Origin of the sequence: Mycobacterium sp. UM_WGJ (assembly GCF_000455125.1) — a bacterium.
Taxonomy (GTDB): Bacteria; Actinomycetota; Actinomycetes; order Mycobacteriales; family Mycobacteriaceae; genus Mycobacterium.
The window spans coordinates 1-56,566 of the sequence record NZ_AUWR01000029.1 but is presented as its reverse complement, the minus strand read 5'-3'; the positions used below and the strand labels follow the sequence as shown (position 1 = coordinate 56,566).

Genomic DNA, 56,566 nt, shown 5'->3' with positions numbered 1-56,566 from the left:
CATAAAACGTGTTGCCACTGTTGTCTCCTTTTCTGAAGTTCGTTGTTTCTTATTGATTCTCGTAGTTGACGGTTATTGCCACCGGTTACGTCGGTAACCGACGACCGGCTTTGAACGAATGATTGGTTCCCCTCCCATCAGCCCGTAGCCGGTATGCGGTTGGCTCCTGATCAGCCCGCCGCAGCAGCGTTGGCCGCCTCGGTGGCGGCGTAGGAGGTCGCACTTTGGTTGAGCGTTGCGACGAACATCTCGTGGATCGCGGCGGCCTGCGCGCTGACCTGTTGGTACATCGTCGCGTGCGCGGCGAACTGCGCCGCGGTCAGTGCCGAGACCTCGTCGGCGGCTGCCGGGACCACGCCGGTGGTCGGGGCGGCGGCGGCGGCGTTCTGCGCGTTCAACGCCGAACCGATACCGCTCAAGTTCGCAGCGGCAGCGGACAGCGCTTCCGGCTGCGCGTTCACAAACGACATTCGAGTCCTCCTCCGGGATCGCGGTCAGCAATCTCTCTGCTGACGATCGTAAGGGCTCAAAGTGCCCGGGAGTAGCCACATCGCCGAGTGTTCACCTGCCGATAACAAGTGTTCATCTGGGGTAACAAGCCGGTGGCCGCGAGCCGGTTGTTCGGCCGCCGAAAAGGCTTCGAACTGGAAAAACACAGGGCTGCCATTTCCGGTGCGACCGGCAGCCGCCCTGCCCTCCGAAACCAGCGGGCAACAGGGCCGGGTTTAAATCCCGGCGCACTTAATTCACCGGCCGCGTCGGGGCCGTGAAAGCGCCAGCAACCACTGTGTCGCTGTTGCTCGCGTCACAGTGGTTGCTGGTCGGGCCGGTCAGCCGGCCGGGGTGGCCGCGCGCTCCTGCGCCGGCGCCCGCCGCAGCTCGGTGGCGGCGACCTGAACGAACACCCCGGTGTCCTCCGCCATCAGCAGGCCACGGCCGCGAGGCAGCGGGCCGCCCTTCATCTTGCCGCGGATGAAGCCTTCGTCCGGGTCGGCGTCCATCACCAACAGTGGTGCGTTGGCCTGGTGCAGAGCCCGCAGCAGCGGGTCGGCACCAGCGGACGACCAACCACCGAACGTGCGGGTGGCGATCACGTGCAGGCCGACGTCGGCCGAGCGGGTGACCCAGGGCGCAGCCTTCTGGAACGGCGAGTCGAAGCCGGGCGGGAACTGCTGGATGTCGTCGATGATCAAGAAGATCTCCGGCCCGCTCCACCAGGTCCGCGACAGCAGCTCCTCGGCCGACAGCCCCGGCGGAGGCTCCCGGTTGGCCAGCGTGGCGGCCAACTCGTTGACCAGCGCAACGGCGCCGTCCAGGTTGTAGGCGAACTTCTCCACGTAGTCCGACCCCAACGTGGTCAGCAACTGCCGGCGCGGGTCGATCAGCCACACCTGGGCCGACGGCCGACCGTCCGGGCTGGGCGCCGGCGCACTGCTGGAACCCGGCGCATAGAGCCGTTCGATCTCGCTCATGATGGTGGCCAGCGTGGTGGTGCGGCCGCATTCACGACGGCCGGTCACCATCAGGTGGCCGTTCTCGGCGAAGTTCAGGTAGACCGGCTGCAGGTCGAGTTCGGAGATCGCCCAGGCGATACCGCCCGCTCCCACTCCTTCGCGACGGTCGTTGGCCGCGACCGCGCGCACCTCTTCCAGGCCGAACCGCGCCGGCAGACGCCGCACCGGGCGCACCCGGCCGACCGCCACCTGGCTGACCGCGGCCGCCACGCTGTCGGACTCGAACACCTTGTCGCCGGTGTCCTCCATCGCGGGCCGGGCGATCAGGGTGTGCAGACCGGACTGGGGGTCGCTGTCGAGGCGCACGTAGTTGACCGCGACCATGCCGCGTCCGGGCTTCACCGGAACATCCTTGGCGAACCGGGAACGCACCAGCTTGGCATCCTCGACCGCGGCCAGCCGCAGCTCGACCCGGGATCCGAAACCGCTTCGCACCGGCGGGCGCAGCTCCGATTCGCGGTCGGCGGTCACGATCACGTGCACACCGAACGACGGCCCCTGGTTGATGATCTGGTTGACCTGCTCGACGAGCACCTCGTTGTCCTCCGAGAGTGCCCGGTAGTTGTCGACCACCAGATAGACATCGCCGAAACCGTCGTTGGGCACCGCCCCCGGAGCACCTTCGAACTTCCGCCGGCGGAAGACGTCCATCGACGCGACATCGTTCTCCAGGAAGCTGCGCTTGCGGGTCCGCACCAACGCCAGCAGTTCGGCCACCGTGCGGCGCACCCCGTCGGGATCGGTCGGACCACAGACACTGCCCACGTGCGGCAGGCCGGCGACCGTGGTCAGCGAGGTCCCGCTGTAGGCCAGGCAGTAGAACTGAACCTGTTCGGGGGTGTGCGTCAACGCGGCCGCGCAGATCAAGGTCTGCAGTGCGGTCGTCTTGCCCGACCCACCGGCGCCCAGGATCAGCACGTTGGCGCCGGGGCCGGAGGTGTCCACCGTCCACGGCGGCTGGTCGTGCTTGAAGGGCCGGTCGATGACACCGATCGGGAACACCAGGTCGCGCCGGGTGCCGTAGTCCTGCTGCCACGGGTGACCCAAGTAGCGGTTCACCAGGCTCTCGACCGTCACCGGCACATCCAGCGGCGGCTGCCACAACCGGTACGGCTCGAAGTCGATCTGACGCAGTTGGTCGATGATGACCGTGCCGACCTTGGGAGTCCGGATGAAGTCCTCTTCCTCGGCCGGCTCGCCGGGCGCGGCTGCCGGCTTGGTGTCGAGCGCTGCCATCTCCTCGGCCGCCTCGATCTCGGGCGTGCTGACGCTGACCTCGAGCGGAGTGAACTCGGTGGTGAACAGTTGCGGCCGGATGTAGTCGACGGCGTGCGTCAACGGCATCTGCTCGTCGTCGAGGATTCCGCCCCGGTGGTAGTCGCGCCACAGGAACTCGGCCTGGAACCGGATGACCTCTTCGCCGCTCTTGCGGAAGTAGCCCAGACCCGCCTTACCCGGCAGGTTCACCGCGTTGGGGACACCGGCCGCCTGCGCGGCTCCGGCGGTCTGCGCCTTGAGCACCAGCCGATAGCCCATGTTCTCCATGAGCTTCTCGGCGCGGCTCTCGATGGTCTGCGAGGCCATCATCAGGTGCACCCAGTAGGCGCGGCCCTGGCGGCCGATCGAGTCCAGCACCTCCACGGCGGTCGGCATGATGCGAAACCACTCGTAGAACTCATCGATCACCACGACCAGCATCGGCAGCGGCGGCAGGCTGTCGTCGCCGCGCGCCCGCATCCGGGACCGGATTTCGTTGTACTCCTTGGCGCCGTCGACACCGGCGTTGTCGCACATGGTCTTTCGTCGGGCGATCTCACCCCACATGGCCTCCAGGAAGCGCTCCATGAGGGCCTGGTCGTCTTCCAGGTCGGTGATGATCCGCGACACGTGCGGCACGCCGGCGAACGGCTTGACCGCCGATCCGCCCTTGAGGTCGGCCAGCACGAACTGCAGCTCGTCCGGCGGGTGAGCCAGCAGCAGCGACTCGATCACCGTGCGCACCAGGGTCGACTTACCGGAACCGGTGGTGCCGGACATGACGCCGTGCGGCCCGTCACCGCCCTCGTCGAGGGATTTCATGTCCAAGAACAGCAGTTCGCCGTTGTCGGAACGGTTTCCGAACGGAATCCGCAGGCGGCCCCGGCTGCCACCGTCACGCCGGCTTGCCCACAGCTCTTCGAAGTTGATCCGCCCGGCGTCCTCGATGCCGTAGTAGGCCATGATGTCGCGCGCACCGATGTGGTGCGTCACCTTCTGACCGATCTCCTCGTAGGCCGCCGCCAGCCGCCAGTGCGCCAACCGCTGCGCGAACTGTTCGGCGTCGGTGGGGCTGACCTGGTCGGCGAGCGCGAAGAACCACTCGTTGTCGTCGATCACCATCCAGGTGTCGCGGTCACGTGGCAGGGCGTTGATGATGCCCTTGTCGTCGAGACGCAGCACCCGCTGTGAGACGACACGCCACTCCGGAGCGCCGGTCAGGTCGAAGAACGTCACCCCGTCGATGCCCTCGGTGGTGTTGACGTACTCCCACTGCGGGTCCAGGCCATCGACGATGATCAGGTGGTGCGGGGTCGGGGTCTCCGCCGACGAGCTCGCGTGGCGCGGCATGAACGATCCACGCCCGGAGAACAGTTCGGCATGTTCGGTGGCGAAGTCCTGCACCGAGCCGTACACCATGCGGGCGTTGCCGGCGGCGTCCTGACGGCGCGGGTCGCCGAAGTGCGGCATCCACTTCACCCAGTCCCACTGCGCCACATCCGACGTCACCACGACCATGCGCAGATGGTCGGGCCCGTGTGAGAAGGCCAGCTGGCAGATGATCGCGCGCATCAACCCCAGCACCTGCTCGCGGTCGCCGACCAGCGAGTACCACGGCTCGACCAGCAGGGAGATCATCTTGGGCAGGTTGTAGACCACGCTCTGGTAGCGACCGAACTCCTGCAGCGCCTTACCGGTCACCGGTTCCAGCTCGATGTCGGTCGGCATGTTCTGCGGCTCGCCCCAGGTGACCTCGGGGCGCGTCATCCCCACCCCGACGCGGGCCAGCCCGAAGTTGAGGTCCTTGCCGTTGGGCTGGCGCTCCCACATCCGTGACGACCCCACCGCGGCGGCCAGGGTGGACGGCGCCGGGTGGTACCACCGGTAGTTGGCGTCCATGCTGTCCGCGGACTCGGCCGCCGACTCACGCAGCCGGTCCAGCATGAGCATGAACTGGGCGCGCATCGCGTCGAGCTTCGGCCGGCTGAGTTGCTGGGCGCCACCGCCGAAACGGCCGCCGAACATCATCATCGCGACACCACCGATCATGAAGATCGGGAAGATCGAGCCGGCACCCAGGAACATCCGGGAGCCGCTGGCCACGGTCATGGCGACCATGCCGACGAGCAGGCCGACCACCAGCACGCCGACCACCACCAACCACCACGGCTTGCCTTCTGGCGGCGGGACGCTCAGCGGCGTCGGCAATACGATGTTTTCCGGCTTGACCACCGGGGCGCGTTCCGGCGTCGGCCGGGCGTATCCACGTTTCACTTGGGCACCGCCAATTCTGCTGGGCTCATATCGGTTGGCAGGGTGTCGTGACGTACCAGCGCATCCTGTCGGGACAGGGTCGGTCCGTGTGCCAGCAGGCGCAACGCCACCGACGGCGCCAGTGCCGGTTCTCCGACCAGGCCCAGCGCCTTGCGCTCGTCATCGCCGGGGATTCCGAATCGCACGCCGGAGGCGGATATCCACCACAACGATTCCCGCGTCGAGGCGTCCGGGTCGTTGCCGGTGATCGCGACGAAGTTGCCGTAGCCGGAACCGAAGTAGACCCGGTCGGCCTGCGGCACGTTGGTGTCGTTGGTCTTCACCAGCGACACCACCCGCTTCATTTGCTTCTGCGACACCGGAATCGTCGGGCCGGACACCACCTGCACCCGGGCCCGGCTGTCACCGGCGGAACGCTCCCACCACCAGCACGTGGAGGGGTTCTCCTTGATGTCGACGACCTGAAGCGGCCCCTCGGGGTATGCCGAGAGGTCCAGTCCGGTGACCACCGGCATCTTCGCCAGGTCCTGCGGCGTCACCACTGCGGGCGCACCGCCTCCGGTGGCGCCGGCGTTCTGCAGAATGCGGGCCACCACCGGCGAGACGGTCTGTACGCCGTTCATGAGCACCACCGAATACTGTTGCGGCCCAGCCAGCTGCGGCGTGGTGAACACCATGCCCACCGGGCCGGGAGCATTCGGGAAGGCCGGCGGCTGACCCGCCTCGGGCACGAAGGGCACCGCCAGTTCCGGGCCCACCGGCAACGCGTCGAACAACGCCTGGCTCATCGGGCGGGCGTGGTCGACCTGCTCGGGGGTCAGCCCCAGCGGCAGCAGCACCGCCCGGTCGGCGGCGTCGATGCGCGAGCGGCGGCCTTGGCGAACCACCCAGGAGTCATTGCCGTAGCGCAGCACCACCGCGTCGGGTCCGTCCAGCACCCGGCGGCGGGAGTTGAGTTCCGGGGCGCCGTCGATCACCGTCACGGTCACCGGCGACGGCGCACCGACGCCCTGGACGTTGGCGACGGTGTCGCAGATCAGCCACGACGATGTCGAGGGCGCCGTGGGCAGGATGTCCGACGGCGCGCCGGGAATTCCGACCAGCGGGCCGTGCGGCTGCTCGGCTATTTGAGTGGAGCGCACCTTGTGCGGGTTGTCGGCCCGGCCCGCGATCAGCCGCGCCGAGGCCAAATTCAGTGCCGGATATATGGTGTCGCCGACCCGCACATACAGGGCGCCGGAATCACGGTCGGCGATGATCGGCGATTCGTTCATCTGGCCCGAGGGACTCAAGAACGACCACAGCAGTGCACCGAGGCAGACGACCGCCGCGGCCGACACGGAAGCCACCACGGCCAGCGACTGGCGCCGGCCGGGCTCTACTTCCATCCGAACCTGCCAGCGCGTCAACGCCATCGCAGTCCGTCGCGCCAGGAACTGGTACCCCGTCATCTGGGTCCGTGTCGACAGCCCAAGGCCGTAACCGGGTCCCCGCTGTTCGTCAGCCACGGCGCGCCCCAACCCCAGCCCGCAGCACTGCCGGATTACGGCGCGGTGCCGGTCCCGTATAGGTCGTCATCTACCCCTGCCTGGTCACAAGTTTCTTCACTGCGCATGCTAGCCGTGTCGCGCTACGACTGCCCGCGGCGCAGATTGCAATCTGATGGCGATGACGAAACGCACTTCGCCTGTTCTTGCACGAATTATGACCGCGTTAGATGAACGGTCTGTTAAGCGCCAGAGCCGGGTGAGCTCACCTGCGTCGCGCCCAATGGAAAACGGTGGTTTGTCCACCGAAATAATCGCAGCGAACGCCCGATCGGCCCGGTCGGCGAGCCAGGATGGCGCAGGCCGGGGCGCAGCGGCCGTCGGCGACCGCCGTAATCCGCACTTGCGGTACCTGAGTTTCCTGTCAGAAGCCTGCGTATCTGATGTCAGAGTATCGGGTCACGAGGTTTTTCGCGCTACCGTCGATAGGTGACCGCGATTGATGGACAGGGTGCTGGAGGGCAACTCGACCCGCGGGGTCCCGCGACCTCACCAGCAACGAAAGAAACCACCCGGCAAGTCGACTACTCCACGGACGTCGTGGACGTCGAGTTGGAGCTGGAACAGGGCTACCGGGCAGAGATCCACAAAAACCACAACGAGACCGTCGACGTCGAGACCTACGGCGGCGGTTTCGACCTCAGCCGCCGCGCGGTCGCCCCGCACCTGCGTATCGGCCGCGACAAGTGGTTCAACCTGCTGTGGCTGATTCCGATCGGTTTCGTCGGAATGGTGGCGATGGTCGCGATCGGCAAGGGCATTCGGCACATGCCGGGCATCGAGGACTTCATCACCAGGTATCCCGGCAGCAGCCCGTCCACCGAAGTCGCCGGGGGCCTGCCGGCCTGGGCCGGGTGGACCCACTTCTTCAACCTGTTCATGATGATCTTCATCATCCGCGCCGGCATCCAGATTCTCTGTGACCACCCGCGGCTGTACTTCAGCCGCAACTCCACCCCCGGCAAGGACGAATGGCTGCGGGTGGGGCCGCCGGTCCCGGACGACCCTTACTGGACGGCCAATGCCGACACCGTCGCGCTGCCGGCGCAGTTCGGGCTACCGGGCTTCCGGCATTCGATCGGGCTGGCCCGCTGGTGGCACATGGGCCTGGGGGTGTTGTGGCTGCTCAACGGTGCGGTCTTCTATGTCCTGCTGTTCACCACCGGTCAGTGGCGCCGTATCGTTCCGACCAGCTGGGACATCATTCCGCACGCTGCCTCGGTGATGATCCAGTACGCATCGCTGGACTGGCCGGACGACCACACCTGGACCAACTACAACGCGCTGCAGCTGATCTCCTACTTCGTCACGGTGTTCGTGGCTGCTCCCGCCGCGCTGATCACCGCGCTGGGCATGTCCCCGGCGCTATCACAGCGGCTGGGGCTGATCAGCAAGCACATGCGACTCAACCTGCAGATCGCCCGCTCCCTGCACTTCGTAGTGCTGGTCTATTTCCTGCTGTTCATCCTCGTGCACGTCACCATGGTGTTCGCTACCGACGCCTTCGACAATCTCAACCACATGTTCGCCGCCCGGGGATGTGCGGAAGGCGCGGGCCCGGAATGCCATAGCGCGACGGGCTTCTACGTCTTCTGCGTGGCGGCGGTGGTGTGCACCATCGGCTGGATCGCGGCCACGCCGCTCACCCTGCGCTACCCGCGGGTCGTCCAGAAGATCGGCTATGCCCTCATCGGGCCGTTCCAGCGGGCCCTGGAACATCTGAACCCCGAGCCCGGGACCTTCACCGAGGACGACATCTCGCCGTTCCACTGGCGCAACGGCCGGCTGCCGGAGACCGTCGAGTACAAGGAATACGAGGCGGGAGACTTCAAGGACTGGCGACTCAAGGTCTACGGCCTGGTCGAGAACCCGATGGAGTTCTCGCTGGAGGACCTCAAGGCCCTGCCGTATCACGACCAGATCACCCAGCACATGTGCGTGCAGGCCTGGTCCGGCGTGGCCAAATGGGGCGGCGTGCAGATGTCGACGATCATGGAGATCGTCAAACCGCTTCCGCAGGCCAAGTGGGCGATCTTCTACTCGATGGGCCTGGGCGCCACCGGCGGCATCTTCTACAACGCACACCCGGTCGACCAGATGTGGCACCACATGTCGATGCTGGCCTACAACATGAATGACCAGCCGCTGCCCTACATGCACGGTCGGCCGCTGCGGCTGCGCAACGAGCTGCAGCACGGCTACAAGCTGGTGAAATGGATCAAGGGCATCGAGTTCGTCGAGAGTTATAAGGAGATCGGCAGCGGCCACGGCGGCTACAGCGAAGACCACAAGTTCTTCGGCCGCCATCAGACGATCTGAGCCGATCCCCGGGAGATGAGGGCTGCCGCGGCCTGACAGGAACACCTGTCAGGCCGCGCCGCATCTGCGGGATCAGGACACTGCGCAGCCGCGGTCTGATCTTGTCGATGGCCGGCCCGCCTGATCCACCGCCGCGTCGTAGGGTGACATGAGGCAACTGAACAACGGGGAGAATCCATGCGCGGACGCGGTATCGGAAAGTCAGTCCTGTCGGTGGTAGCGGTGGGGCTCGCCGTGGGTGCGGTGGCGACCGCCTGTGGCGCCTGCGACAGTGATTCCGAGGAAGACACCTACGGTGAGGTCACCCAGGCTCCCGCCGCCCCGATGGCGCCGGTGCCGCCCGCCGACAGCGAGGCCGGCGAGCCCGAACCCGGTCCGACCGCGCTCCCGGACGCCCCGCTCACCAGTGCCGCTCCGGTTGTCGAGCCCACCGCGAAACAGGCTCCGGCCGCCTCAGCGGTACCGCGGGCTCCGTCTGCGCCCGCAGTCCCGGCCATTCCCGCGATTCCGGCGATCCCGGCGATTCCCGCCATCCCGGCGATTCCGGCGATTCCGGCGATCCCCTACCCGTAGCGGTCGCAGCCCCGAGCGATCAGATCCCGGTCCAGGCCGAGTCCAGCTGCTCGGCCACGTCGATGATCTGCGCCTGCTGGGACTGCGGGCTGTCGATCTCGTCTGCCACGTAGTGCGCGATGAAGCGCCGGATCTCCCCGTCGACGCCGGCGAAGATCCGCAGCAGCTCGCCGCGGATGGACGTCGACGACACCTCGACGGTGATGTCCGAGGACCGTGGCTTGGGTACGTCGATGATCAGCAGCAACGGTTCGGCGGCGCGGGCGGTGGCGTGCAGGGCGATGTCGCCGGCCACGGTGAATCGTTGCTTGTCCAGACGAAGGTCGATGAGCAGGTCGATCTCCAGCGGAATGTGGATCGCGAACGTCAGCAGATCCCCCAGACCGCGTGCCACCCGCGGCTCCTGAACGCGCACCTTGGCGCTGACCTTGGCGATGCCGCCCGGACCCTGCCGCATGGTGGGCATCTCGAACTCGTCACCGGCGATGACGGCGAACGCAGCTGCCACTCGTTCTTCGGTGACCGCGACCTCGAAGAACTTGCGCCCGAACTCTTCGTAAGTCAGGAAAGTGTGGTTCTGCATAGGTTGATACGGTCTCACGTCCCCGTCGCCGACGGGCGCTGATCGGCCTGCGCGTCGCCGTCTTCGCGTTCCACCACACCACGATCGGTCAAATGCTCGACGAGCGGCAGTACGCCGGCCGCCAAGTGCTCGGCCATCGCGGTACGCGCCAGCGTCTGATCGTGTGCCGCCAGCGCGGCGAGCACCCGCCGATGATCGGCCATCGACCGCTCCGGCCACCCTGCGATCCCCGGGAAAACGGCCTCGGGCGCATACCGGGTTATCTGCGACATCATTTGGGCCAGCTTGGGTGAGGCGGCGGCGACATTGATCGCCCGGTGAAAATCGTGGTTGAGCCGCACGGTGCGCTCTTCGTCGTCGCCGGCGTAGGCCTGCTCCAGCCGGGACTGGATCTCATTGAGCTCGCTCAACTGCTCCTCGGTGATCCCGGCCGCGGCCCGCGCCGCCAGCTCACCGCCCACGAACGCCTGGACCTCGGCGACATCGGCCAGATCACGCTCGGTCACCGGCAACACGACGAACCCGCGATGCGGCAGCTGGTCGAGCAGGCCTTCAGCGCGCAGCTCGAACAGCGCCTCCCGCACCGGAGTGACACTGATGCCCAATTCCGTTGCGAGCTGGTCCAATCGGACGTAGGACCCCGCGGCGTAGCCGCCGTCGAAGATCCGCTGGCGCACGAAGCGAGCGACGGCTTGCGACAACTGCGGCCGGGTGCTGAAGTCGGGAGCAGACATGGCGTCAGATGCGGTAGTCGGCCAGCAGACGTTTGCTGATGATCTGCTTCTGGATCTCGCTGGTGCCCTCGCCGATCAGCAGGAACGGCGCGTCGCGCATCAGGCGCTCGATCTCGTACTCCTTGGAGTAGCCGTAGCCGCCGTGGATCCGGAAGCTCTGCTGGGTGACCTCATTGCAGTACTCGCTGGCCAGGTATTTCGCCATGCCCGCGGCGACGTCGTTGCGTTCGCCGGAATCCTTGAGCCGGGCCGCGTTGACCATCATCAGGTGTGCGGCCTCGACCTTGGTCGCCATCTCGGCCAGCCCGAACGCGACGGCCTGATGCTCGGCGATCGGCTTGCCGAAGGTGTTGCGCTGCTGGGCGTATCGGGCCGCGAGCTCGAACGCGCGGATGCCCACCCCGCAGGCACGTGCGGCGACATTGACCCGGCCGACCTCGATGCCGTCCATCATCTGGTAGAAGCCGCGGCCGGTCTTTCCGCCCAGAATGTCGGCTGAACCGGCGCGATAGTCGTCGAAGATCATCTCGGTGGTGTCGATGCCCTTGTAGCCGAGCTTCTCGAGCTTGCCGGGGATGGTCAGCCCCGGGACGACTTCACCGAATCCGGTGGGCTTTTCGACTAGGAACGCGGTCATGTTGCGGTGCGGGGTGTCGGCCCCTTCGTCGGTGTGGACCAGCACCGCCACCAGGCTCGACGTGGCGCCGTTGGTCAGCCACATCTTCTGGCCGGTGATGAGGTAGTCACCGTCGCCGGTGGGTGTGGCCCGGGTGCGGATGGCCGCGACGTCGGAACCGAGCTCGGGTTCGGACATCGAAAACGCGCCGCGCACATCACCGGTCGCCATCGCCGGCAGGTAGCGCTGTTTCTGCTCGTCGGTGCCGTGCTGGCGCAGCATGTAGGCCACGATGAAATGGGTGTTGATCACCCCGGAGATGCTCATCCAGCCGCGCGCGAGCTCCTCGACGCACAGTGCGTAGGTCAGCAGGGATTCGCCCAGCCCCCCGTAGGCCTCCGGAATCATCAGCCCGAACAGGCCCAGCTGTCGCATCCCGTCGACGATCTGTTGCGGATAGGCGTCGGCGCGTTCCAAGTCGGCAGCGTGCGGAATGACCTCTTTGTCGACGAACGCCCGCACCGCTGCGACGATCTCGGTCTGGCTCTCGGTCAGCCCCAACGTCTGGCACAGTCTGGTCATCTACGCCACTCTCTCGAACACGGCGGCCAAGCCCTGGCCACCTCCGATGCACATGGTTTCCAACCCATAGCGCTGCTGGCGGCGGTGCAGCTCACGCGCCAGCGTTGCCAGCATCCGGCCGCCGGTCGCGCCCACCGGATGCCCCAGCGAAATCCCCGAACCGTGCACGTTGGTCCGGTCGCGGTCGGCCGCACCGAACCGCCACGCCGCCATGACCGCCAGCGCCTGAGCGGCGAACGCCTCATTGAGCTCGATCAGGTCGATGTCGGCGAGGGTGAGACCCGCCTTGGCCAGGGCGACCTCGGTGGCCGGCACCGGGCCGATGCCCATCACGTTGGGCGCGACCCCGGCCAGCCCCCAGGAGACCAGTCGCACCAGCGGGGTCAGGCCCAGCTGCTCGGCCTTGGCCGGGGTGGTCACCACACACATCGAGGCCGCGTCGTTCTGACCGCTGGAATTGCCGGCGGTGACGGTGGCATCCGGATCGCTTTTGCCCAGAACCGGTTTGAGCTTGGCCAGTGACTCGACCGAGGTGTCGGCGCGGGGATGCTCGTCGGTGTCGATCCGCTGCTCGCCGGCGCGGGAGCGCACCGTGACCCCGATGATCTCGTCGGCGAGCACACCGCTGCGCTGGGCCGCCACCGCGCGCTGATGTGAGGTGACCGCGAGCTCGTCCTGCTCGGTGCGGGAGATCTGGTACTGACGACGCAGGTTCTCCGCGGTCTCCAACATGCCACCGGGCACCGGGTGGTACTGCCCGCCCGCGGTGGTCCGGCCGCGTGCCAGGCCGTCGTGCACCCGTACGCCGTCGCGGGCCCCGCCCCAGCGCATGTCGGTGGAGTAGAAGGCCACGTTGCTCATGCTCTCCGCACCGCCGGCGATCACCACCTCATGCGCGCCACTGCCGACCTGCAGGCAGGCCTGGATCACCGCCTGCAGGCCGGATCCGCACCGCCGATCGACCTGCATACCCGGAACCGTCACCGGCAGGCCGGAATCCAGGGCGACCACCCGCCCGATCGCGGGCGCCTCACTACTGGGATAGCAGTGCCCCAGCACCACGTCGTCGATGGCGTCGACGGGCAGGCCGGTGCGCTCCAGCAGTCCGGACAGCGCGGCGACGCCGAGCTCGACGGCGGTCAGCGATTTGAACATCCCGCCGTAGCGGCCGATGGGAGTGCGAACCGGTTCGCAGATCACCGTCTCGCGCAGGCTCATAGGTGTCGACCGCCGGTCACCTCGAGCACGGTGCCCGTCATATAAGAGGACAGGTCGGATGCCAGAAACAGTGCGACGGTCGCGACCTCGTCGGGCTCGCCGGCCCGGCCCATCGGCACCTCGGCGACCTTCGAATCCCAGATCCGCTGCGGCATGGCCTCGGTCATCGCCGAGCGGATCAGCCCCGGCTGGATCGCGTTGACGCGGACACCGAGGTAGGCCAGCTCCTTGCTGGCGGCCTTGGTCATGCCGACGATGCCGGCCTTGGCGGCCGAATAGTTGGTCTGCCCGACCATGCCGACCTTGCCCGATATAGAGGACATGTTGACGATCGCGCCGCGTTTGCGTTCCCGCATGATCGCCGCAGCCGCGCGCAGCCCGTTCCAGGTGCCCTTGAGGTGGACTGCGATCACCTGATCGAAATCGTCTTCGGTCATCTTGCGCATGGTGGCGTCGCGGGTGATGCCGGCGTTGTTGACCATGATGTCCAGACCGCCGAACCGCTCGACGGCGACGGCTACCAGCGCCTCGACGTCGGCGGAGTCCGTGACGTCGGTGCGTGCCGCCACCGCCACGTCGGCGCCCAGCCGCTGCGCCGCGGCCTCGGTCGCGTCCAGGTTCAGATCGCCGAGCACCACCCGGGCGCCCTCGGCGACGAAGCGTTGCGCGATGGCGAAGCCCAGCCCCTGCGCTCCACCGGTGATCACCGCCGTCTGCCCGTTGAGTAATGCCACGCCGAAACCGTCCTCTACATGTCGTGCCCACCCATGGTCCGCAACATCATATTTCATATATGATTTATCGGCCAGTGCCGAAAGGGGCCGAACTATGCCGACCGCATCCGTCGCGTCCGTCGAAGACGACGTCTTCGCCGAAATCCTGTCCCAGACCCGCCGGTTCGTCCGGACCATGGTCGTCCCGCGCGAACAGGAGATCCTCGAGACCGATCAGGTGCCGGACGACCTGCGGCAAGCCGCCAAGGACCTGGGCCTGTTCGGCTACGCGATCCCCCAGGAATGGGGCGGGTTGGGCCTGAATCTGGCCCAGGACGTCGAACTGGCCATGGAACTGGGCTACACCTGCCCGGCGGTCCGGTCGATGTTCGGCACCAACAACGGCATCGCCGGCCAGGTGCTGGTGGGGTTCGGCACCGATGAACAGAAGGAGCGCTGGCTGGCGGCCATCGCCTCCGGGGCGGTCGCATCCTTCGCCCTCACCGAGCCCGGAGCGGGCTCCAATCCCGCGGGCCTGCGCACCAAAGCCGTCCGTGACGGCGACGGGTGGGTGCTCGACGGCCAGAAGCGGTTCATCACCAACGCCCCGCTGGCGGATCTGTTCGTGGTGTTCGCCCGCACCCGGCCCGCCGACGAGCGCGGCGCCGGCATCGCGGTCTTCCTGGTGCCGGCCGATACCGCCGGGGTGGAAGTCGGCGCCAAGGACGCCAAGATGGGCCAGGAGGGCGCCTGGACGGCCGATGTCAGTTTCTCCGGCGTGCGACTGCCCGCCGCCGCCCTGGTCGGGGGGAATGAGGACATCGGTTACCGGGCGGCGATGACCTCGCTGGCCCGCGGCCGCATTCATATTGCCGCGCTGGCGGTGGGAGCCGCGCAGCGCGCACTGGATGAGTCGGTGAACTATGCCGCCACCGCAACGCAGGGCGGCGGCATCATCGGCGACTTCCAGCTGGTGCAGGCGATGCTCGCCGATCAGCAGACCGGAGTGCTGGCCGGCCAGGCGCTGGTCCGCGATGCCGCCCGCAAATGGGTCAGCAACGAAGATCGGCGAATCGCTCCGTCGGTGGCGAAGGTCTTCTGCACCGAGATGGCCGGCAAGGTCGCCGACCTGGCGGTGCAGATCCACGGCGGCAGTGGATACATCCGTGGCGTGCCGGTGGAGCGCATCTACCGCGATGTCCGGCTGCTGCGGCTCTACGAGGGCACCAGTGAGATCCAGCGGCTGATCATCGGGTCGAACCTGATCAAGAACGCGAAGCGGTCACTGTAAGCAGCATCACTTTCTGCCCCGGAAACGACGTGCCGCCGGCACCGCTATTTCCGCCGATTCCGGCGTGAATCGATACCCGCGACGCACCCATTGATCAGGCAATTTCATCCTGATAATGCGAATTTGTGACCTTTGGAGCCAGGCTCAACAAATACCTACGAGCCCTCTACCAGCACTTACGGAAATTAACGGTCATGCTTGCCGGATTTTCCCCGATCTACCTGGCGTTTCTCCGTTGCGACGTTATCTTTGACAACATGAATGTTAAACGTGATGGGTGCCACAGATTTTGGTAAGTGCAGTTATCCATGGTTAATGTGCTCGGTCATGTTTGGTCTAGAAGCTCTGATGGCGCTCATCCAGCAGGTTTCGGGCACCCCGTACATCGTCGGCGGCAACACTCCCGCAGGTACGGATTGCTCGGGTTTGGCCTCGTGGGTGTCCAACGTCGCCAGCGGCCGGCCGGCCTTCAGCGGCCGGTTCCACACTGCCAACGAGGAGTCGGCGCTGCTGGCCCGCGGCTTCAGGTACGGCACCGCGCCCAACGCTCTGGTGGTGGGCTGGAACAGCCACCACACCGCGGTGACCCTGCCTGACGGCACGCCGGTGGCCAGCGGTGAGCCCGGCGGAGTGAAGATCGGTGGCGGCGGCGCCTACCAGCCGCAGTTCACCCACCACATGTACCTGCCCATGGACGAGGCACCGGCCCCCGAAGCGCCGGTGGAGTTCGCCGCCATGGTGGAGCCGGGCCCCGAGCCCGCGGCAGAGCCGATGGGCGTGGAACTGGCCGCAGCGCCGCCGTTCGACGCACCGCCGCCGTTCGAGGCACCGCCGCCGTTCGAGGCTCCCCCGGCCGAGGCGCCGATCGACATGCCGCCCGGCGAGGCGCCGCCGATGGATGCCCTGCCACTCGACGACGCCCCGGCCGAGCCCGGCCCGGAGCCCGGTGACCGCGAGGCGCCGGCTCCGGCCTAGTCTCGTCCGTTCGGGTGCGCTGACGGCGCCGCCGGGCGTCGCGCCAACAGCCACGCCACACCGTCCGCTTCGCCCTCGCCGATCAACTCCAGGCCGGAGAACGCCGTGCGCAGCTCCCCGGGCGCAGCCCGATACCGCCCAGCGGTGCTGCCGACCTGACTCAACGCGGTGATCGCCAGCAGTCCCCCCGGAGCCAGGCGCTGCACCATCGGCGCGTCGAGGCGACTGTCGCGGAACCGGGCGCAGTAAATGACGTCGGCCGGTGGTCCGTCCGGAAGGCCGTCATCGAGATCGACGACGTCGAATCGGCACCGGTCTTCAACGCCGCTGTGCACGGCGAACGCCCGCGCCCGATCGACGGCGACGGGCGAGATGTCGCATCCGGCCACCTGCAGGCCACGCTGGGCCAGCCAGACCGCCGCTGCGCCCTGGCCGCAGGCGATGTCGAGCGCGCGGCCGGCCGTCGGAAAAGCGTCCACGAAGGGCGCAAACACCGCAGCGGGCCCGATCGTGTCCGACCCCGGCACGCCGCGGCCGGCGTACTTCGCATCCCAGCGGGTGCGGTCCTCGGCGCTCATGCGATGGACAATACTGCGGGGGTGAGATTACGCCCCTCGATCGCGTTGTTGCTGTTCGTCTTGGGTGGAGCGGCCGGTCTGATCGGCGACCACTCCCATGTGGTCACCGGGACCACCGAATACCTGTCCCCGTCGCAGGCCGTCCCGTTCATCTGGAGCAGTCCGCTTTACTTCCCGATCCTGGTCGGGTCCGCCACCGCTTTCCTGGCAGAGTTGAGACTGCATCTCCCGTCACCGCGGACCGCCGTCACGGTGCGCCAAGGGGTGGCTGGTCTGGCCGCCGTGCTGGGCAGCTACGTCGTCACCGCGATGTTGCATGCCTCGCCGGTGGTTCCCCTCACGACGTTGATCTGCGCGTTCGCTGCGATCACTTACTGCGCCCTGGGAGATCGTCCGGCGATTGTCTGTGGCGTCCTGATCGCGGCCGTCGGCCCGGTGGTCGAGATCGGTATCGCCGCGCTCGGCCAGTTCCGCTACGTCCCCGGCTCGGACGGGTTGTTCGGGGTCGCGCCGTGGCTGGTGCCGCTGTACTTCGCATTCGGGGTGGTCGCCGCGCTGATCGGTGAGATCGCCGCCGGCCTCAAGCCGCCGGCGCAATAGGCGACACGGGACGGGACGCGATGGCACCGGTCACCCTCGGCGGCTACCCGGCAAAACGGTGCGCTCGCGTCACCCACAACGAGTTCGCTCCCGGCATCGCCGAGCCTGCGCCGCCGAGCCCGGACTTGGAGGCGCTGCGCAGTGCCGGAATCGAATTCGAGGAAGCTGTCCTCGAGGAACTCCGGTCACGCTACGCGGGTTCTGACCGACTGCTGCTGTTGGACGCCGAGATCGGCGCTACCGAACGCCAGCGACGCACCGTGGCCGCGATGACCGCCGGTGTCGAGGTGATTGCCGGCGGGGCCCTGCCGGATGTCAACGGCCGCAGGGGCCTTCCCGACGTCTTGGTCCGGCACCAGGACGGCTACCTGCCCGTCGACATCAAGAACCACCGCACGCTGGCCCCCGCAAAACGCGCGGAGGTGGAGATCTCGACACTGTCGCAACCTGATCGGCGACTGACCTATTCCGGCCACACCGACCACGGTGCGCGCTGGCGTGACGATGTCATGCAGCTGGCGCACTACACCCGGATGTTGCAGGAGTTGGGTTTTCACTGCGGGGTGAGCCGCGGCGGTATCATCGGCAGCTCCGACCTCACCGCACTGCACGGCGAGAGTCTCGGCATCACCTGGTATGACCTGGATGCCGAGAACATCGTCACGTATTCGGCCAGCGATCCGTCGCATCGCCGGTCACGCTCGGCGCTGCAGCGCTATGACCACGAGTTCGGCTTCCGTGTCGAGGTCGCGCGGGCCGCAGCGGCCGGACGAGAACTGGTGCGGCCCTACCGCATCGCCGACTGCGGGACGTGCGTCTGGTTCGACTGCTGCGCCGAGGCGGTCGGCGACGGTGACGCGTCGTTCGCGATAGAGACCGGCCACCTCACGATCCGAGAGTGGCAGTACCTGTATCAACACTGCGGCGATGGCGCGAAGTTGAGCGTTGCGCAGTTGGCGGCTGTCGATGTGGATGCGCACCTCGAAGCGTTCCGCGTCCAGTCCGTGGGCACCAAAATGCCGCGAGACCGGCTGGCCAACGCCGTCCGGCGAGCCCGGATGAGTTGCTCCGGAACTGATTTCGAGTCACACGAACCGGGGCCGGCGACTGTTCCTTCCGCCGACGTCGAGGTCGACTTTGACATCGAGTGGGATGACCAGGGCCGGATCTATCAGTGGGGCTTACGCATCCGCGACGGCCAGGACGACTCCACCGCCCGCTATCAACCCGTGGTCTCCTTCGATCCGCTCGACGAGGCCGCCGAAGCCGCACTGGCCGCCGAGTTCGCCTCTCGAATGCAGCAGTTGCGCGGTCACGCCGCCCGCGAGGGCAAGTCGCTTCAGGTCTTCCATTGGCACCACCCCGAGGTCAGCAGTACGCGCAGGTTCGCCGAGGTGCAGCAGGCGCTCGACGGTCTCACCTATGACCTGCGGAAATGGTTCGACGCAACGTTCTTCGCCCGCACCTCGTCGTCGATCAAACAGGTCGCCGGCTTCTTCGGCTTCCGTTGGGAGGTCGACGATCCCGGGGGTCTGGCCTCGCTGGGGGCGATCGAAACCGCCCGGGGCAGCGGCCCGCAGGCCGACGCCGCCCGGCAGTGGTGTCTGAGCTACAACGAGTGCGACGTCGCCGCGCAGGCGGCGATCCGCGACGGGCTGCGCGCCTACCGCCGCTGAGCGGGGTTCAGGCCTGGGTTTTGACCGTCGGGCAGATGTTGGTGCGCGCCGACTCGACCACCTCGCCGGCGGTGGGCTTGGGGATCTGCAGATACACCGAGACCTGTTCGACGATGAGGCTGGTCGGATGCTTCGGGAACTCCAGGCATGCGGTCCGTCCGGCAGCCAGCCGGCGGGCCTCGGTGCCGGGCGGGAACTTTGCGCGGATGGCGTTGAGATAGGCCATCTCAGCCGGACTGGGGTAGGTCGACTGCTGCTGGGTGCACAGCAGGATGTCGGGGCTGTTGCCGCAGTAGTCGGGATCACGCGGATTGAGCGGATCGGCCTGAGCGGATGACGCAGCACCGATCAGCCCGGCCAGCACACCTGCGGCCAGGGCCGCCGCGAGTGCGGTTGATTTCACGTCCAGCGCCTTTCTCCTCGCCGCTGACGCTAGCAGCAACCCGAAGCCGCTCGCGGGGACTTGCCGGGTCTGGCCGGCACCGGCGGAACCGCCTCATCCGCCGCCGCCGTAGCATTGCCGATATGAGTTGGGCAGCCCGGTTCACCGCACCGTTGGCGATCACCGGTGTGGCGATGGGAACGTTGGTCGCCGCAGCGCCGGCGCACGCCGACGAAGCCAGCTTCATGCATTATCTCAACACCCACGGCTACACCGCGCGCTACGGGAATGACGAGCCGATCTCGGAGTCCAGCGTGCGAGCCCTCGGGCACATGATCTGCGAGAACCTGCGGGTAGGGCGAACCGTCGAAATGCAAATGCCGCACTACCCGGCGTGGCCGCAGTTCCCGCTGATAGCCGACGCGGCGCGCCAGGAGTTGTGCCCGGGCGCCTAGCGCTGCCAACGCTGGGTGTCGACCGGTCCCGATGCGGGTAATTCGGTGCCGTGAGGCTTCGTAGAAGCACTACCTCCGGTCCCGGGTTGCGCCGTATCGGTCGAGGCCGAGGCTTTTCCTACGCCGACGGTCACCACCCGGTCGACGATCCGGAGGTCCTCGCCCGGATCAAGGCACTGGCCATCCCCCCGGCGTGGCGCAAGGTCTGGATCTGCCCCTATCCCAACGGGCACATCCAGGCCGTCGGAGTAGACGCCGCAGGACGTCGCCAGTATCTGTACCACCCGCAGTGGCAGGCCGAACGTTCCGAAGAGAAATTCGACCGGGCGCTGACCCTGGCCAAGCTGCTGCCGGACTGGCGCGCCGAGGTGCTCGCCGACCTGCGCGGTCGCGGCCTGAAACGCGATCGGGTGCTCGCCGTCGCCCAGCAACTCATCGACCGGGGTTACTTCCGGGCCGGTGGCGAGGAGTACGCCCAGGAGAACGGCAGCTTCGGGCTGGCCACCTTGCTGCGCGATCACGTCACGCTGCGCACCGGCTGCGTGGACTTCGACTATCCGGCCAAAAGCGGTGTACGGCGGACGGTTTCGGTCGACGATCCGCTGGTGGTGCGTGCGGTTCGCGCACTGTTGCGCGCGCCGACCGACCTGCCCCGGCTGCTGGTTTACCGCACCTCCGACGGCTGGTGCGAAGTGCGCGCCGACGACCTCAACGAGCGGTTCCGGGAGCTGACCGATGAACAGTTCAGCGTCAAGGACCTGCGGACCTGGCATGGCACCGTGCTGGCGGCCGAGAGCTTCGCCGCCGCGTGCGAGCCGACCTCGAAAACCGTTCGCCGTCGCGAAGTCGCCGCCGTGATGCGCTACGTCGCCGAGGAACTCGGCAATACCCCGGCAGTCGCCCGCAGCTCCTACGTGGATCCGCGCGTCGTGCAGGCCTATGAACAGGGCATCACCATCCGCTCGGCGCTGGACCGGGCCCGGGGCCGTCGCAAGGACGCAGCGCGCCGACTCGCGACCGAAGCCGCCACCGCTCGGATGATCAGACGAATCGACCGAGCAGGAAAGTAGCGCCCGATCCGCCGCGGTTGGCACCAATTCGCACCTGCACCGCAGAGCGCCGGTCCTGCGACTTCCAAGGTCAAGTAGCTACAGTGCTCTGGGTGGACGGACGAAAGATTGCCAGGGTCTGCGGTCGCAGCCTGGCCATTCTGACGTCGCTGGCCGTCTCGGCCGCCCTCATCTACGCCCAGAGCAGCCACGATGCGGCGCCCAAGCCCACCGAGACTGCCGTGGCGGCGCCGTCGGCTTCGTCGACACCGCCCCCTCCGACCGCCGGCGGGATGCGCATCGCCAATCCCGCCGAGGCCGCGGCGCTGGCGGCGAGCGTGCCGATGCCCACCGAAGGCCAGCAATTCACCTTCCCACTGCCCCCCGGGGTGGCGCCGGAGAACGGGCTCCAGGTCAAGACCATTTGGGCGGCCCGCACAATCGGCGTGCTGTTTCAGGAGATCAAGACCATCTACGGGTATCGCCAGGACCCGTTGAGGTGGCATCCCGACGGGCTGGCCATCGACGTGATGATTCCGGATTACCACAGCGAGGCCGGGATTCTGCTCGGCGACCAGATCGCCGGCTACGCGCTGGCCAACGCCCAGCGGTGGGGGGTCAACCACGTGATCTGGCGCCAGAAGATCTACCCGGGCGTCGGCGGTGGCAACTGGACGTCGGATTACGGCAACGAAACCGCCAACCACTACGACCATGTGCACATCGCCACCAACGGTGGCGGCTACCCCGCCGGGCAGGAGACCTACTACATCTCCTCGATGACGCCAGCGCCGACGGATTGAGCCGTCGCGTCCGCCGACGTGTCGAACATGTGTTCTAATACGTGGTGAGCTTGCCCGCCGCCGCGGGCATCGATTGAACACGGAGGTCGCCACCGATATGACTGCACCCACGTTCGCCCCCGAAGCCCCGGCCCTCACCGGCGACAGCGTCGGGATGGGTTCGTTCGCCGCTGCGACGCCCGCCCCCGAGCCCGTCGCCGCCGTCATCGAGGCTCCCGAAATCAAGGAGCCGGTCAAGAAGTCGGCTGGCAAGAAAGCCAAGACGCTCGAGCTGACCCTGACCGTGACCGGTACCGCCGACGGCGAGTGGCACGCCGAGATCAAGCAGGGCAGCAGCTATCTGGTGCGCAACCTCGCCGTCGCGGCGGCCGCGGTGTCGCGGGCCGCCAAGGAACTGCACGCCGATCTGTTCGCACCGATCGAGGCGCTGATGGACGAGGCCCGCTCGCAGCACGCCGCGCGGGTGGCCGCTCTGGAAGCCGAGCTCGAAGCCGCGCGGAAAGCCTTGGCAGACTTGGACTGAAGCCTTCGTTCACCGGCGTGCCAGCCAACCCAGGAACTCGTCGACGGTGAACACCGGTTTCCCGTAGTCCTGGGCTTTGCGGGCCTTTCCCGACTGCGTGCCCGCTTCGGCGATGACCAACACCTCACATCGCGTCTTGGTCACCGAACGCACCGGCGCCAGCCCGGCTGAGGCAGCCAGCCGCTCTATCTCGTCGCGTTCCAGCACCCGGCCGTGGCCGTCGACCGCGGTTCCGGTGAAGCAGACGCGGGCGCCGGGAGCCAGGACCGCGTCGATGTCATCGGCTGGCGACGGCGGGCGGGTCAGCCCCGCCGCTGAGTCGTCGGCGCCCAGCGCGCGCAGTGCGTCGCCCAGCCGCGCCGACACCTCCTCCGGGAGTCGGGTGCGGGTGGCCGCGAGCAGCAGTTGATCGGCGGCGGCCTGGCGTGCCGCCTGTTCCCAGTTGGTCTCCCCCGCCACCGACGCCTGATCGACAGGCTTGACGCCCAGCAGGATCGCTCCGAGGGTTCGGCTGATCCGCAGCAGCGCCGACAGCGCCGGAAGGTGTTCGGCCGTCGGGGTGGTGACGTCCGGATCGCGGCTGAGCAGGATTCCCGAGAGGGCGTCGGTTTCGTCGGGTTCGTCGAACGGCGATGAGCCGGAATCGACGTCGACGGCGTCGAGTCTGTCCAGCGTGGCCCTGGCGCGCTGCAGTGCCGTGTCGCCGGCGATGCTGGTGCCCCGCAGGTCGATACCCAGCGGCATCGGGGTCACCTGTCCCAGTCGCTTGAGCTCGAAGTCGATCAGCCCCAGCGTCTCATCGACGTTGACGCCCACCGGCGTGCATCCGGCCAGCATCGGCGCGATCACCGCCCAGGCCTCCCGCAACGTGGGCGCCAGCAGCACGTCGGCCACCCCGATCCGATAGGCCTGGCGCGCGTCGGCCAGATCCCGCTGCGGATTGATCAGCGTCGATATCGCCGTCCCATCGTCGAACGCCACCGCCAACTCCACCGGGCGAGGTCGCGACATCCGTCCCTCGTCGCCCACCGTGAGCAGACCGATCGCGCAGTAGCGGCGCGCCCGGTCGCGCTCGGCCGAGGCGCGCAGGAATCGGGCGATCCGGCGATCTACTTTCAGATCTTTCGGCAACACAGGGCGTTTGAGCACGAGCCCGGCCAGCGAGGTGCACCGGCTCAACGCCACGTAGAGCTGGCCGGTGGAGAACATGCCGCCGGACAGGTCCACCACCAGTCGTTCCAGGGTCTGGCCTTGGCTCTTGTGAATGGTGATCGCCCAGGCCAGTTTGAACGGCAACTGGGTGAAGGTGCCGACAACGTCGCGGCGCAAGGCGCCGCCCTCGATCACCGGGCGGGTCGCCCCCCAGGTGAACGGGGTGACGTCGGCGATGTCGCCGTGGGGGAACTCGATTTCGACCACGGCGCCGTGGCGGTCGTAGCCCACTCCCACCACGCGGCCGATCGAACCGTTGACCCAGCGTTCGGCCTGATCGTTGTTGAGCATCATCACCTGGGCGCCGATCTTGAAGCGCAACTCCTCATCCAGCGGCTTGTCGAACAGCGACAGGTCGCCGGATTCGGTGGCGCGGTGCACCATTTCCTCACCCGGCAACCGCTCCAGCTGCTGGCGATTACGCGCGGTGACCAGCCGGTTGGTGGGCGCCAACGTCAGCCACAGTTCGTGGTCGGGCGGCACGAAGCCGGGATCCACCCGGGCGTCCAAGTGCGCCCTCGCATGGCCGAGCAGCACGCCTTCCCGAATCTCGTTGAGGATCGCGGTCATCCGGTCATCGCCGAGCTGGCGGAACACCGTCGTCAGTGAGACGCTCGGGAACTCCGCCCGGCGAAACGTGCTCGCCGAGAAGAAATACGGGGTGTCATAGGTCGTCGAGAAGTAGTGTTGCTCGCCCTCGGTGACCACCGGCGGCAGCTGGTAGAGGTCGCCCACCAACACCACCTGAACCCCGCCGAACGCAGTTCCCGGCTCCGGCCCGAAGCGCTGCAGCGCTGCGGCGATCATGTCGAACACGTCGGCACGCACCATCGACGCCTCGTCGATGATCAGCGTCTGCAGTTTGGCCAGCGTCTTGGTGAAGCGCCCGGGCCGGTAGTCGCCGCCGGCGACATCGGACAGCGTTGTGGTGGGCCGGAATCCGAACAGCCGGTGGATGGTGTGGCCGTCGACGTTGAGGGCGGCGATCCCGGTCGGGGCGACCACCACGACCTTGCGATCGGTGGCGGCCATGAAGTGGCGGATGAGCGTCGATTTGCCCGTGCCGGCCTTGCCGGTCAGAAACAGGTTGCGGCCCGCTGCCAGCAGCCCCAATGCGGCACGGAACTCCTCGGTCAGCACGACGGTGTTGCTGGCGGCCACCACTGAAGCCACCCTACTGGCGTGATTCGGGCTATCGTGACCAGATGGCAGCGATCTCGTCGAAAACGCAACAGCCGAGATCCCAGCACCTCGCGGCGTTCCTGGTCTCGCTTGTGCTCGTCATCGTCGTCGCGGTTCTCGGCGGGCTGGCCTCGGCCGACGCCGCGGCTGACTACGGGCAGCTCGCGCAGCCGAGCTGGGCGCCACCGAGTTATCTGTTCGGCCCGGTGTGGAGTGCCCTGTATCTGCTGATGGCGGTCGCGGCCTGGCTGGTCTGGCGGACCGACCCACGGTGGACGAATCCGGCGATCATCGCCTATGGCGTCCAGCTGGTGTTGAACCTGTTGTGGTCGCCGCTGTTCTTCGGTTTGGGCTGGCGCGGCCTTGCCCTGGTTGACATCCTGCTGCTCGATGTCGCCGTGGTGATCACCATCGCGGCGTTCTGGAAGGCCCATCGCACCGCGGCGTTGCTGCTGCTGCCGTACTTCGGGTGGATCCTGTTCGCCACCGCGCTCAATTACTCGGTGTGGTCACTGAACAGCTGACACGCGCTACCGGTTCGACTCGGGTCAGTCGACCTTCGGGCAGTAGAAGTGCGGGTCGTTGCGGTACTCGACCGGCGGCAGGTTGCGTGCCGGAGTCTGCACCAGGGGCGCATCCACCGGAAGCCGACCCGAGGCGCGGTCGAGCGCGGAGCGCTTGCGCGGATGCATCAGGGCGCGTTTGGGGCCGTACTTGGACACCAAGGTGATCGCCTTGCACAGATACCCGTGCACCCGCTCCTGGCGCGGGGACCAGGTGTAGCCCATGAGTTCGCGCACCGGCGGGTCATAGAGCGCCACGGTCATGAACGTCAGGAAGCGCTGCATGACCTTGAGGTTCAGCGCCCACAGCCAATCCGGAATCCATTCCAGTGACGGATGTTTGGGCATGGTCGACAGGTCCATGACCTCACGGGCCGCCCAGTTGTTCTCCAGGACGTTGTTGCACATGTGGTCCCAGTACTCTTGGAACTCTTCCCAGGTCTTGGGAACCGGGCGCATGCTCATGCCGTACATCCGGTACCACTGCACGTGCTCGTCGAACAGCTGCCGCTTGTCGGCCTCGGTCAGTCCGCCGGCGAACTTCTCGGCCGCCAGCAGGGTCGACTTGAAGAAGGTTGCGTGGGCCCAATAGAAGACGTCGGGGTTCAGCGCGCTGTAGCGGCGTCCCTGCTCGTCCACACCCTTGATGCCGATGTGGTAGTCACGGACCTCGGCGCCGGTCTGCGGGGCGCGGTAACCGTCGAACACCACGCCGCCGATCGGGTAGATCGACCGCATCAGGCGCGGGATGCGTTCCATGAAGAAGATGGAGTGGTCTTTGACCGCGGCACCGAGCTGAGGGTGCATGTTCTGCATCGAGCCGGCCCAGGTCCCCTGGAACAGACCGGTCCATTGGCCGAAGTACTTCCAGGTCAGCGAGTCGGGGCCCAGCGGGATCGGGGGCGCGTCGTAGCCGTTGTTGCTCACGGGACAGCCGGCAGCGACCGGCGCTTCGCTGGCTGCGGGGCAGGTTTCCGACATGTCTTGCGTCACGAGTGCGCACTCCCAGTCATCGTTGACCACTTCTGACAACATGCGTTATCAGTATTGGGAGTCTAGGGGGACTCCGGGCTCGGGTCAATGAGGGAATTCGGGTTCACGCCCGGGTCCCGCGGGCCTACCTGGGGTTGTCGGCCGGAATCCGTGGCGCCGCGGGTGGCCGGGATGCCAGAATTCTTATCGGTGCGCACACGGCAACAGCGCGAATCGGGGGATCGTGATTCACGCCATGGCGCGATGACCGCCGCGGATGGAGACCCCAATGACGACCGTCGACCTGCCCCTGTCTGATTCCAGGGGCGCTAGCACCACGCATACCAGTCAGTGCACGCTGTGCGAGGCGCACTGCGGCATTCAGATCACGGTGACCGACGCCAAGGTCAGCCGCGTCCAGGGCAACACCGACGACGTCTTCTCGCACGGATACATCTGCCCGAAGGCGACCGCGATGGCCGGTCTGCACGAGGATCCCGACCGCCTGCGAACCCCGATGCGGCGGGTTGGCGACACCTTCGAATCCGTGAGCTGGGCGGCAGCCCTCGCCGACATCGGCACCCGCTTGCGTCGGGTCCGCAAAGAGCACGGCAACCAGGCCGTGGGGATGTACCTCGGCAACCCTGCCGCGCACAGTTCCGCGGCGGTCTACGGCCTCCTGCTGCGCGCAGCCCTGATGACGCCGAACTTCTTCTCCGCCTCGAGCATCGATCAGATGCCGCACGAGTACGCCGCGTGGAAGGTGTTCGGTTCCAACGTGCTCGTCCCGATCACCGACATCGATCGGACCCAGCGGCTGGTGATCCTTGGCGCCAATCCCGCCGTGTCCAACGGATCGCTGTCGGTCATGCCCGGCGCCAAACGGCGCATCAAAGCGCTGCGCGACCGCGGCGGCACCGTCGTCGTGATCGATCCGCGCCGCACCGAAACCGCAAAGCTCGCCGACGCGCACATCGCCGTGCGCCCCGGTGGCGACCTGTATCTCCTGCTGGGCATGCTGCATGTGCTCATCAACGAAAATCTCTGTGACACAGCGGCGATCGCCCGCCAATCGGTGGGCCTGCCGCAGCTGCGCCGACTGGTAGCCGACGCCAGCCCTGAGGCGGTCGCCGAACGCGCCGGTGTCGATGCCGACACGATCTACGCCCTGGCCCGCGACCATGCCGCGGCGGAATCGGCGGCGCTGTACTGCCGTATCGGTATCTGCCAGCAGGAGACCGGGACATTGGTGAGTTGGCTGGTGATGGTCATCAACGCCGTCACCGGGAACCTGGACCGCGCGGGCGGCACGATGTTCTCCACGCCGGTCATGGATGTGCCGCGGCTCGGGAAATACATTCCGGCCGGCCACGGCGCGTGGACGGACCGGTCGGGACGGCACAAGTCGTTCCGCGGTGAACTTCCCGCGGTCGTGATGGCCGACGAGATCCTGACCGCAGGCGAGGGCCAGATCAAGGCGATGATCACCTGCGCCGGGAACCCGGTGTCCTCGATCCCGCAGCGGGGCCGACTGGACCAGGCCATGGCCTCGCTGGATCTGTATGTGGCGATCGACATGTACATCACCGATACCAGTCGGCACGCGGACTACATTCTGCCGCCGGCCTCACCGCTGGAGCGCGAGGATGTCGGGCTGCTACTGCCGGTCTTCAGCGTGCGCAACAACGTCCGGTACCAGCATCGAACCTTCGAGCCACCGGCCGGCACCAAAGACGACTGGGAGATCCTGAGCCTGCTCATGCTCGAGCTGCTTCCGGCGCCTCTGCGGCAGCTGGTCGCACCGGTGCGTAAGCCACTGCTCGCCGCGATCAGTCCGCTGCGCATGGCCGGCATCTCCCTGGCGACTGGACCATACGGTTGGATCCGCAAGGGCCGCAAGGGCATTACCATGCGGCAACTGCGCGACAGTGCCGGCGGGCTGGATCTCGGGCCGCTGCGTCCACGGTTGCGCGAGGTCATCGCCACCCGCGATCGCAAGGTCCAGCTCGCGCCGGAGGAGTTCATCGCGGCCGCCGCCACGTTGCTCGACGGGCCCGCCGGCCCGCAAAGCGCCTACGATTTGCAGCTCATCGGACGACGTCAGCTGCGCAGCAACAACTCCTGGCTGCACAATGTGCCATCGATGACCAGCGGCTCCAACCAATGCACGCTGCACATGCACCCCGACGACGCCAAGAACCGCGGACTTGCCGAGGGTGACACGGTGCAGGTCACCTCCGACATCGGAAAGATCGAAGTTCCGCTGCATATCAGCGATGACATGCGGCCCGGCACAGTCTCGGTGCCCCATGGCTGGGGACACCGCAACACCGGCTGGCGCCACGCGGACTTGCTGCCCGGGGCCAACGTGAACGACCTGCACGATCCGGAGCGGGTGGACACCTTCACCGGGACTGCCGCGGTGAACAACACCTGGGTTTCGGTGGCCGCCACCACGGCAGCGGTGCAGCGGTAACGGTTTCGGGGGCCGGGAGAGCTGGCCGACGGCCCGCGTACTGTCCTAGCTATGTCTGAGGATCCTTCCCCCAACGAGTTTTTTGAGACGGTGTTCGGCCTCAGTGAGCGGAGCCGTCCGTCGACGCAGTACTTACAGTTGCTGCGGCGGTATTCGGCTGGGGCTGAAGTCTTCACGTCGGCAACGCCCGAGACGGGACGCGAACGCTATGAGGCGCTCTGGATAGCAGGTGGCGTGGTGGGAGTGCTGGCGACCGACGGCTATGCCGATGACTCGCTGATCACCGGCGCTATTCGTAGAATCGAGACCTTGGGCTTTATCGAGCTGGGCGCGGTGTTCGGTTCCGTCGGATTCAACACGGTCGCTTCGCCGTCCATCGTGCTGACCTTCAGCGAAGACGAGATCGAGGTGGAGGTCGGCGCCGGGCACTACAACGCAGACTCGTTCATTTCGGCGCTACTGGCACGAATGGCGCGCATCGCGGTCTAGGTCGGATCGGCCGGTTTCAGCTTCCGATCGGCACGAATCCGCTGCCCGGCCCGTCGCCGGCGTTGACGTCGGCGAGGATCGCGCTGAATCTCGTAAAGTATGTAAGTGGTTTCGCGGGCCGGTATTTGCCGCCCATAGTCGCGGCACCGCCATAAACCAGGCCGACCAGCCGGCCGTCCATGGTTGCCGGCGCTCCCACATCGCCCGCCTCGAATTGCCCAAACATCGTCATACGCGGCCAGCCGTCGAAACTGATGCGATCGCAGATGCCAGGGGTGGTGGGCCCGTACTTGCACACGAGCGAATCGAACACCGGGTCCGCGCCGATGCCGTTGATCACCACACCGGCGTAGTCCGACACCGGGATCAGGTCAGGCACATCGAACTTGATCACCGCATAGCGCAGGTCGCCGTTGACGGCCACGATGGTGCCCACAGTCGTGTCCGTTCCCACGACTGCGACCGATGCCCCCGGCCCACCGCACACCGCTCCGGTGAAGCCCACCACGTCACCGGCCCGATCATGTCCGATCGTGGTCAGCGTGCAGTAGCTGTTGCCGTCGACGACGATGGCAGCCCCACCGCCCAGGATCACCATCGCAGCCGCGGTCGGGGCGGCGGGCAACGTTGCGCCGAAAAGCACTGCGAGAGTGAGGGTGAGCCGCCAACGCGTGAACTGCACGGCGCTCCTGTTCAGAAGGATCAGTGGGTGCAGTTTTTTGACGGGCCGCTTCAGTCGCAGAGCGACAATCCTTTGGCGAGCAGTGGGCCGATGTCCACTTTCAGTCCTGGGTATGTGGCATCGTCGGCCCAGATCACGTCGACGTCTTCGTATTGCCCGGTCGACTGAGCGGCGCCGTTCACGGCGTACATCCTCCGATTCGCAGCGAGAGTCACCGACTGCTCCCCTCCATCGACACCTTGGCGCGCACACATCAGGGTTGCTTCGGAAACGGTCAGCGGCCACGGGCCATCGGTCCAGGTCTCCTCGGATACGTAGCCCCGCGGGCGGCTATCGACGGGGGCAGCACCGGTCGTGGCGGCGGCGAAAGTGGCGGTCGGAGGCGGCGCACCTGTCGTACTCGTAGCCCCGCAGCTCGCCGTGGCAGCGACAGCGATCCCGGTGATGAACAGCAGCATTCGTTTAGACGGCACGGAAACCCCTCCCGCTCCATACGTGACCGTGTCATCTAATCGCACCGACGATGGCCGCGGCGCGAATCCAGCCTTTCGGCGCGAAGACCCCGAGAAGCAGAGAGGTATGACGAACTCAGCCGGGTAAGCTCCTCGGCATGGCATCAGTGACTTCGGCCGGCGGTCTGCGGAACACGCCGTAGCCCCATCCCCGCGGCGATCGCGGACTCGGTGGGGCTACCCGTTCCGAGGATCCGCATGTCCCGCACCGATGCTCATGCTCCGTTTCACGTACGCGTCGCCCGCCGCGAGATCACCGTCGTCGCGGTCCACTACTGCGGCGGCCGCGATTGCGATTTGCCCGACCGCAGCACTGGCCATGTCAGCCGCTGCCACTGGCGGCTCCACTTCACCGGAGTGAATGTGTGCAGCTGCTGGATGTGCCACTCGCACAACCGGCCGGAGGATCGCCGATCAGCGGTACGCGCCCGTCTGCGCGGCATGGCCCGCGCATGGAACGGCGGCGATCGAAATAGCTGAGCTGCGGGGCGTCCGCTACTTTGCTGGGCGGAAGTAAGGCTCAACCGTGCCGCTGAGCTTGACGACCATAGGATTTCCGCGACGGTCCTTCGCGGTAGGGACTTCGACACGCACCCAGCCCTCAGCCACGTCGTATTCGCAAACGTTGGTTCGCTCGACGCCATTGAAGCGAATGCCCACGTCGCGGCGGAGCACCTCTTCGTCGTAGAACTCGCTGCGCGGGTCGATGGAGAGGTGATTCGGTGGCACGTCTGTGTTCTGGTCTTCGGGCATGATGGCTTTCGTTGAATGCTGCGTCGGATTCCTGGTCTTGATTCTCGCATCTCCCCTATTCCCCAGCGGGTGTACCCGCCAGTGCGTCGAGTACCCGATCGATGAACCTGTCGGCGTGACCACGGAGGCCGTCATTCGTGTATCGAGTCGTGTCGACCTCGATCGGATCCCCCGATGCGAAGCGCACCCGCATCGCACGCCGGTACGTCCGCTCCCCGAAACCGCCGTCCGCCGCACCATAGGCGTTGACATCGAGCCCGATTACCTGGCTCAGCGGCCGGATCACCACAGCCAGATTCTGCTCCTCCGCAGCGTCCGCGAAGTAGTCCAGCTGTCCAATCACGTGCCTGTCGATCCAGACCAGACGGCACTCCTGATCGGGCAGCTTCTCGCGGGCGAAGCCCTCAACCGGCCATCGCCTGACCAGCTCGCCGATCTGCTCCACCACGATCCTGGGCGGCCGCGACCAGTCCGGGAATACGTCCCTGGCTATCTGCCGGAGTTGTTCCTCGCTCGTCATGGACGACAACGTAACCCGCAAGAACCGCCCAGGCGCGCGATGATCCAGCAGCCTTTACAGGTTCTTCATGGAAGCTGTTATGCGTTGCAGTAAATCCGGCTGGCCGCGATCAGCGTCAAACCTGGACCTTCAAGGGCTTCATGCTGCTGCGGGGCACCGGTATCTCTGCTGAATCCGTGTGCCCGGCTACCGATTCCCCGCTACGCGCGACGTCGGCTTAGTGAGCAAACGTCCGCAGCCCGGCACCGAAAGCGTCCGAGAGGCGGCTTTCGTCTACATTTCGTGCATGGCAGCGCAGCAACCGATCCGGGTCGTGATCTGGGGTCCCGGCGATATGGGCGGACGAGCCCTTCAAACCACCTTGGATTCTCCCGACTACGACGTGGTGGGCGTGAAGGTGTTCAGCCCGCACAAGAACGGCGTGGACATCGGCGTCCTCGCCGGCCGCGACCCGGTGGGTATACGCGCCACGACGTCGAAGGAGGCGATCCTCGCGCTGGACGCCGACCTCGTGATCCACACTCCCACCACACCCGCACTCCTGCAGGGTGCGGACGAGGACGTGATCGAACTGCTGGAGTCCGGCAAGAACGTCGTCTCGGCCGCCGCCTTCCACAATCCGGCCCAGCCGACCTGGCTCTCGGAGTCGCATTCGCCGCTGTCGATACTCCGCTCGCTGGCTCGCCTCAAGGTCACCGGTGACGTCTTCGGTCCAGCCGAGAAGCGAGCGCTCAAGGGATTGGCCGCCACCATGCGGGCCGTCGACTCCCCCGTGGGCTTCGCGCTGCGGCCCGGAGCCGAACTGCTCGCGCGCGGCGTCGTCGGCCGCGCGATCCACCAACGCGCCGACGGCGTCCGCCTGCAGAAGGCCTGCCTGACGGGTGGCGTCTCGCTGCACGGAACGGGCCTGCATCCCGGCCTGATGGTCGAGCAAGTGCTGCTCCGGCTCGCCCTTCTGATGGAGGAGGTCGAGGAGGTGCGGTTCCTCGAAGTCGGAGACCTCTCCGCGGCCCCCGACGGCATGTGGGGCGGCCTCGCCAGCCTGGGCTTCGGCGAGCCGCTCAGCGCAGTCGACAACGACCACGCGATCGCCTGGATGCAGCACTTCTACTTCGACGCGGTGCTCGGCAACGTCGCGTGGGAGCTGTGGGGGGTGCCCCCGGAACAGGTGCGGGTCGAACGGCACGTCTACCCCGTCCCCGCGCGGGTGGAGGTGGCTGCCGGGGGCACGGTGATCCGACCCGGCACGGTCGGCGCGATCCACATGACCTACCGCGGCTACATCGGTGACCGGCTCTTCATGACCAACGAGGAGTGCTGGCACGTAGGCGGCGGCAACGCGCACCTGGGGCCCGATCATCCGAACAGCCTCGCCGGCGGCCACCTCATCACCCTGGAGGGCAAGCCCGGCCGGGTCGAAATGCGCAGCGAGCCCGACGACGAAGCGTTCAACGCCGACTGGTCCGCCGTCACCGACATCTCGGTCAACGCCATGCTGGCCGCGGCGCCCGCGGTCATCGCGGCCCCGCCCGGCGTCGTCATCCCCGATCTCGCACCTCGCTACCGACTGGAGCCCGCATGAGCGCCACCACGCCCCCCGTCACCGTCGCCGTGGTGGGCGACGGCGCTGTCGCCGAACACCTGACCCACCGAATCACCGAGCGCGCGGACAACTTCGGACTCGTCACTGACGGTGCTTCGGCGGATCTGGTCGTGTTCGCCACCGACGGGCCACCGGACTCCCAGGCGGTGCTCGAGGCACTCGCCTCCGGCACCGACGTCATCACCGTCTCCCCGGTTGCCGATGCCGAGGCCGTGCTCGCCGCCTGTCGCACCGGCGGTTCCACGTTCCACGCCACGGGAGGACACGCCACTGCCCTGCCTGGCTATGTCATGCGGGCCCTCTCCGGGATCAGTCGCGGCACGCAGTCGGTGACGCTGTCCCAGGCGGTCACCGAGCATCCGGTCGACGAGCCGTCACTGCAGCTGGCTGGGGCTCTCCTGGGCGACGCCGTCTTCCGGACCGGAGGCCCCGACGCGCGCGCTGTGCTTGGCACCGACAGCCCCGACACTGACGCTCCCCTGCGGTGGCGCCTGCGAACCGCGTCCGACGACGCCCGCGGCAACACGCGGTTCACGTTCTACGCCGGCGATACGCCCGACGCCGTGCATCCCGCTGTCCACCTCACGTGCTGGGGCATCCTGGCTGCCATCGCCCCGGTGCGTGCCAGCGCGCCGGGGATCCTGCACCACGATCTGGGGATCGATCACGTCCGAACCGACCGCCGCCTCCCGTCCTGAGGACGAGGGTTGGCGGGGCTGCGTCGGCGTCGGCGCTGGACTCGCGGGGCTCTGACACGCTGCGAAGCCAACGGCCGGCCGCTACTGCTGTTACTCCTCGACGCCGAGTAGTAGCTCGACCAGATCCGAGAGCGCGTGGTGCCCGTCCTCGCGCAGCTCCCGATCTTCGATCAGCGGACTTGCACCATCAACCCACCAACGAGCGTCCAGCTGAACTCGGGCAAGGCTCGGGCCACCTCGACCATAAGCGGCCACGGGCGCGCCCACCCGTCGGGCGGTGCGTCGATTTCCCAGTGCTCCCGGTCGGTCACCGCAGACCGTCGATCATCTCGGTCAGGCGATCGTGGCCCACGGAGCGCGCTCGCGAGTCCATGGACTCCATCAGGTCGAGGGCCACCACCGCCGGAGGCAGCGGTTCGACGGGCGCGTCGAGGATGCGCAGCGCGATCCGGCCGCCGGACTCTTCCCGCAGTCCGAGCTCGCGCAGCGTGCGATCAGGGCCGACGTAGAGGTAGCCGTCGATCACGTCCTCGGTACGGCCGCCGGCCAGACCCCAGTCGGTGATGAGTGGCGACATCATCCCGGTCGGTTTCAGGCCCGCGGCGATGAGGTTCTCGGGCAAGTCGCGCTGCGCGCTCCGGGAGATGACCCGCAGCTGGGTGATCGTCGCGCGGCGGCGGGCGAAGCGCGCCAGCTCGATCGGGCTCATGGTGGACAGCCGATCGGCGAGCCTTCTCTCGAACTGCCCCTGTGCCTCCCGGCCGGAGAGCAGATCGAGTGCGGTCCACGCCGTTGCGGGGAGCGCTGGCCGGCCCCTGCTCGTGGTGCCGTTGTTGTGAGCGCGGTAGACCGCGGCGGGTGTCACCACGACGGTGCGCCCCACCCGGCGGGTGTGCCCGAGCTCGCCGCTGGCGGCCAGGCGCTGCGCCTGCCTCGGGGTCACCCCGAGGATCTGCGCCGCCTCGGACAGGGGCATCTCATCGACCATGATTATATGGTCGCTTATGCGACTATATGTTGCAACCGTGACACCCGCGATCGGGTCCGATCACGAGCGCGCTGCGCTCCCAACTTCACCAGTTCGCCGGCGATCACCCCACCCGAAACGGCACCGGATGGCACCAGAAGAGACCGCTTGGCACCACCACAATGGTCGTCAGAATGGTCGTCAGCTCGTTCGGCAGTACCTGAATCAGAGACGCCAGAAATGAGAAAAACCACCTGTTACCAAGTGGTTCTCGTTGTCGGGCTGACAGGATTTGAACCTGCGACCACTTGACCCCCAGTCAAGTGCGCTACCAAACTGCGCCACAGCCCGCCACCGCCGAACTTCTCCGGCAGCAGGTCGAAATGCTACCGCACGCCCGCGGGTGTCCCGAATCCGCGTGAGGACACCTTCACCGCGTAGGCTCGGCCACGCGGGACTGCCTCCCCCGGCAGCGCGACTAACCCTCAGGAACCACCACATATGCAGCTTCCCCCCTCGCAGCAGTGGTCGGCGATGCCCGACCCCCCAGACCCCATAGACATTCCCGAGATCAGCGGCGACCCCGCCGTCACCGAAGAAGTGGTCGACGTCGTCGACAGCGGCGACACCATGTTGCTGCTGCAGAAGATGGAAAACCGGCTGATCCGGCACACGCTGCGCCGGCCCGACGTGTTGAGCGCCGAGCAGCTGCGCCGGTTGCGGTATCTGCTCAACTTCGCCCGGCTCGACGACTTCGAGCCCGGGGCCGCCGGCCCGGGCGGCGCCCGCGGCCGCGGTGACGTCTCGGTCGGTGCGGAACTGGCCGGGTGGCGGGCCAAGGTGGCCGACGCGCTGCGCGGCCCACTGCGCGAGGAACGCGACCCGGTGATGGCGTTGGTCGCCGCCCGCGACACCCTGGGCGCGCTGGCCCCCGAGCAGGACGAGCAGCGCCGCCTGCTTGCCGAACGCCACGGCAACGACTTCTCACTGGCCGAACTGGATGCCGAGGTGGGCCACAAGAAGCTGGTCACCGTCCTCGGTGGCGGTGGCGGCGCCGGCTTCGTCTACATCGGCGGCATGGCGGCCCTGCTGGAGTCCGGGGCGGTGCCCGACTATCTGATCGGGTCCTCGTTCGGCTCCATCTTGAGCTCGGTGGTCAGCCGCACCCTGCCGGTGCCCATCGACGAATACATCGAGTGGGCCAAGACGGTGTCGTTCCGCGCCATCCTGGGTCCCGAGCGGCTGCGCCGCCGCCACGGCCTGACCGGTGTGTTCGCCTTGAACTTCGACGTGTTCGCCGACGCGATGTTCCGCCGCGAAGACGGCGCACCGATGAAGATGTCGGATCTGGAGATTCCGTTCGATGCGGTGGTTGCCGGGGTACGCCGCCAGCCGTTTGCGGCGCTGCCGGGGCGCTACCGCAATCAGAGCCTGGCTGGACTGCAGTTGCGGTCCTTCCCGTATCTGTCGATCGGCCTGGGCCCGCAGGTGGCGACGCGGATGTGGCAGACGGCCGCCTTCATCGACCCGCGGGTGGTGACACCGATCGTGATCGGCGGCGACAACCCGGACCGGGACGTCAACGTCGTTGACGCGGCGTCGTTCTCGTCGGCAATCCCCGGGGTGCTGCACCACGAGCCCAAGGACCCGGCCATGATGCCGCTGTTCGACGCGCTGCTGGCCGACAACGACGTGGGCGCCCTGGTCGACGGCGGTGCCGCCAGCAATGTGCCGCTGGAGCTGGCCTGGAAGCGGGTGCGGGCCGGCCGGTTGGGCACCCGCAACGCCTGCTACCTCGCCTTCGACTGCTTCCACCCGCAGTGGGACCCCAAGCACCTGTGGCTGGTGCCGATCACCCAGGCGATCCAGTTGCAGATGGTGCGCAACGCGCCCTATGCCGACCATCTGGTCCGGTTCTCCCCCACCCTGTCACCGGTCAACCTGGCACCGTCGGCGGCCACCATCGACCGGGCCTGCCAGTGGGGACGCAAGAGTGTCGGGCACGCCATTCCGGTGGTTTCGGCACTGCTGCAGCCGGTCTGGTGGGAAGGCACCGAGCCCGCGGTGGTGACGCCGAAGGCACCCGCGCAACCGGATCACCCGCACGCCGCGCCGATGAACGAGGTGATGGCCTCGACCCGGGCACCGCGCAGCCGCTGGGAGCGGTGGCGCAGGCAGAGCCCCGCCTGAGCCGGCTAGACCGTCAGCAGTCGGTAGAGCCCGATCAGGCCGACCACCAGGATCACCGCACGCAGCGCGTTCGGGGACAGCCGGCGCCCGTAGTGACCGCCCAGGTATCCCCCGATCAGAGAGCCGACGGCGATCAATCCCGCTGCCGGCCAGCTGATCCGGTCGAATGCCGTCACGATGTAGGCCACGGCGGCGACCACGTTGACGATCAGCACCAGCAGGTTCTTCGCGGCGTTCATCCGTTGCATCGACTCGGGCAGCAGCACCCCCATCACGCCGACCAGCAGAATTCCTTGGGCCGCAGCGAAATAGCCGCCGTACACCCCGACGACGAAGGTGCCGATCACCAATGCCGTCAGCCGGCCGGCGCTGAGCTGGTCGGTGGAGCGGCCCTCGGCCGCCGCGCGGCGCTGCGCCACCGCCTGGATCTTCGGCCCGATCACCACCAGTGCCAGGGCGCCGACCAACAGTGCCGGCACGATGCGGTTGAACACGCTCTCGGGCAGGTGCAGCAGCAGATAGGCGCCGAGCACCGCTCCCAGCAGCGATCCCGGTATCTGCCAGCGCAGCCGGTCCCACTGGCCGCGCAGTTCGCGTCGGTAGGCCCAGGTGCTGGAGATCCCGCCGGCCACCAGGCCGATCGCGTTGGAGATGGTCGCGGTCAGCGGGGCAAAACCCAGCGTCACCAGGGTCGGGAAGGTGATGAGTGTGCCCGAGCCGACCAGGGCGTTGATCGCCCCGGCGCCCACCCCCGCCAGCAGGATCAACACCATCTGCGATACCGGCATTTGCAGCACCCTACGCTGATCGTGCGCAGGGCTAAGGCAGCCCGGCGGAGAGGTGAGGCGATGATCGGCATTACCGGAATGCGGGCGCTCGGTGCTGTCTGCGGGCTGCTGTTCGCGCTTGGAGCGCCGCCGGCGGCCCAGGCCGCGCCGGAGGTGCCGTCAGGCCCGTACGCCTTCACCGCCCAGCATGGCCCGTCGCAGCGGACGGCGACGTGGACGTTCACCCCGTGCGGCGCGACATGCACCACCGTCGACGCGGAACGCTGGCTGCAGAACGCGGAGTTTCATCTCAACGGTGGCCGCTGGGAGTACAGCGGGCGGGGCAGCATGGACTGCCCGGTGGATCACACCCCGCTGCCGGTGTCGAAGACGGTCAGCTTCGACGCCGTGACGCTGGCCGGCCAATGGACCACCGCCACCCTGGAACCGTGCGGCCGAGGCCCGGCCGGCGGGGTCGTCGGGCAGTGGGACTTCCAGCTGAGCAAGACCGGGTAAAACTGACGGCTCACCGAGAACGCTTGGGACCGCGCTTTTCTCGCACTCGCACATTGATGCGGATCGGGCTGCCCTCGAATCCGAACGTCTCCCGCAATCGCCGCTCCAGGAACCGGCGGTAGCCCGCCTCCAAAAATCCCGAGCTGAACAACACGAATGTGGGGGGACGCGACGTCGCCTGGGTGGCGAACAGGATGCGCGGTGCGCGGCCCCCGCGCGCCGGCGGCGGGGTCGCGGCAACTACCTCTTTGAGCCAGGTGTTGAGCTGGCCGGTGGAGATCCGCTTGTCCCAGGAGGCCAGCGAGGTCTCCAGCGCCGGCACCAACTTCTGCACGGCGCGACCGGTTTTCGCCGAGATGTTCACCCGCGGCGCCCACGCCAGCCGGGCCATGTCCCGGTCGATCTCCTTGTCCAGCACGTAACGCCGGTCCTCATCAACCAGGTCCCACTTGTTGTAGGCCAGCACCACCGCCCGGCCCGCTTCGACCACCATCGAGATCACCCGCTGATCCTGCTCGGTCAGCGGCAACGACGAATCGACCAGCACGATCACCACTTCGGCGGCGTCGATAGCCCCGTGGGTGCGCACCGACGCGTAGAACTCGTGTCCGCTGGCCTGCCCCACCTTGCGGCGCAGCCCTGCGGTGTCGACGAAACGCCAGATCTTGCCGTCCATTTCGATCAGCGAGTCGACCGGGTCGACGGTCGTGCCGGCCACGTCGTGCACCACCGACCGCTCGTCGCCGGCCAGCCGGTTCAGCAGCGAGCTCTTGCCCACGTTGGGCTTGCCCACCAACGCCACCCGTCGTGGGCCACCTCCGCCACCGGCGGTTTCGGCCACCTCGGGCAGCTTGGCGATCACCTCATCCAGCAGGTCGGCCACTCCGCGGCCGTGCAACGCACTGACGGTGAACGGCTCGCCCAGCCCCAAAGACCACAGCGCCGCCGCGTCGGCCTCGGCCCGATCACTGTCAACCTTGTTGGCGGCCAAGAACACCGGCTTACCGGACCGGCGCAGAATCCGCGCGGCGGCCTCGTCGCCGGCGGTGGCGCCGACCACCGTGTCCACCACCAGAATCACCGCGTCGGCGGTACGCATCGCCACCGCAGCCTGCTCGGCCACCAGCTGCTGCAGGCCCTTGGCGTCGGGCTCCCAGCCGCCGGTGTCCTGGACCACGAAGCGCCGGCCGGTCCACAGCGCGTCGTAGGACACCCGGTCACGGGTCACGCCGGGCAGGTCCTGCACCACCGCTTCACGCCGGCCCAGGATCCGGTTGACCAGCGTCGACTTGCCGACGTTGGGCCGGCCCACCACGGCCACCACCGGCGGCGGACCGGAGTCCTCGACCAGATCGTCGAAGCCGCCCTCTTCGCCGATCTCCCAGTCGCTTTCGTCGACCCAGGTTCCGTCACTCATCGGATCGCCCCGCAATGCTGCTCAACCAGGCCGCGCAGATGGTCGACCACCTGCTCCTGGGTCATGTCTCCGGTGTCCACGATCACCGCGTCGTCGGCGGGCCGCAGTGGCGACACCGCCCTCGTGGAATCCAACTCGTCGCGGCGCAGCACGTCGGCCAGCACGCCGGCGTAGTCGTCGCGCAGCCCCGCCACGATGTTCTGGTCATTGCGCCGCTGGGCCCGGGTCTCGGCCGAGGCGGTCAGAAAGATCTTCACGTCGGCATCGGGCAGCACCACGGTGCCGATATCGCGGCCTTCGACCACCACACCACCGCCTTGCGCGGCCAACTGCTGCTGCAGCGCGACCAGCCGGGTGCGCACCGCGGGCACCGCGGCCACCGCCGACACCGCGCGGGTCACCTCGTCGCCGCGGATCTCTTGCGAAACGTCTTCGTCGCCAAGGAAAGCGCGGTCGCCCTCGGGCTGGGATTCCACCGAGACCGCGACGTCCTGAGCCACCGCGCCGATGCCGTCGGTGTCATCAAGTGCCACACCGGAGCGCAGCACCGCCAGCGTGATGACCCGGTACATCGCGCCGGTGTCCAGATACCGGGATCCCAGCGCTGCCGCCAGTCCCTTTGCGACCGTGGACTTTCCCGTTCCGGCCGGCCCGTCGATGGCGACCACGGCCGCACTGCCCGCGCTCACAGGCCCACCGCCGCGTACAGTTCGCCGACTTCCTTGCGGGTCAACGCCCGGATGCTGCCGGGACGCTGCTCCCCCAGCGCCACCGAACCGATGTCGGTGCGCACCAACTCCTGGACCGGGAATCCGACCGCCGCCAGCATCCGCCGCACGATCCGCTTGCGTCCTTCGTGCAGGGTGACCCGCACCAGCGACTTGCCGGGCACGGTGTCGACCACCGCGAAGTCGTCGACGTTCGCCGGGCCGTCGTCGAGTTCGACACCCTCGCGCAGCTTCTTGCCCAGTCCGCGCGGGATGGCGCCCACCACGGTGGCGATATAGGTCTTGGGCACCTGATACGACGGGTGCATCAGCCGGTGCGCGAGTTCGCCGTCGTTGGTCAGCAACATCAGGCCCTCGGTGTCGGCATCGAGGCGGCCGACGTGAAACAGCTTGGCGTCGCCGCGAACTCGGTGCTCGACGTAGTCGCCGATGCAGGGCCGTCCGCGGTCGTCCGACATGGTCGAATGCACTCCGCGCGGCTTGTTCAGCGCCAGGTAGACCCGGGTGTCATCGACGGTCACCCGGGCGCCGTCGACCCGGATCACCGCGGAGGCGGGGTCCACGCGGGTGCCCAGTTCGGTCACCACCCGGCCGTCCACCTCAACCCGGCCGTCGCGAATCATCCGCTCAGCGACCCGCCGCGAGGCGACCCCGGCCTGCGACAGCACCTTCTGCAGGCGCACGCCGGCTTGTTCTTCGTCCGGCCACGCCATCAGAGGTGGTCCACATCGAAGGCCAGCGGCTGATCGTTCGCCGGCGCACCGCCGAGTTTCATGAAACGCGGTTCACTGTCCAGGCTTTCACTCAAGTCGTCGATCACGTCGACGTCGGGTAGCAGTGGGGCGATGTCGGGCAGGTCGGTCAGCGACGACAGGCCCAACCGCTCCAGGAACAACTCCGTGGTCGCGAACGTCACCGCACCGGTGTCGGGATCGGTGCCCGCCTCGGTGATCAGGCCGCGCGCCACCAGGGTGCGGATCACCGCGTCCACATTCACCCCGCGCACCGCGCTGACCCGGGCCCGCGTCACGGGCTGGCGGTAGGCCACCACGGCCAGCGTCTCCAGCGCGGCGCGGGTCAGCTTGGAGCGGGCGCCGTCGAGCAGTAACCGCTCCACGTACGGCGCGAACCGGGCACGGGTGTACAGCCGCCAGCCGCCACCGGCTTCGCGCAAGTCGATGCCGCTGTCGCGTTCGGTGAACTCGTCGGCCATGTTCCGCAGCTTGGCGGTGATCCGATAGACCGGCTGATCGGTGGCGGCCGCCAATGCCTCCACCGTCACCGGCGTGTCCACGACCAGCAGCAGCGCCTCGAGCACCGATCCCAGCTCGGCGTCCTCGAGTTCGGGTGCCAGTGCGACGTCGATCCCCAGATTGGAGTCCGACGGGCCGGCGGAGCCTTCGTCGCCGTGATCTTCGGGCTGTTCCACAGCGTCGCCAACCTCGGGTGCCTCGATATCCTCCGGCACTTCGGAGTCGGGCAGGTGGTCAGTCATCAATTCGTCTCGCACTACTCGGCCGATTCTGCTTTCACCAGGTCTTCATTGGTGGGACGTTCCCCCGTCCACGACACCTGGAGCACACCAAGTGGTTCTGACTGCTCAAATGCTACCGCCCGGGCCCGATACAGTTCGAGCAGAGCCAGGAAGCGCCCGACGATCTCGATCGGCATCGAGCAGTCGGCGACCAGTTCGGAGAACGACGCCCACTGCCCCGTGCCGCGGGCCTCCAACAGCCGCAACACCACACCGGCCTGCTCGGGTACCGACACCATCACCTGGTGCAGGTGTTCCAGGCCCACCACCGGGACCGGGCGCGGGGTGAACGCGGCCGCCGCGATCTGAGCGAACGACTCGGCGTCGACACCGAGCATTACTTCGGGAAGCAGGTTGGCGAAGTTGTCTTCCAGCGACACCGCGCGCGGGTAGCTGCGCAGTGCGGCGGCTTCCAGTTCGGCGAACATCTGCGCGACGTGCTTGAACGCCCGGTACTGCAGCAGACGCGCGAACAGCAGGTCGCGAACTTCGAGCAACGCCAGGTCTTCTTCGTCGTCGACCTGACCGGCCGGCAGCAGCCGGGCCGCCTTGAGGTCGAGCAGTGTCGCGGCGATCACCAGAAAGGCGGTGGTCTCCTCGAGCTCCAGCTGCGCGCCGACGTCGCGGGTGTAGGCGATGAAGTCATCGGTGACCTGGTGCAGCGCCACCTCGGTGACGTCGAGGCGGTGCGCGAAGATCAGCTGCAGCAGCAGATCGAAGGGACCCTCGAAGTTGGTCAGCCGGACCTGGAAGCCCGGCGGTTCAGCGAGGCTCGACGGAGGAGAGGTGAGGCTGGGACCGCCGCTTGGACCCGGCGGTTCGGCGGGGGCGTCGGCCGTCGGTGTGTCTACGTTCACGCGCCGAATCGGTCGATGACTTCGCGGGCCAACGCACGATAGGCCTGCGCGCCGCCGGACTTCGGGGCCCAGGTGGTGATGGGCTCGCCGGCCACGGTGGTCTCGGGAAAACGCACGGTGCGGGTGATGACGGTGTCGAACACCAGGTCGCCGAAGCGCTCCACCACCCGCGACATCACCTCGCGGGAGTTGACCGTGCGCGGGTCGTAACGGGTCAGCAGGATGCCGCTGATCTCCAGCTTCGGGTTGAGCCGGTCGCGGACCTTGTCGACCGTGTCGGTCAGCAGCGCCAGGCCGCGCAGCGAGAAGTACTCGCATTCGGTCGGGATCACCACGCCGTCGGCGCAGGCCAGACCGTTGACGGTGAGCAGCCCCAGGGACGGCTGGCAGTCGATCAACAGGTAGTCGTAGCGGTCCAGCACCGGCGTCAGCGCCCGCGCCAGGGAATGCTCGCGCCCCACCTCGTTGACCAGCTGGATCTCGGCCGCGGACAGGTCGATGTTGGAGGGCACCAGGTCCAGGTTCTCCACCGAGGTCTGCACCAGCACGTCGTCGATACCGACCCGCGGTTCGACCAGCAGGTTGTGCACGGTGTGCGCCAGGTCGTAGTGCGGCACCCCCAGGCCCGCCGACAGCGCACCCTGCGGGTCCAGGTCGACCAGCAACACCCGGCGGCCGTATTCGGCCAGCGCGGCACCGAGGTTGATGGTGGAAGTCGTCTTGCCGACGCCGCCCTTCTGGTTGCACATCGCGATGACCTTGGCCGGCCCGTGCGTCGAACGGGGCTGCGGCTCGGGGATATTCCGCGGCGGACGCCCGGTCAAGCCGACGTCGGGAGTGTCGTCGTCGCTCATGGCCGAACCGGCGCTGTGGTGGCGGACATCCGCAGAAGTCTAATAGGTGTCCGGCGTCTGTATTAGCCACATGACCAGTGAATGCGGTGCCGACGGTCATAGGATCGCAGCCATGAGCCTCAAACGACGTCTGCCCTTCCTGCGGTGGTCGTTCCTGCGGATGGCCACCGGCGCGCGCAACATCGTCACCACGGGTCAGATCGGCGACGGCCGCGAGGCGGCAGCGGTCGACTTCGTGCTGGCCAAGGCCCGGGCCGGCGACATCGACGACGTGCTCGCCCGCATCGACGAGTTCGCCTACGAGAAGTCTTTGCTGATCAATATCGGCGATGAGAAGGGCCTGCTGCTGGACGCCGCGGTACAGCGGGTCAATCCGGCGCTGGCATTGGAGCTGGGCACCTACTGCGGCTACAGCGCGCTGCGGATCGCGCGCGCGGCACCGTCGGCGCGGATCTACTCGATCGAGCTGGCCGAGGCCAACGCCGCCAACGCCCGGCGGATCTGGGCGCACGCCGGGGTGGCCGACCGGGTGACGTGCGTGGTGGGCACCATCGGCGACGGCGGTCGCACCCTGGACGCCTTGACCGCCAAGCACGGTTTTGCCGCCGGCGGGCTGGACTTCTTGTTCATCGACCACGACAAGGACGCCTACCTGCCCGACTTGCAGGCCATCCTCGATCGGGGCTGGCTGCGTCCGGGGGCGGCGGTGGTGGCCGACAACGTCAAGCTGCCCGGCGCACCGCGCTACCGCGAGTACATGCAGGCCCAGCAGGGCTCGCGGTGGGACACCGTCGAACACAAAACGCACGTGGAGTACCAGAGCCTGCTGCACGACCTGGTGCTCGAGTCGACCTACCTGGGCGGCTAGTACCTGGCGCGAGCGTGCGCAGAAGGACAGTTTTTACGGCGTGTCGGCGGGCAGACACGCACGCTCGAGCCGTAAAGAATCAGCGCGCGCGGGGGTGGGCGCCGGCCCAGACCTCACGCAGGGCGTTGACGGTGACCAGGGTGTAGATCTGGGTGGTGGTCACCGAGGCGTGGCCGAGCAGCTCTTGCACCACCCGCACGTCGGCACCGCCGTCGAGCAGATGGGTGGCGAAGGAGTGCCGCAGCGTGTGTGGTGACACCTTCGCGGTGATTCCGGCCCGTTCGGCGGCGTCCTGCAGCACCTGCCAGGCGCTCTGCCGCGACAGCCGCCCACCCCGGGCGTTGAGGAACACCGCGGCGGTGCCGCGGCCGCGGACGGCCAGATCCGGGCGGCCCCGCACCAGGTAGGCGTCCAGCGCCGCGACCGCCGGCCGCCCGACCGGCACCAATCGCTGCTTGCCGCCCTTGCCGTGCAACAGCACCGACCGGTCGGCCACATCAATGTCGTCGATGTCCATGCCCACGGCCTCGGAGATGCGAGATCCGGTGGAGTACAACATCTCCAGCAGGGCGCGGTTGCGCAGTGTCAACGGCCCGTCAGACTCGCTGTCGCCGCCGGCGCCGGCCAACAGCGCCGCCACCTCGTCGACGGTCAGGCTCTTGGGCAGCCGGCGCCCCGGGGTCGGCGGCCTGACCGAGCGCGCCACATCGGTCGCCACCAGTCCCTCCGCCGCGGCAAACCGGTGCAGCCCGCGCACCGCGATCAGTGCGCGCCCCGCCGAGACCGCCGACAGCGCGGGCACGCCGTTGTCGGGGTCGCCGCGACGCAGCGTCACCAGAAACTCGGTGACGTCACCTTCGGCGACGCCGGCCAGATCCTCGATCCCGCGGGCCAGCAGGTGCTCGCGGTAGCGGCGCAGGTCGCGCCGATAGGAACTCAAGGTGTTGGCCGCGACCCCGCGTTCGATGGTCAGGTGATCCAGATACCCCTGCAACTGCCCGTTGAGCGGGCACACCGGCTGGGTCACGGTGGTCATGGCCGGTTCTGCCTGGCGGCGAACGCTTTCGGTCGGTCGACCCACTCGGCGTCGGTGTCACGCAGCTCGGCGAAGCCCTGACGGTGCGCCTGTGCGGCCAGGATCCCTGCCACGGCAATGGCATTGACGATCTCGCCGGAAAACACCATCCGTGCCGCCTCGGCGAGCGAATACCACTCGCACTTCAGATCGGCCTCTTCGTCGTGGGCCTCCGGGCGGCCCACCTCGGTCAGACCGGTGGCCAGGTACACCCGTACCGACTCGTCGGAGAAGCCCGGCGTGGAGTCCAGGTCCACCAGCACCTGCCAGGTGGTCGCGGTCAGACCGGCCTCCTCGACCAGTTCGCGTCCGGCCGTGACATGCGGCGGCTCGCCACCGACGTCGAGCAGGCCGGCGGGCAGCTCCCACAGCCGCCGGCCCAGCGCGTGGCGGTACTGGTAGATCAGCGGGATCTGGCCCTCGGTGTTGACGGCGACCACCGCCACCGCCCCGAAGTGCTCCACCACGTCCCGGGTGGCCGTCGCGCCACCCGGCATCAAGACCTCGTCCCGGCGCAGCGCAAAGATCTTGCCGCTGTGCAGCAGCTGCGACGACGTGGTCTCGAAGACGTGGTCAGCCACGGGTGACGTGTTCCGGCAGCGCTTCTTGCACCGGGTCGGTCAACGGCTGGGCGCTGCCGCCGTGCCCCTGCGCTCCGTTCTGGGCGTCATCGTGATCGGCGGCGTGCGGCTCGTGGGCGTGCTCGGGGATCTCCACCGGCAGCCGCTCGGCGGCCTTGTAGTCCATCGCCGCGCCGACGAACGCGGCGAACAGCGGATGCGCCCGGGTGGGCCTGCTCTTGAGCTCCGGGTGCGCCTGGGTGCCCACCAGGAACGGGTGCACCTCGCGCGGGTACTCGACGAACTCCACCAGCTTGCCGTCCGGGGAGGTGCCGGAGAACCGCAGCCCGCTCTGGGCGATCCGGTCGCGGTAGGCGTTGTTGACCTCGAAACGGTGCCGGTGGCGCTCGGAGACCTCGGTGGCCTGATACGCCTCGGCGACAATCGAATCCGCTTCCAGCACGGCCGGATAGGCGCCCAGCCGCATGGTGCCGCCGAGGTCGGCCGTTCCGGCGACCGCCTCCTGCTGGTCGGCCATGGTCGCGATGACGGGGTCGGGGGTGTCCGGGTCGAACTCCGCCGAGCTGGCCTGAGTGACCCCGGCGGTGCGGGCCGCGTCGATCACGATGCATTGCAGGCCCAGGCACAGTCCCAGCACCGGCAGTGCGTGGGTGCGGGCGTAGGCGATGGCGCCGATCTTGCCCTCGATGCCGCGGATGCCGAACCCGCCGGGGATCAGCACCCCGTGCATCTCGCCCAGCGCGGCGGCGGCGCCGGCCGGGGTTTCGCACGCGTCGGAGGCCACCCAGTGGATCTCGACCTTCGCGAAATGGGTGAAGCCGCCGGCCCGCAGCGCCTCGGTCACCGACAGATACGCATCTGAGAGGTCGATGTACTTGCCCACCAAAGCGATTCGCACCGTCTCGTGGGGTTCGTGGACACGGCGCAGCAGCTCGTCCCACTCGGTCCAGTCGACGTCTTTGAACGGCAGGTTGAGCCGGCGCACCACGTAGGCGTCCAGCTCCTCGCGGTGCAGCACCTTGGGGATGTCGTAGATCGAGGGTGCGTCCGGGGTGGAGATCACCCCGTCGATGTCGACGTCGCACATCAGCGCGATCTTGTTCTTCAGCGCCTCTGGAACGTCGCGGTCACAACGCAGGATCAGCGCGTCGGGGGTGATGCCGATACTGCGCAGCGCGGCCACCGAGTGCTGGGTGGGCTTGGTCTTGAGCTCACCGGACGGGGCCAGGTAGGGCACCAGCGACACGTGCAGGAAGAAGACGTTGTCGCGGCCCACGTCGTGACGGATCTGACGGGCGGCTTCCAGGAAGGGCTGCGACTCGATGTCGCCGACGGTGCCGCCGATCTCGGTGATCACCACATCGGGGCGCATGCCGTCGGCGTCCGGCTCCGACATGGCCAGGATGCGCCGCTTGATCTCGTCGGTGATGTGCGGGATCACCTGCACCGTGTCGCCGAGGTATTCGCCGCGGCGTTCCTTGGCGATGACCGTCGAATACACTTGGCCGGTGGTCACATTCGCCGAACCGGACAGGTCGCGGTCCAGGAATCGCTCGTAGTGACCGACGTCGAGGTCGGTCTCGGCGCCATCCTCGGTGACGAACACCTCACCATGCTGGAAGGGGTTCATGGTCCCAGGATCGACGTTGAGATAGGGGTCCAGCTTCTGCATGGTGACCTGCAGTCCCCGGGCGATCAGCAACTGGCCCAAGCTACTTGCGGTCAAACCCTTACCCAGCGAGGACGCAACTCCGCCCGTGACGAAGAGATGCTTCGGCTCGGTTTGCGGATGCTTTCGCAGTGGTGGCAACACCAACCTCCGTGACGACGGCGCAGGAACTTGAGGGCCTGCCGACCCACGGAATCTCACCCTAACATCGACCCGGCGTCTCGGCTCCAGACACGCCCACCCGCGCCCGGACACGGCCGGTGACGGGTCCCGGCTATTGCGCCAGCGTCACCGATCCGGCGCCGTGGCCGATGCCGTACTGGCCCGGCTGGCCGCCGCCGATCAGGCTGCTCACCGCCATCACGGTGGTGATCCGGCCCGACTCGATGTCCACGTCGTCGACGGTGCTGATGGTGCCGGCCACCGCGGGGTCGGTGCGGGCCATCGCCACCGCCGCGGTGCCCGACGCCGACCCGTCCCGGCCGGCCAGGACCGTCGCCGAGCCGTGCGGGGCCAGTGCCGCGGCGAACCGGGCCACGCTCAGCCCGCTGGTTCCGGCGTCTTCGGGCAGCCCCCCGCCGGCCACCACGATGGCGGCGTTGGCGGCCGGAAAGCGCTCTTGTTGGTAGGTGATGAAGCCGGTGTCGCGCAGCGCGGCCAGCACGGTGGCCCGGGCGGCGTCGTCGGTGGGGGTAATCGTCGGGTTGCGATTGATCAGCAGCGCGATCCCCAGCAGGTCACCGGCCTGGGCGTCCTGGTCGACCAGGCTGGTGCTCAGTTGGGCACCGGCCGGCACGATCCCGGACTCCAGCACGGCACGCAGCTTCTCCTCGGCGTTGCCGTCGACGAACTGCGCCGTCAGCGTCACCGTTCCGGTGACGGTTCCGCCGGCCTGCCCGATGATCCGCGAGACCGCCTCGACGTCGCCGTCGGCGGCGTCCGGGGTCCGGAAGATCACCGTGGACTTGCCGGTCAGCGTGTCGCGCACTATCCGGGGCGCCATCTGGGCGTCGAAATCGTTTGCGTTGCGCAGTCGTTCGCTCAGCGCGGTGTGCTGGTCATGCAGCGCGTCGATCTGCTCACGCAGATCCTGTTTGTCGGACTGCATGCCGGCCAGCAGCGGACCCGACAGCAGTCCAGAACCCAGTACGACACCGAAGACCAGTGCCAGCAGCACTGCCGTCAGCGACATCGCGTGATAGCGAGGGGTGATCATGGCGGTGCTGACCCCGATCCTTGTGCGTCGATCCCTATTAGGTCACCCAGTGCCGCAGCCACTGCGACAGGTGCTGCCAGTAGGTGCCGAGCCACTCGAGCACCACGGCGTCGGTCCGCGAGACCCACAATGCGACGACGATCGCCACCAGCATGGTCAGCACGAGCAGCGCGATCGCCCCGGCCGAGATCCTGCTGCGGTAGAGCGTGGCGACGGCGCGGGCGTCCACCAGCTTCTCGCCGACCTTGAGCCGGGTCATGAACATCGACGGGTTGCTCAGCTGACGGGTCCGGTCGAAGAACGTCTCGATGTTGGCGGTGTGCCCGGCCGTCACCAGCAGCGCCGCACCGTGGTGGTCGGCCAGCAGCAGTGCCAGGTCCATCGCGGATCCGGCGGCCGGGAAGGTCATGGCCCCGACACCCAGGTCCTGGATGCGCTCCAGACCGGGGGCGTGGCCGTCGGCGTCGGCTGGCAGCACGACCTGCGAGCCGCAGCGCAGCACCTCGGCGCTCATCTGGTCGGGGTCGCCGACGATCAGCTGCGGGCGGTAGCCGGCCTTGCGCAGCACGTCGGCTCCGACGCCGACGCCGATCAGCACCGGCTGGTACTCCTTGATGAAGGGTTTGAGGCATTTGAGGTCTTCGGCGGCACTGGCTTCGCCGCCGACCAGCACCACGTGGCGGCGCCGCAGGTCGACATCGATCTCGGGAATCCCGATCCCGTCGATCAGCAGCGGGCTCTCGCTGCGAATGAACTCGATGGTATTGCCGGCGAAGGACTCCAGGTGGGCCACCAGCCCGCTCTTGGCCTCGATCATCATGTCGGCGATCTCGACGTCGCTGCGTTCGACGCCGCGGGCCAGCCGACGGTCGCCGGAGTAGACGGCGCCGTTGTGGAGCCGGATCTTGGCGCCGTCGCGGATCTTCTTGAACACCGTGGGGCCGGCTTCGTCGATCAGCGTAACGCCGTTGGCGACCAGCACCTCCGGCCCCAGGTTGGGGTAGCGCCCGGAGATCGATGCCGAGGCGTTGACGACGCCGGCGATCTGGGCTTCCACCAATGCGTCGGCGGTGATCCGGTCCAGGTCGAGAATGTCGAGGACCACGATGTCGCCGGGGCCCACCCTGCGCAGCAGTCGGTCGATGTCGTGGTCAACCCGAGCCGTACCGACAAGGCCAGGCCGGGCGGTGTTACGAGACAGCAGCGCAGACATCTTCATGGCCGCGATTCTGGCCGGGACGTCGCGAGAATCGCGGGAGGCGCGCCGTAACACCAGCCCCAGAAGTTTCATCGCGTCACATCAGTCACACGGCGGTGACCCCGTGCGGCTCAGCTGTCGGCGCCCGCGCCCCGATCCTCTTGCGCGGCATCCAGCAGCTCGCGCGCGTGCGCCCGGGCGGTGTCGGTCTCCCCCAGCCCGGCCAGCATCCGGGCCAGCTCGCCGACCCGGTCCTCGCCCTCCAGCCGCCGCACCCCGCTGGCGCCCTGCCGCCCGGTGGGCTCGACCATCAGGTGCACGTCGGCGTAGGCCGCCACCTGCGGCAGGTGCGTCACCACGATGACCTGATGGGTGCGAGCCAACCGGGCCAGCCGCCGCCCGATCTGCACCGCGGCCCGCCCGCCCACTCCGGCGTCGACCTCGTCGAACACCATCGTGGTGCCGGCCGACTGCCGCGATGAGGTGGCCAGCACCACCTCCAGCGCCAGCATCACCCGCGACAGCTCCCCGCCGGAGGCGCTCTTGGCCAGCGGCAGCACCGTCATGCCGCGGTGCGGGGCCAGTCCGAACTCGACATCGTCGATACCGTCGGCGCCGGCGTGCACGGTCTGCCCCGACGGCAACCGCAACGCGGCCGGATCCTCGGCGGCGGCCGGGCTGGTGCTGACCTCGATGCTGAACTCGGCGTCGGCCATGGCCAACCCGGACAGCTCGGCGCTGACCGCCTTGGCCAGCCCCCCGGCCGCCTTGGTGCGCGCCGCACTGAGGTCGGTGGCGGCCTTGGCCACCTGCTCGCCCAGCGCGTCGACACGGCGGGCCAGCTCGGCGAGTGCTTCCTCGGAGACGTCGAGCTGGGTCAGCCGTTCCCGGGACTGCGCGGCCCAGGCCAGCACCCCGTCGATGTCGGCGGCGTATTTGCGGGTCAGGCTGCGCAGCTCGGCCTGGCGGGCCAGCTTGGCGTCGAGGGCGTCGGCGCCGGTGGGCAGATCATCGAGATAACTGCCGAGTTCGCGGGCCACATCGCCCACCACGGTGAGCGCCTCGCCGAGCTGATCGCCCAGCGCCTGCAGCACGGTGTCGTCGGTGCCGCTCAACGCCGCCTTCGCCTGCCCCAGCCGATCGGTTGCCGAGTTCGGCCCGTCGGCCATACCGAGTGCCTCGGTCGCATCCTCGAAGCCGGCCAGAGCCCCCCGCGCACCCTCGGCCGCGGCGCGCAGCGCGTCAAGTTCGGAGAGCCGCCGGATGTCGGCGGTCAGCGCGTCGTCTTCACCGGCCCGGGGGTCGACGGCGTCGATCTCGCGTAGCGCGAACGTGAGCCGGTCGGCTTCCTGAGCCAGTTCCCGAGCACGGTCGCGGCGTTCGACCAGCTCGCGTCGGGCCGACTGCCAGGCCTCGCGCGCGCCGCGGTAACGCTCCAGCCGGGCGCCCACCGCGGCGTAGCGATCCAGCGCCGCACGCTGTTCGTCCGGGCGCATCAACCGCAGCTGATCGTTCTGGCCGTGCAACGTCAACAGGCTGCCGGTGAAACCGGTCAGCGATTTCGCCGGCACCCCGCGACCACCCAGGTAGGCCCGCGAGGGGCCGTCGCGGCTGACCGAGCGGGCCGCGATCACCGTGCCGTCCTCGTCGCGCTCGGCCCCGGCCGCCTCGAGCAGTTCGTCGATCTGCCCGGCCGCGGCCGGCGCCAGATCCGCGGTGCAGAACCTGCCCTCCACCACGGCACGGGCGGCGCCGGAACGCACCCGGTTGGCATCGGCGCGCGCACCACCGAGCAGGTGCAACCCGGTGACCACCATCGTCTTGCCGGTGCCGGTCTCGCCGGTCAGTACGGTCAGTCCGCGGTCGAATTCAGCGGTGGCCGCGCTGATGGCGCCCAGGGACTCGATACGGATCTCAGTCAGCACCTCAGGCGCACCCCTACTGTCCGCGCCAGCCGGTGACCGGCAGCCGGAATTTGCGCACCAGGCGGTCGGTGAACGGCGAGCGGCCCAGCCGAGCCCACTTCACCGGGCTGACGCCGCGCTGCACCTCGAGGCGACCACCGGCGGGCACCAGCATTCTGCGGCGACCGTCGCAGAACACCAGCGCGGGGTGGCCGTCGCTGGACTCCACCTCGATCGCGATCGTGGAGGCGGGACTGGTGACCATGGGCCGGGCGAACAGCGCGTGAGCGTTGTTGGGCACCACCAGGATCGCGTCCAGATCGGGCCACAGCACCGGCCCGCCGGCGGAGAACGCGTAGGCGGTGGATCCGGTCGGGGTCGACACCAGCACCCCGTCACAGCCGAACGTCGACACCGGCCGGCCGTCCACCTCGACGACCACGCCCAGCACGCCCAACCGCGGGCCCTTCTCCATGCTGGCCTCGTTGAGCGCCCACCCGCTGTCGGTGATCTCGCCGTCGACGCGCACCACGACGTCCAGCGTCATCCGGTCTTCCACCCGGTAGTCGCGGGCGATGATCTTGTCCAGGACCTGGTCGATGGTGTCGGCTTCCGCTTCGGCCAGAAACCCGATCCGGCCCAGATTGACGCCCAGCACCGGGATGTCGGCGCTGCGGGCCAGTTCCGCGGCGCGCAGGAAGGTTCCATCACCGCCGAGCACCAGGACCAGTTCGCAGCCCTCGGCCGCCCCGTTGTCGGGGTCCACCAGGTCGATCGCGACCCCGACTTCACGGGCGTCGTCAGAACCGGCGTGCAGCGCGCCCTTGTCGACGGCTTCGGCGGTCAGCACGCGCAGCGCGATGCCGTGTTCGGCGAGCACCTTCTCGACGCGGCGGGCGGTGTCGGTGGCCTCTTCCCGACCGCTGTGCACCACCAGCAGCACGGTGCGTTGATGATCTCCACTGGTCATTGCGGACCCCTCGCGACGGCATCCTGCACGGCGGCGCGCAACGCGTCACCGGTCAGCGGCGCGGCGGCGGCGCGCAGATGCAGAAAGTATTCGACGTTGCCGGACGGTCCCGGCAGTGGACTGGCGGTGACGGCGACGGTGCCCCACCCCAGTTCCTCGGCGCGGTGCGCCACCGACACGACCGCATCGGCCCGTAGGGCCGGGTCCGACACCACACCGCCGGCACCGACCAGTTGTCGTCCGACCTCGAACTGCGGTTTCACCATTGGCACGATATCGGCGTGCGGTGACGCGCAGCCAGCCAGCGCGGGCAACACCGTCGCCAGCGAGATGAACGACAGGTCCGCCACGATCAGCTCCGCGGGCCCGCCGATGATGTCGACCGTCAGCCCACGGACATTGGTGCGTTCGATGACCACCACCCGCGGGTCGGTGCGCAGTGACCACGCCAACTGCCCGTAGCCGACGTCGACGGCGGCCACCCGGGCCGCGCCCCGGTCCAGCAGCACTTCGGTGAATCCGCCGGTCGAGGCGCCGGCGTCCAGGCACTGCCGGCCGGTCACGGTGATACCGAAGGTGTCCAGGGCACCGATCAGCTTGTGCGCCCCGCGCGACACCCAGCTGCGTTCGCCGTCGTCCACCACCGCCAGCGCCGCGGTCACCGCCACGGCGGTGGCGGCCTTCACCGCCGGGATGCCGTCGATGGTGACCTTGCCGGCATCGATCAATTCGGCGGCCTGCTGACGAGACCGGGCCAATCCGCGCCGGACCAGTTCGGCGTCGACGCGAGCACGCCGCGACATGCCTGACTCAGCCCTTCTCCACCGACTCCAGCGCCCGCACCAATACCTGGTGGGCCTCTTCGAGCCGCTGCGCCAGCGCGTTCAGATCGCTGTGGGCCGGCAGATCGGCCAGCTCGGCTTCGCCGGGCAACTCGGCCAGCACTGCCGCGACACGTGCTCGGACGTCCTCAATCTCACTGTTCATGGGTGCCACTCACGCTAGCCGATACCGCTTACGGCCACGTGCCGAGCAGGGACCACTGCTGCAGTGCCGCGTCCGCGGTGTCGTCGGCGGCCGCGACGGTGAACGAGCGGCCCACGAGCTCGGCCTCCCACACCGCTGAGGCGAGCGCGCGGACGACCGACAACCCGTCACCGTCTTCCTCGGGTTGTCCCGCGGCGACGGTGACGGTGCTGCCCTCCACCGTGACGTCCCACTCCGGCTGTGACCCGATCGCCAGCTTGCCGGCGCCGATGTGCAGCGCCCGCAGGTCATGGCCGAGGTAGGTCGGACGGTGCTCGGCGACCGCACCGACGGCGTCGCGGGCGGAGTTCACTCCGGTGAGCACCATCAGGCTGGGCAGCGCGGCGGCGTTGGCCGCGGCGATGTCGGTATCGAGCCGGTCGCCGACCACCAGCGGGGCGTAGAACTCGCCGCGGGTCAGCGCAGCGGTCAGCAGCGCCGGGCCCGGCTTGCCGGCCACCTGCGGTTCGGCGTCGGTGGCAGCCTGCAGGGCGGCCACCATCGAACCGTTGCCGGGCAGCAGGCCCCGCTCCGACGGCAGCGTCTTGTCAACATTGGTGGTCATCCACAGTGCCCCGGCACGGATCGCCAGCGCCGCCTCGGCCAGGTCGGCCCAGCCCAGCTCGGTGGACAGGCCCTGGATCACGGCGGCCGGTTCGTCCTCAGCCAGCCGCACCGCTTCCAGTCCGACGGCGCCGATCTCGGCCGCCAGCGACTCGGCACCCAGCACCAGGACCCGTGCCCCGGCGGGCAGTTGGCCGGCCAGCAGGTCGGCCGCGATCTGCCCGCTGGTGGCGACGTCCTCGGCGGTGGCGGTGAAGCCCAGCTGGTTCAGATGTGCTGCGACCTGCTCCGCGCCGCGCGACGAATTGTTGGTGATGAACAGCTTTCGGCTCTGCAGTTCGGCCAGGGTTTCGACAGCGCCGGCGGTGGGTTCGCCACCGCGGAACACCGTGCCGTCCAGATCCAGCAGCAGGCAGTCGTATTCCTCGGCCAGCGCCGCTCCGCCGCCGAGCTCGGCGATGCGGTCCTCGACGTCGGTGACGCCCTCGGTGTCGGCGGCCGCGGCCCGCAGGAACCACTCCAGCGCCTCGCCTTCGCGACCGAGTGCCACCAGGGTCTCGCCGTGCGCGTAGTGCAGCCGGGCCACCGTCGAGCCGGTCCGGTCGGGGTCGGTCGGCGCCGAGGACAGCACTGTCAGCGCCTGCTCCAGCTGCCCCAGGTCGGCGCGAGCACCGGCGGCGACGATCCGCATCTCATCGGCCTCGTCGCCCTCGAGCTGCTCGGCATCCGGGCCGGTCGCCAACTCGATCGCCCGCTGAGGACGGCCCAGGCCGCGTTCGCAGTCGGCGATCAGCGGCAGCAGCGCGGACTTGCTGCCCATCCGTCGTGCTGCCCGCAACTCGCCCAGCGCCTGCGACCAGTCACCACACTGATAGGCGGCGATCCCGACGGCTTCGCGGACCGCGGTGATCCGCGTGGAGCGGGACCGGGCGGCCTTGGCGTGCAGCAGTGCGGTTTCCGGATCGTCGTCGAGCAGCATGCCGGCGGCCACCAGGTGGCAGGCCACGGCGTCGGCGGTGGCCCGGTTGAGCGTGCTCAGCTCCCGGCGAACTTCCGGGGCCAGCTGCTTGGGCTCGACTCCGTCGGGCAGCGGCGGGTCGTCGTAGCGCTGGGTCGTTTCCTCGCCGGAAGCCCGCGGGGGCCGTGACGTGCTGTCGAAGTCCCGCCGCGGCCGAGACGAACGGTCGAAGTCGCGGGGCGGCCGGGAGCCACCGTCACGATCCCGGGGCGGTCGCGGGCTGCTGTCGCGGTCGCGCGGCGGTCGCGGGCTCCCGTCCCGGTCCCGGGGCGGTCGCGGACTGCCGTCCCGGTCCCATGCGGGACGCGGGTTGCCGTCGCGGTCGCGCGGCGGCTGGGAACGACGATCCCGGTCCGGTCCCGCGCCACGGGGGGTCCGACGCTGATCGCCGGATCCCCGGAACGAGCCACCACCGGACTGCCCGGGCCGACCACCGGATTGCCCGGGTCGGCCCCCGGATTGCCCGGGCCGGCCTCGTCGCCCGGCGTCGCCGGCGCCCCTGCCGCCGCCCCGCGGCCCGTCGCCGCCTTTGCCGTGTTCGGCCACCTCGCGCCCTCCGGTTGTAACAGTGCTACCGAAAAGGATACGGCGGGGATCGCCGACCTCTTGACACGGTCGCATATGCGCTATCTGTGCGCGTAAAACAATGGGATATGCATGAAATGCCTGTGCCCCCCAATTTCTTGGGGGGCACAGGGCTTAATGTTGTGTTCGGCGGTGTCC

At 68.2% G+C, this 56,566-nt stretch carries 53 protein-coding genes, 1 tRNA gene and 1 pseudogene; 19 read left to right on the top strand and 36 right to left on the bottom strand.

Translation table 11 applies throughout. From position 1 onward, the window contains the following. Positions 1 to 170: 170 nt before the first annotated feature. The 3 genes from N416_RS0110565 to eccB all read right to left on the bottom strand — a co-directional run bounded on the left by N416_RS0110565 (position 171) and on the right by eccB (position 6,553). Positions 171 to 470: a PE family protein gene (locus tag N416_RS0110565; RefSeq protein ID WP_024442076.1), complete on the bottom strand. Its 300-nt coding sequence runs from the start codon at positions 468 to 470 to the stop codon at positions 171 to 173. A gap of 360 nt (positions 471 to 830) precedes the next feature. Next, entirely contained in the window at positions 831 to 5,045 is a 4,215-nt protein-coding gene (locus N416_RS0110560; RefSeq protein WP_024442075.1) for a type VII secretion protein EccC, read from the bottom strand. After that, a complete protein-coding gene (eccB, locus tag N416_RS0110555; protein ID WP_024442074.1) occupies positions 5,042 to 6,553 on the bottom strand; it encodes a type VII secretion protein EccB in 1,512 nt (503 codons plus the stop codon). Before eccB ends, N416_RS0110560 begins: the two co-directional genes overlap by 4 nt. A 591-nt stretch (positions 6,554 to 7,144) precedes the next feature. Here eccB and N416_RS0110550 point away from each other — a divergent pair. Together N416_RS0110550 and N416_RS0110545 are read left to right on the top strand one after the other, a co-directional pair. Next, positions 7,145 to 8,911: a molybdopterin-dependent oxidoreductase gene (locus N416_RS0110550; RefSeq protein ID WP_036457671.1), complete on the top strand. Its 1,767-nt coding sequence runs from the start codon at positions 7,145 to 7,147 to the stop codon at positions 8,909 to 8,911. 177 nt (positions 8,912 to 9,088) lie between these two features. Continuing rightward, a complete protein-coding gene (locus tag N416_RS0110545; protein ID WP_024442072.1) occupies positions 9,089 to 9,484 on the top strand; it encodes a hypothetical protein in 396 nt (131 codons plus the stop codon). 19 nt (positions 9,485 to 9,503) lie between these two features. On the opposite strand, the gene N416_RS0110540 is transcribed toward N416_RS0110545, so the two are convergent. The 5 genes from N416_RS0110540 to fabG are packed head-to-tail and all read right to left on the bottom strand — an operon-like array spanning position 9,504 to position 14,008. Next, positions 9,504 to 10,067 (bottom strand): hypothetical protein, encoded by a 564-nt coding sequence (locus N416_RS0110540; protein ID WP_024442071.1) that lies wholly within the window; start codon positions 10,065 to 10,067, stop codon positions 9,504 to 9,506. 14 nt (positions 10,068 to 10,081) lie between these two features. After that, complete coding sequence (locus N416_RS0110535) at positions 10,082 to 10,801, bottom strand: GntR family transcriptional regulator (RefSeq protein WP_024442070.1); 720 nt, start codon at positions 10,799 to 10,801, stop codon at positions 10,082 to 10,084. Between the two features lie 4 nt (positions 10,802 to 10,805). Beyond that, positions 10,806 to 11,999, bottom strand: coding sequence for an acyl-CoA dehydrogenase family protein (locus tag N416_RS0110530; protein ID WP_024442069.1), 1,194 nt, complete (start codon positions 11,997 to 11,999; stop codon positions 10,806 to 10,808). Then, complete coding sequence (locus N416_RS0110525) at positions 12,000 to 13,217, bottom strand: acetyl-CoA C-acetyltransferase (RefSeq protein ID WP_024442068.1); 1,218 nt, start codon at positions 13,215 to 13,217, stop codon at positions 12,000 to 12,002. Next, positions 13,214 to 14,008, bottom strand: coding sequence for a 3-oxoacyl-ACP reductase FabG (gene fabG, locus N416_RS0110520; protein WP_046301366.1), 795 nt, complete (start codon positions 14,006 to 14,008; stop codon positions 13,214 to 13,216). Before fabG ends, N416_RS0110525 begins: the two co-directional genes overlap by 4 nt. 37 nt (positions 14,009 to 14,045) lie before the next feature. Here fabG and N416_RS0110515 point away from each other — a divergent pair, with 37 nt between their 5' ends. Both N416_RS0110515 and N416_RS23835 read left to right on the top strand, forming a co-directional pair. Further along, positions 14,046 to 15,221 (top strand): acyl-CoA dehydrogenase family protein, encoded by a 1,176-nt coding sequence (locus tag N416_RS0110515; protein ID WP_024442066.1) that lies wholly within the window; start codon positions 14,046 to 14,048, stop codon positions 15,219 to 15,221. A gap of 327 nt (positions 15,222 to 15,548) precedes the next feature. After that, complete coding sequence (locus N416_RS23835) at positions 15,549 to 16,196, top strand: glycoside hydrolase (protein WP_081654527.1); 648 nt, start codon at positions 15,549 to 15,551, stop codon at positions 16,194 to 16,196. Here N416_RS23835 and N416_RS0110505 read toward each other — a convergent pair. Then, positions 16,193 to 16,774, bottom strand: coding sequence for a bifunctional 2-polyprenyl-6-hydroxyphenol methylase/3-demethylubiquinol 3-O-methyltransferase UbiG (locus N416_RS0110505; protein ID WP_024442064.1), 582 nt, complete (start codon positions 16,772 to 16,774; stop codon positions 16,193 to 16,195). The genes N416_RS23835 and N416_RS0110505 overlap by 4 nt on opposite strands. A gap of 21 nt (positions 16,775 to 16,795) precedes the next feature. On the opposite strand from N416_RS0110505, the gene N416_RS0110500 reads away from it, so the two are divergent. After that, positions 16,796 to 17,374, top strand: a complete 579-nt coding sequence (locus N416_RS0110500) for a hypothetical protein (protein ID WP_024442063.1) — start codon at positions 16,796 to 16,798, stop codon at positions 17,372 to 17,374. Positions 17,375 to 17,394: 20 nt separating this feature from the next. Further along, the gene (locus N416_RS0110495; protein WP_024442062.1) at positions 17,395 to 19,050 is read left to right on the top strand and encodes a ribonuclease H-like domain-containing protein; all 1,656 of its coding nucleotides are present in this window, start codon (positions 17,395 to 17,397) and stop codon (positions 19,048 to 19,050) included. Between the two features lie 7 nt (positions 19,051 to 19,057). On the opposite strand, the gene N416_RS0110490 is transcribed toward N416_RS0110495, so the two are convergent. Beyond that, positions 19,058 to 19,453, bottom strand: coding sequence for a hypothetical protein (locus N416_RS0110490; protein WP_024442061.1), 396 nt, complete (start codon positions 19,451 to 19,453; stop codon positions 19,058 to 19,060). A 122-nt stretch (positions 19,454 to 19,575) separates the two neighbouring features. Here N416_RS0110490 and N416_RS0110485 point away from each other — a divergent pair, with 122 nt between their 5' ends. The 4 genes from N416_RS0110485 (at position 19,576) to N416_RS21535 (ending at position 22,262) form a co-directional block, all read left to right on the top strand. After that, positions 19,576 to 19,887 (top strand): DUF732 domain-containing protein, encoded by a 312-nt coding sequence (locus tag N416_RS0110485; RefSeq protein ID WP_024442060.1) that lies wholly within the window; start codon positions 19,576 to 19,578, stop codon positions 19,885 to 19,887. A 50-nt stretch (positions 19,888 to 19,937) separates the two neighbouring features. Further along, positions 19,938 to 20,957, top strand: coding sequence for a DNA topoisomerase IB (locus N416_RS0110480; protein WP_024442059.1), 1,020 nt, complete (start codon positions 19,938 to 19,940; stop codon positions 20,955 to 20,957). Between the two features lie 92 nt (positions 20,958 to 21,049). Continuing rightward, a complete protein-coding gene (locus tag N416_RS0110475; protein WP_231384136.1) occupies positions 21,050 to 21,739 on the top strand; it encodes a glycoside hydrolase in 690 nt (229 codons plus the stop codon). 97 nt (positions 21,740 to 21,836) lie between these two features. Continuing rightward, positions 21,837 to 22,262, top strand: coding sequence for a DUF6319 family protein (locus N416_RS21535; RefSeq protein WP_024442057.1), 426 nt, complete (start codon positions 21,837 to 21,839; stop codon positions 22,260 to 22,262). A gap of 9 nt (positions 22,263 to 22,271) precedes the next feature. On the opposite strand, the gene N416_RS0110465 is transcribed toward N416_RS21535, so the two are convergent. Continuing rightward, positions 22,272 to 24,638, bottom strand: a complete 2,367-nt coding sequence (locus N416_RS0110465) for an AAA family ATPase (protein WP_051190233.1) — start codon at positions 24,636 to 24,638, stop codon at positions 22,272 to 22,274. Positions 24,639 to 24,688: 50 nt separating this feature from the next. Here N416_RS0110465 and N416_RS0110460 point away from each other — a divergent pair, with 50 nt between their 5' ends. Then, positions 24,689 to 25,180, top strand: a complete 492-nt coding sequence (locus tag N416_RS0110460; protein WP_369797594.1) for a TspO/MBR family protein — start codon at positions 24,689 to 24,691, stop codon at positions 25,178 to 25,180. 24 nt (positions 25,181 to 25,204) lie between these two features. On the opposite strand, the gene N416_RS0110455 is transcribed toward N416_RS0110460, so the two are convergent. Then, a complete protein-coding gene (locus tag N416_RS0110455; RefSeq protein ID WP_152664817.1) occupies positions 25,205 to 26,200 on the bottom strand; it encodes an oxygenase MpaB family protein in 996 nt (331 codons plus the stop codon). 280 nt (positions 26,201 to 26,480) lie between these two features. Between N416_RS0110455 and N416_RS0110450 the strand changes: the two genes are divergently transcribed. Together N416_RS0110450 and N416_RS0110445 are read left to right on the top strand one after the other, a co-directional pair. Further along, complete coding sequence (locus N416_RS0110450) at positions 26,481 to 28,667, top strand: molybdopterin-dependent oxidoreductase (protein ID WP_024442053.1); 2,187 nt, start codon at positions 26,481 to 26,483, stop codon at positions 28,665 to 28,667. Positions 28,668 to 28,718: 51 nt separating this feature from the next. Continuing rightward, positions 28,719 to 29,156: a hypothetical protein gene (locus N416_RS0110445; RefSeq protein ID WP_024442052.1), complete on the top strand. Its 438-nt coding sequence runs from the start codon at positions 28,719 to 28,721 to the stop codon at positions 29,154 to 29,156. 16 nt (positions 29,157 to 29,172) lie between these two features. Here N416_RS0110445 and N416_RS0110440 read toward each other — a convergent pair whose 3' ends face one another. Then, entirely contained in the window at positions 29,173 to 29,838 is a 666-nt protein-coding gene (locus N416_RS0110440; protein ID WP_024442051.1) for a hypothetical protein, read from the bottom strand. A gap of 50 nt (positions 29,839 to 29,888) precedes the next feature. Next, complete coding sequence (locus N416_RS22575) at positions 29,889 to 30,296, bottom strand: DUF2511 domain-containing protein (protein WP_196805126.1); 408 nt, start codon at positions 30,294 to 30,296, stop codon at positions 29,889 to 29,891. Positions 30,297 to 30,548: 252 nt separating this feature from the next. On the opposite strand from N416_RS22575, the gene N416_RS23215 reads away from it, so the two are divergent. Continuing rightward, the gene (locus N416_RS23215) at positions 30,549 to 30,830 is read left to right on the top strand and encodes a hypothetical protein (protein ID WP_155943352.1); all 282 of its coding nucleotides are present in this window, start codon (positions 30,549 to 30,551) and stop codon (positions 30,828 to 30,830) included. 15 nt (positions 30,831 to 30,845) lie between these two features. On the opposite strand, the gene N416_RS0110430 is transcribed toward N416_RS23215, so the two are convergent. Both N416_RS0110430 and N416_RS0110425 read right to left on the bottom strand, forming a co-directional pair. Further along, positions 30,846 to 31,103: a DUF3297 family protein gene (locus N416_RS0110430; RefSeq protein WP_024442050.1), complete on the bottom strand. Its 258-nt coding sequence runs from the start codon at positions 31,101 to 31,103 to the stop codon at positions 30,846 to 30,848. Between the two features lie 55 nt (positions 31,104 to 31,158). Further along, positions 31,159 to 31,623 carry a hypothetical protein gene (locus N416_RS0110425; RefSeq protein WP_024442049.1) on the bottom strand — a complete coding sequence of 155 codons (465 nt, stop codon included), beginning with the start codon at positions 31,621 to 31,623 and terminating at the stop codon, positions 31,159 to 31,161. 286 nt (positions 31,624 to 31,909) lie between these two features. On the opposite strand from N416_RS0110425, the gene N416_RS0110420 reads away from it, so the two are divergent. Both N416_RS0110420 and N416_RS0110415 read left to right on the top strand, forming a co-directional pair. Continuing rightward, entirely contained in the window at positions 31,910 to 33,205 is a 1,296-nt protein-coding gene (locus N416_RS0110420) for a hypothetical protein (protein WP_036457668.1), read from the top strand. Then, positions 33,202 to 33,924, top strand: a complete 723-nt coding sequence (locus N416_RS0110415; RefSeq protein WP_024442047.1) for a hypothetical protein — start codon at positions 33,202 to 33,204, stop codon at positions 33,922 to 33,924. The genes N416_RS0110420 and N416_RS0110415 overlap by 4 nt, the downstream gene beginning before the upstream one ends. Positions 33,925 to 34,231: 307 nt before the next feature. On the opposite strand, the gene N416_RS0110405 is transcribed toward N416_RS0110415, so the two are convergent. After that, positions 34,232 to 34,912 (bottom strand): helix-turn-helix domain-containing protein, encoded by a 681-nt coding sequence (locus tag N416_RS0110405; RefSeq protein WP_024442046.1) that lies wholly within the window; start codon positions 34,910 to 34,912, stop codon positions 34,232 to 34,234. Between the two features lie 256 nt (positions 34,913 to 35,168). Continuing rightward, positions 35,169 to 35,242 (bottom strand) — tRNA-Pro (locus N416_RS0110400). Between the two features lie 183 nt (positions 35,243 to 35,425). On the opposite strand from N416_RS0110400, the gene N416_RS0110395 reads away from it, so the two are divergent. Then, a complete protein-coding gene (locus tag N416_RS0110395; protein WP_231384140.1) occupies positions 35,426 to 37,081 on the top strand; it encodes a patatin-like phospholipase family protein in 1,656 nt (551 codons plus the stop codon). Positions 37,082 to 37,086: 5 nt separating this feature from the next. Here the strand turns inward: N416_RS0110395 and N416_RS0110390 are convergent, their stop codons facing one another. After that, positions 37,087 to 37,869 carry a sulfite exporter TauE/SafE family protein gene (locus tag N416_RS0110390; protein ID WP_024442044.1) on the bottom strand — a complete coding sequence of 261 codons (783 nt, stop codon included), beginning with the start codon at positions 37,867 to 37,869 and terminating at the stop codon, positions 37,087 to 37,089. A 60-nt stretch (positions 37,870 to 37,929) separates the two neighbouring features. Here N416_RS0110390 and N416_RS22120 point away from each other — a divergent pair, with 60 nt between their 5' ends. Further along, entirely contained in the window at positions 37,930 to 38,364 is a 435-nt protein-coding gene (locus tag N416_RS22120; protein ID WP_152664877.1) for a hypothetical protein, read from the top strand. A 10-nt stretch (positions 38,365 to 38,374) separates the two neighbouring features. Here the strand turns inward: N416_RS22120 and der are convergent, their stop codons facing one another. The 6 genes from der to N416_RS0110355 all read right to left on the bottom strand — a co-directional run bounded on the left by der (position 38,375) and on the right by N416_RS0110355 (position 43,754). Then, entirely contained in the window at positions 38,375 to 39,781 is a 1,407-nt protein-coding gene (gene der, locus N416_RS0110380) for a ribosome biogenesis GTPase Der (RefSeq protein ID WP_036457664.1), read from the bottom strand. Next, the gene (gene cmk / locus N416_RS0110375; protein WP_024442041.1) at positions 39,778 to 40,470 is read right to left on the bottom strand and encodes a (d)CMP kinase; all 693 of its coding nucleotides are present in this window, start codon (positions 40,468 to 40,470) and stop codon (positions 39,778 to 39,780) included. The genes der and cmk overlap by 4 nt, the downstream gene beginning before the upstream one ends. Continuing rightward, complete coding sequence (locus tag N416_RS0110370) at positions 40,467 to 41,225, bottom strand: pseudouridine synthase (RefSeq protein ID WP_192831007.1); 759 nt, start codon at positions 41,223 to 41,225, stop codon at positions 40,467 to 40,469. The genes cmk and N416_RS0110370 overlap by 4 nt, the downstream gene beginning before the upstream one ends. Then, positions 41,222 to 42,004 carry an SMC-Scp complex subunit ScpB gene (scpB, locus tag N416_RS0110365; RefSeq protein ID WP_081654526.1) on the bottom strand — a complete coding sequence of 261 codons (783 nt, stop codon included), beginning with the start codon at positions 42,002 to 42,004 and terminating at the stop codon, positions 41,222 to 41,224. Before scpB ends, N416_RS0110370 begins: the two co-directional genes overlap by 4 nt. A 14-nt stretch (positions 42,005 to 42,018) precedes the next feature. After that, a complete protein-coding gene (locus tag N416_RS0110360) occupies positions 42,019 to 42,783 on the bottom strand; it encodes a segregation/condensation protein A (RefSeq protein ID WP_036457661.1) in 765 nt (254 codons plus the stop codon). Between the two features lie 113 nt (positions 42,784 to 42,896). Continuing rightward, entirely contained in the window at positions 42,897 to 43,754 is an 858-nt protein-coding gene (locus N416_RS0110355) for a ParA family protein (protein ID WP_024442037.1), read from the bottom strand. Between the two features lie 112 nt (positions 43,755 to 43,866). Between N416_RS0110355 and N416_RS0110350 the strand changes: the two genes are divergently transcribed. Further along, positions 43,867 to 44,622, top strand: a complete 756-nt coding sequence (locus N416_RS0110350; RefSeq protein ID WP_024442036.1) for an O-methyltransferase — start codon at positions 43,867 to 43,869, stop codon at positions 44,620 to 44,622. 79 nt (positions 44,623 to 44,701) lie between these two features. On the opposite strand, the gene xerD is transcribed toward N416_RS0110350, so the two are convergent. The 11 genes and pseudogenes from xerD to N416_RS23825 form a co-directional block, all read right to left on the bottom strand. Next, positions 44,702 to 45,658 (bottom strand): site-specific tyrosine recombinase XerD, encoded by a 957-nt coding sequence (gene xerD / locus N416_RS0110345; RefSeq protein ID WP_024442035.1) that lies wholly within the window; start codon positions 45,656 to 45,658, stop codon positions 44,702 to 44,704. Further along, a complete protein-coding gene (locus tag N416_RS0110340; protein WP_024442034.1) occupies positions 45,655 to 46,278 on the bottom strand; it encodes an NUDIX hydrolase in 624 nt (207 codons plus the stop codon). Before N416_RS0110340 ends, xerD begins: the two co-directional genes overlap by 4 nt. Further along, the gene (locus tag N416_RS0110335; protein WP_024442033.1) at positions 46,271 to 48,079 is read right to left on the bottom strand and encodes a CTP synthase; all 1,809 of its coding nucleotides are present in this window, start codon (positions 48,077 to 48,079) and stop codon (positions 46,271 to 46,273) included. Before N416_RS0110335 ends, N416_RS0110340 begins: the two co-directional genes overlap by 8 nt. A gap of 142 nt (positions 48,080 to 48,221) precedes the next feature. Continuing rightward, positions 48,222 to 49,163 carry a copper transporter gene (locus N416_RS0110330; protein ID WP_024442032.1) on the bottom strand — a complete coding sequence of 314 codons (942 nt, stop codon included), beginning with the start codon at positions 49,161 to 49,163 and terminating at the stop codon, positions 48,222 to 48,224. A gap of 37 nt (positions 49,164 to 49,200) precedes the next feature. Further along, positions 49,201 to 50,382 carry a putative cytokinetic ring protein SteA gene (gene steA / locus N416_RS0110325; protein WP_024442031.1) on the bottom strand — a complete coding sequence of 394 codons (1,182 nt, stop codon included), beginning with the start codon at positions 50,380 to 50,382 and terminating at the stop codon, positions 49,201 to 49,203. Between the two features lie 110 nt (positions 50,383 to 50,492). Further along, positions 50,493 to 52,286, bottom strand: coding sequence for a DNA repair protein RecN (gene recN, locus N416_RS0110320; RefSeq protein WP_024442030.1), 1,794 nt, complete (start codon positions 52,284 to 52,286; stop codon positions 50,493 to 50,495). Between the two features lie 13 nt (positions 52,287 to 52,299). Continuing rightward, the gene (locus N416_RS0110315) at positions 52,300 to 53,235 is read right to left on the bottom strand and encodes an NAD kinase (RefSeq protein ID WP_024442029.1); all 936 of its coding nucleotides are present in this window, start codon (positions 53,233 to 53,235) and stop codon (positions 52,300 to 52,302) included. Beyond that, positions 53,232 to 54,038 (bottom strand): TlyA family RNA methyltransferase, encoded by an 807-nt coding sequence (locus N416_RS0110310; protein ID WP_024442028.1) that lies wholly within the window; start codon positions 54,036 to 54,038, stop codon positions 53,232 to 53,234. Before N416_RS0110310 ends, N416_RS0110315 begins: the two co-directional genes overlap by 4 nt. Before the next feature lie 7 nt (positions 54,039 to 54,045). Beyond that, positions 54,046 to 54,222: a hypothetical protein gene (locus N416_RS23525; protein ID WP_164517943.1), complete on the bottom strand. Its 177-nt coding sequence runs from the start codon at positions 54,220 to 54,222 to the stop codon at positions 54,046 to 54,048. Between the two features lie 28 nt (positions 54,223 to 54,250). Continuing rightward, positions 54,251 to 55,285 carry an HAD-IIA family hydrolase gene (locus N416_RS23830; RefSeq protein ID WP_036457657.1) on the bottom strand — a complete coding sequence of 345 codons (1,035 nt, stop codon included), beginning with the start codon at positions 55,283 to 55,285 and terminating at the stop codon, positions 54,251 to 54,253. Continuing rightward, positions 55,271 to 55,897, bottom strand: a pseudogene (locus N416_RS23825) (tetratricopeptide repeat protein); the annotation flags it as partial. The gene N416_RS23830 and the pseudogene N416_RS23825, both read right to left, overlap by 15 nt. Positions 55,898 to 56,566: the final 669 nt, after the last annotated feature.

Bases quoted from the DNA above. Each gene is read 5' to 3' on its own strand.
- N416_RS23525 (WP_164517943.1), bottom strand. From the start codon at position 54,222: ATGAACAGTGAGATTGAGGACGTCCGAGCACGTGTCGCGGCAGTGCTG.
- xerD (WP_024442035.1), bottom strand. From the start codon at position 45,658: ATGACCACCGTGACCCAGCCGGTGTGCCCGCTCAACGGGCAGTTGCAG.
- N416_RS0110415 (WP_024442047.1), top strand. From the start codon at position 33,202: ATGAGCGCCACCACGCCCCCCGTCACCGTCGCCGTGGTGGGCGACGGC.
- N416_RS0110505 (WP_024442064.1), bottom strand. From the start codon at position 16,774: ATGAGCGCCGAGGACCGCACCCGCTGGGATGCGAAGTACGCCGGCCGC.
- N416_RS0110485 (WP_024442060.1), top strand. From the start codon at position 19,576: ATGAGTTGGGCAGCCCGGTTCACCGCACCGTTGGCGATCACCGGTGTG.
- N416_RS0110420 (WP_036457668.1), top strand. From the start codon at position 31,910: ATGGCAGCGCAGCAACCGATCCGGGTCGTGATCTGGGGTCCCGGCGAT.
- N416_RS0110315 (WP_024442029.1), bottom strand. From the start codon at position 53,235: ATGACCAGTGGAGATCATCAACGCACCGTGCTGCTGGTGGTGCACAGC.
- N416_RS0110330 (WP_024442032.1), bottom strand. From the start codon at position 49,163: ATGATCACCCCTCGCTATCACGCGATGTCGCTGACGGCAGTGCTGCTG.
- N416_RS0110450 (WP_024442053.1), top strand. From the start codon at position 26,481: ATGACGACCGTCGACCTGCCCCTGTCTGATTCCAGGGGCGCTAGCACC.
- N416_RS0110425 (WP_024442049.1), bottom strand. From the start codon at position 31,623: ATGACGAGCGAGGAACAACTCCGGCAGATAGCCAGGGACGTATTCCCG.
- N416_RS0110355 (WP_024442037.1), bottom strand. From the start codon at position 43,754: ATGAGCGACGACGACACTCCCGACGTCGGCTTGACCGGGCGTCCGCCG.
- N416_RS0110535 (WP_024442070.1), bottom strand. From the start codon at position 10,801: ATGTCTGCTCCCGACTTCAGCACCCGGCCGCAGTTGTCGCAAGCCGTC.
- N416_RS0110525 (WP_024442068.1), bottom strand. From the start codon at position 13,217: ATGAGCCTGCGCGAGACGGTGATCTGCGAACCGGTTCGCACTCCCATC.
- N416_RS0110565 (WP_024442076.1), bottom strand. From the start codon at position 470: ATGTCGTTTGTGAACGCGCAGCCGGAAGCGCTGTCCGCTGCCGCTGCG.
- N416_RS0110430 (WP_024442050.1), bottom strand. From the start codon at position 31,103: ATGCCCGAAGACCAGAACACAGACGTGCCACCGAATCACCTCTCCATC.
- N416_RS23835 (WP_081654527.1), top strand. From the start codon at position 15,549: ATGTTTGGTCTAGAAGCTCTGATGGCGCTCATCCAGCAGGTTTCGGGC.
- N416_RS22575 (WP_196805126.1), bottom strand. From the start codon at position 30,296: ATGCTGCTGTTCATCACCGGGATCGCTGTCGCTGCCACGGCGAGCTGC.
- N416_RS0110445 (WP_024442052.1), top strand. From the start codon at position 28,719: ATGTCTGAGGATCCTTCCCCCAACGAGTTTTTTGAGACGGTGTTCGGC.
- N416_RS22120 (WP_152664877.1), top strand. From the start codon at position 37,930: ATGATCGGCATTACCGGAATGCGGGCGCTCGGTGCTGTCTGCGGGCTG.
- N416_RS23215 (WP_155943352.1), top strand. From the start codon at position 30,549: ATGTCCCGCACCGATGCTCATGCTCCGTTTCACGTACGCGTCGCCCGC.
- fabG (WP_046301366.1), bottom strand. From the start codon at position 14,008: ATGAAATATGATGTTGCGGACCATGGGTGGGCACGACATGTAGAGGAC.
- N416_RS0110405 (WP_024442046.1), bottom strand. From the start codon at position 34,912: ATGGTCGATGAGATGCCCCTGTCCGAGGCGGCGCAGATCCTCGGGGTG.
- N416_RS0110515 (WP_024442066.1), top strand. From the start codon at position 14,046: ATGCCGACCGCATCCGTCGCGTCCGTCGAAGACGACGTCTTCGCCGAA.
- der (WP_036457664.1), bottom strand. From the start codon at position 39,781: ATGAGTGACGGAACCTGGGTCGACGAAAGCGACTGGGAGATCGGCGAA.
- N416_RS0110530 (WP_024442069.1), bottom strand. From the start codon at position 11,999: ATGACCAGACTGTGCCAGACGTTGGGGCTGACCGAGAGCCAGACCGAG.
- N416_RS21535 (WP_024442057.1), top strand. From the start codon at position 21,837: ATGACTGCACCCACGTTCGCCCCCGAAGCCCCGGCCCTCACCGGCGAC.
- N416_RS0110495 (WP_024442062.1), top strand. From the start codon at position 17,395: ATGGCACCGGTCACCCTCGGCGGCTACCCGGCAAAACGGTGCGCTCGC.
- N416_RS0110390 (WP_024442044.1), bottom strand. From the start codon at position 37,869: ATGCCGGTATCGCAGATGGTGTTGATCCTGCTGGCGGGGGTGGGCGCC.
- N416_RS0110545 (WP_024442072.1), top strand. From the start codon at position 9,089: ATGCGCGGACGCGGTATCGGAAAGTCAGTCCTGTCGGTGGTAGCGGTG.
- N416_RS0110455 (WP_152664817.1), bottom strand. From the start codon at position 26,200: ATGTCGGAAACCTGCCCCGCAGCCAGCGAAGCGCCGGTCGCTGCCGGC.
- scpB (WP_081654526.1), bottom strand. From the start codon at position 42,004: ATGACTGACCACCTGCCCGACTCCGAAGTGCCGGAGGATATCGAGGCA.
- N416_RS0110540 (WP_024442071.1), bottom strand. From the start codon at position 10,067: ATGCAGAACCACACTTTCCTGACTTACGAAGAGTTCGGGCGCAAGTTC.
- N416_RS0110310 (WP_024442028.1), bottom strand. From the start codon at position 54,038: ATGTCGCGGCGTGCTCGCGTCGACGCCGAACTGGTCCGGCGCGGATTG.
- N416_RS0110395 (WP_231384140.1), top strand. From the start codon at position 35,426: ATGCCCGACCCCCCAGACCCCATAGACATTCCCGAGATCAGCGGCGAC.
- steA (WP_024442031.1), bottom strand. From the start codon at position 50,382: ATGAAGATGTCTGCGCTGCTGTCTCGTAACACCGCCCGGCCTGGCCTT.
- N416_RS0110350 (WP_024442036.1), top strand. From the start codon at position 43,867: ATGAGCCTCAAACGACGTCTGCCCTTCCTGCGGTGGTCGTTCCTGCGG.